Genomic DNA, 57,671 nt, shown 5'->3' with positions numbered 1-57,671 from the left:
TGTGTAAAATGTAGTTCCCAAGATTACTTCCTTCAACTTGTTGTTTACCCGCATTTTTTGCGGGTTTTTTTTGCCAAAAAAATTGAAATCATTTAATACCAATTTACTTAATTGAGTAATCTATTTTGAGGTAAGAAAATCGTATCTATAACAAGGCAAAAATTTCGTTATTTAGTTGTTATCACTCATGCTCCTGCATTGCTCTGCATCCATGCAGTCGTATATCAGAAATTTTTAACACGGTTAACGTCAGATTCAACCCCTCTAATTGATTAAGTATTATTGCAAACTAAACAACACTGTAACAGCCTAATACGATAACGGCTATGCAATATACTCTATCTATCGAATAGCCCGCAGCATAGCCACGCAAGTCTTAACGCTCTGTGAATTAAGCGTTAACTGATTATATAGTGGGTAAAATTGTAATAACTTGGTTTAGAGTAACGATGTGAAAATATGGTGGGTAACATTATAAAATTAGGTATACGCGCTTGCTGTACATTTACTTATGCAAGCGCAAGTGATTAATTGAAATTTAGATTAAGTCGTCTTTTTTGGCATTAATCCAAAGTGATGGTATGCACTGTCAGAGACTATTCGCCCGCGAGGTGTGCGCTGAATAAATCCTTGTTGGATCAAAAATGGTTCTATCACATCTTCTATTGTTTCGCGCTCTTCGCCAATAGCAGCCGCTACATTGTCGAGCCCTACTGGGCCGCCCATAAACTTTTCAATTATAGCGAGTAAATATTTACGGTCCATATAATCAAAACCACTTTTATCTACGTCAATCATATCAAGGGCTTGCTTAGCTACATCGGCGTTTACTGTGCCGTCAGATTTTACTTGAGTGTAATCGCGTACACGGCGCAATAAGCGGTTTGCAATACGTGGTGTACCCCGCGAGCGCTGCGCGATTTCGGTAGCGCCATCGTCACACATTTCTAAATCAAGGTAATGTGCTGAGCGCCCTACTATGTGCGATAAATCTTCTACAGAATAAAACTCTAATCGCTGCACAATTCCAAAACGGTCACGCAGTGGCGATGTAAGTGAGCCTGCTCGTGTGGTTGCACCAATAAGTGTAAATGCAGGTAAGTCTAATTTAATAGAACGCGCAGCTGGGCCTTCACCAATCATTATATCAAGCTGGTAGTCTTCCATTGCGGGATACAGTATTTCTTCAACTTGCGGGCTTAGCCTGTGTATTTCATCGATAAACAGTACGTCGCCCTCTTCTAAATTAGTCAGTAACGCAGCTAAATCGCCTGCTTTTTCAAGTACAGGGCCTGATGTTGTTTTAATACTTACGTGTAATTCGTTAGCGACAATATTTGCAAGCGTGGTTTTACCAAGCCCAGGTGGGCCAAATATTAATAAATGATCGAGCGCTTCACCACGGGTTCGGGCAGCTTCAATAAAAATTTCCATTTGCTGCTTAACATGAGGCTGGCCTCTGTAATCGGCTAAAAGTTTTGGTCTTATTGCACGATCTATAGAGTCTTCATTTGTTTTTTCAGTCGCATCAATTAAGCGATCCGCTTCAATCATGGGTTACTCACAACATAGATTTTAAAGATTCTCTAATAAGAACCTCAGTAGACATATCGGGTTTACTTATCGATTTTACGGCTTTTTGAGCTTGTGGCAATTTATAACCTAATGCAAGCAGTGCCGATACGGCATCATCCGCTGCATTATTAGCAATTGTCGTATCGCTCATAGGCTCTATTACTGCGCTGTCGCTAAATGGCGTAAATAAATCATTACCCCAATCTTTTAGTCTGTCTTTCATTTCGAGTACTAAACGCTCGGCTGTTTTTTTACCTACACCAGGTAATTTAACAAGCGATGTTGAGTCTTCGTTATTTACACAACTTACAAATTGCTTTGCCGACATGCCCGATAAAATAGCTAAGCCAAGTTTTGGCCCTACGCCATTTGCTTTTAATAGCTCTCTAAACAAAGCACGTTCAACTTTATTATTAAAACCAAATAATAGTTGAGCATCTTCACGCACTACAAAGTGAGTGTAAACAATCGCATTTTCACCAATTTTTGGTAAATCGTAAAAACAGGTCATCGGCATTTGTACTTCGTAACCTACACCACTTACATCGAGTAATATTTCTGGTGGCTGTTTTTCGACTAAAATACCATTTAAGCGGCCTATCATAGTTATTTCCTTAAACGTCCTCTAACGGTTTTGCTTGCGCTACCCGCTAGTTTAATTAAATTTTGTTCTGAGTGGGCGTGGCAAATCGCAATAGCGAGTGCATCAGCTGCATCGGCCTGTGGCGTACCGGGTAGTTTTAAAATATTTTTTACCATGTGTTGCACTTGTGTTTTATCTGCGCCACCGTTGCCTACTACTGCTTGCTTAATTTGCCTAGCTGAATATTCAAATACGGGTAAGTCGGCCATTGCCGCCCCAACAATCGCAGCGCCTCTAGCTTGGCCTAGTTTTAAAGCTGAATCGGGGTTGTGCGCCATAAATACTTTTTCAATGGCAAAGGTTTCTGGCGAAAACTGCTCAATAAGCTGTGTAATGCCTTGGTAGATCATTTTAAGCCTAATCGGAAAAGGATGATCGGCTAACTTAATACAGCCACTGCCTAAGTATGTAAATTTAGAACTTTGATGGGCAACAACACCATATCCGGTCAAACGTGAACCAGGATCGATCCCTAAAATAATGGCCAAACAGCGCTCCATTGTTATTATTTTTAAATTACGCTAATAATGCCAGAGTACTGTATAAATTACCAGTACAAAGAAAAACAAAAATGCCCACAAACTAGGTAGGCATTTGAAGGAGCATGTTAGTTTAGCTTACCCTAGGGCACGCACTAATCCTTGGGTGTTTTGTTTAAGTGTTCGGGCAATCATTAAATAACCTAAACCTGCCACAAATACGCCGCCAGCTACCGGACCAATAATCCATATATGCGGGTGTAACTTACCTGCTAAATCAAACATTTGTTGCTGCACAATTAAAAGCGCTATGTCGCTAAAAAGTGCGGCCACTAAACCAGCTAAACCGCCTAGTAATAAAAACTCATACAAGGTCGCGTTTTTAATTAATCGGCTTTTAGCGCCAAGCGTTCGTAGTATGACAATTTCTTGCATACGCTCACCTAAACTAGCTTGCACTTGCGATATAAGTACAAGCGCACCACACAGCACAACAATTGCAAGTACAAAGCCAATGGCGAGTGATACTTGCGAAATAGTTGTTTGTATTTGCTTAACAAAGTTATCAATATCAATGGCTGTAATAGTAGGGTAAGTACGTAATAACTGGCTAAAGTCACGCTTTTGATCCGGGTTTATACGCACCGACGAAATATACGTTGCCGGAAAATCTGCAAGTACATCTGGGCTTAAAATAATAAAAAAGTTAGGTTTAAGCGTGGCCCAATTAACTTTGCGCACACTGGTGATTTTAGCGTCGAACGACTGCGAACCAATTAAAAATGTAAGCGTATCGCCTATCTCAACATCTAAACGCTCAAGCATCGACTCCTCTACTGAGGCTTCAGCCATCGCATTTTCACCAAACCACGTGCCTTGTGTTACTTCATTTTGGTCAGGCACATCTTTAAGCCATGTAAGGTTTAGCTCGCGGCCAATACCTGCACGTGCTTCTTCGTCTTTTTTCTCGTTGTCTTGCAGCGATACAGAACGTGCTACCAACTCGCCGTTTACCGCATTTACACGTCCACGAATAGTCGGATAAAACTCTGATACCTGAATATCTTTTTGTGCTAAATACTCATTAATTGGCTCAAGCTCATTTTGCGTAATATTAACTAAAAACGCATTAGGCGCATCGGCAGGAAGTTGCGATTGCCAATCAGATATCATGTCGTTTTTAAGTACCACTAAAAACAGCAGTAATTTAATCGCTAATGAAAAACTAATTAACTGTACCGCGTTCACATTTGCACGCTTTTGAATAGATGCAATTGCAAGCGACCAACTATTACCTGGCTTTAATCCTAGTTTTCGACCACCACCAAATATTAATTTAGATACTAAAAACAGCACACCAATTAGCGCAAGTGTTGATATAAACAAAATAAGCGTTATTTTTATGTTGTTGCTAAATAACCACATTAATAAAAACACGGTTAGCGCACTCATACCTAAATGCACACGACTTACTGCCAACTTGTCACCTAAGTTACGGCGCAGTACTCTAAGCGGCGGAATATCAAATAAATCAAATAATGGTTTAATAGAAAACATAACAGCACAAATTACGCCAGTGCTTATAGCCACCAGCCAAGGTTTAAAGCCACCTAAGGGTAACTCTGTGCCCATACTTTTTGATAAGTAACTTGTTGCTATTTCTTGCAAGCCATAACCAATTAACAGCCCTATACTTACCGCCATTGCACATACAAGCAATAAATGCAGCATGTATATTTTGCGGATCATTGAGCGGCTACCGCCTAGCGTTTTCATCATCGCTACTGGGTCGTATTGGCGTTCACAATAACGTTTTGCTGAAACAGCTATAGCCACTGCAGCCAAAATAATACCTAATAGGCCGGCAAGTAATAAAAGCTCTCTGCGCGGTTTAAACTGTTTGAAATGGGTGATTGGCGGTCTTTAACACCATACCATTGTTGGTTTTCTTTCATTTGTGGTTTAAGCCACTCGTAAAAGCTATTTATGTCGGCCTCACTACCTGCATAAAGTTGGCGGTAATAAACACGACTACCCGGCTGCACGACTTCAGTTTTTGCCACATCGTCAATATTAATAAGCACACGACGGCTGCTTGAAAATACATTAAATGGCGCATCGGGCTCTTCTACAATCACTTTTGAAACATTAAATAATGCAGCGCCAAGCTCTACTTGCGCGCCAATATCAATATTTAAACTGTAAAATACCGACTCACTTAGCCACACATTACCCGTCGTTGGTCCGCTATTAGCAACTTTAGTTTCACCGGTTAGGGTATCTTTAACTTTTAACTGCCCTTTTAGCGGGTACGCATTAGATGCCGCTTTTACTGAGCTAAACTGCATTTCATCATCGGCAAACAACATAGTGTCGAAATACACCATTTGCGCTGTTTTTAAATTTTGGCTCTGTGCTTGAGTAATAAAAGCAGTGTCGAGAACATGATCGCTTGCAAGTACACGGTCTGCTGCAATAAAAGCACTGCTTTTTTGCGCAATACTTTGCCCTATTCGCTCAGTAACCATCGACAATGTAAGCACGGTTAACACAGCAAGAGCGATAGCTGCGCTTATAACCGTGAGCTCACCACGGCGAAATTCTCGCGAAAATAATTTAAGCGCTAACTCAACCCACATCGGCAACGTCCTCTACTTGGCTTTTTACCAGTAAACCCGCTTCTATTTGAATAATGTGCTCACATTTTTGTGCAAGCCCTTCATCGTGAGTCACCAAAATAAGGGTAGTGCCGTGTTGCGTGTTTAAATCAAATAATAAGGATTCAATCATTTTACCGTTTTTGCTGTCTAAATTAGCCGAAGGCTCATCAGCAAATAGTATTTTAGGTGTACCAATAAATGCTCGCGCAATAGCAACACGTTGTTGCTCACCGCCAGAAAGTTGCGACGGGTAATGATCAATTCGATGGCTCAAGCCTACTTTTTCAAGCAAAGCAATTGCTTGCTCTTTCGCATCACTTTCGCCAGCAAGCTCTGCTGGTAGCATAACGTTTTCAAGTGCCGTTAAGCTTTGTACTAACATAAACGATTGAAACACAAATCCAATTTTAGCCGCGCGCAGTGCAGCACGCTCTTCTTCATCTAAATTGTGTAATGGCTCACCATCTAAAAACACCTCTCCGCTGCTTGCGGTATCCAGCCCTGCTAATAAACTGAGTAACGTTGATTTACCAGAGCCCGACGTGCCAACAATAGCAACAGACTCGCCATGCTTGACATTAAAGCTGATGTCGCTGAGGATGGGCAGCTCACCTTCAAAGGTAGAGACTACTTTAGACAAACCATTAACCTGAATTATATTTAATTGAGAAAGCGCTGACATATGACTCATTCAATCCTTCGTTTAGTATTCATTTTATTTTTAGTTATCAAACCGCTGAGCGCAGCAGCCGACAACACGATTTTAATACTCGGTGACAGTTTAAGCGCAGCCTACGGACTTCAACAAGAAGAAGGCTGGGTAAAATTGTTACAAGATAAATACGATGACGAACAAGCCGACATTGAACTTATCAACGCCAGTATTAGTGGCGAAACATCTGGTGGAGCCCTACGCCGTTTAGATGCATTGCTTGAGCAATACGAACCCACTCATGTACTTATTGAGCTAGGTGCTAATGACGGTTTACGTGGCTTCCCTGTTAAAAAAATGCAAACTAACTTAACGTCTCTTATTCAAAAAAGCCAAGCAGCTAATGCGATGACCGCCTTAATAGAGGTTTACATTCCCCTAATTACGGCCCGCGTTACAGTAAAATGTTTACAGACACTTTTTCGCGCGTTAGCGAAGAAACAAATGCGCATTTAATGAACTTTTTTATGCTAAACATTGCCGGCCAACCTGAATTAATGCAAAACGACAATTTACACCCTAACAAAAAAGCTCAGTTATTAATACGCGATGAGATGTATGACTCGATCAAAAAGTGGTTAAATAAAGACTAGCCAATTAGTACATCGCAAGAGTGCTATTTTAGCGTTCTTGCGCAATAAACATCCAAACAAACAATCGCTTATTGATTTTTAAAAAAATACACGTACTATTGCATACAAATCGGTATGTGGCGCAGCTTGGTAGCGCACTGTCATGGGGTGGCAGGGGTCGAGAGTTCGAATCTCTCCATACCGACCAATTAATTTATTTAAATATTAAGTACTTATAATTTAAATAAAATACATATTGCTACACGCACACTAAATATTATTAATACATGTAGCATATATGTAGCTTCACTACTTACAGCTAATTCAGCTCGTTCATATGTAGTTATTAAGTAAATAACTTTAATATGTAACATCATGCCCTATCTTATTTCCTAATACCCTGATGTGCAGCATAATTAACATATTTCTAGTAGATGTTTATATTTAGCAACAGCTTGTCGAGTCATTCCTATTTCGTTGGCTATAAGCACCTGTGAAGGCTTTTTCCCTTCACTTTGTATCTTCGTTATTGCTTTAGTAATTTTTTCCTCTGTGTTTGTTCTACGTGCTTTGTGTGTAAACTTAGCCCCCTGCTGTTGAGCAAGTTTTTTAGTTACGATCTTAATTTGCAGTAAAAATAGTCCGGCTCTCCCACGGTTATTTGACGAGCTATATTTAAACCAAGTGAAATTAGCCACACTCTTAACAATCCCTTTCAATTCGGAGTGGTTTAATGGGTGGATTTTAGGAAGGTCTGACGAACTGAACTCATTACACGACTGAGCAATATTAAATAAATGACTTTCCCATTGCTCATATGTCCAATTTTCTTTCGCATAATTAATGCGTTCATATGCTATGAATCTGAGTTCATGAAATACCATACAGTTTCGCGACTCAGCGACCAAAGACCAATCAAAGTCATATCGGCGTTTTTTTGTCACCTTTGTTAAATAATTATTTAATTCATTTAAACTGTATTCATGTGCATGAAGGAAAGATGTATTCCAACTTGAATTTAAAGGATTTTTACTCAAAGGGCCGTAATAGTCTGCATCAGCGCCTAATTGCAATGTCATCCCTTTTTTTACATCATCTAAAAACCTGACAGGTTTTTCACGCGATGCATTTGATGAAGGTACAAATTGCACTGCATAAAATAGATGCGCACCACCAACTACTTTAGAGCTATCAGCTCGGTCTAAACCACTTACAATTATATTCGGTGGCGGTAATAACTTATCTTCCCAGCTGAAAGTGTTTTCATCATCAATGTCAAAAACCAACCAAAACACGATGTTTTTAGGGTTTATCTGAATATATTTATGAGTTTTTAACGCTAAATCACCATACCTATAACGTGCTTCATGTTTTATATCTGCACTAAGTGTTCTAGGTGGTGTGGTTTGAAATAATCTTTGTGTTAAAAGCAACTGAGCACACTTATTCTCAACCACTAATGGCTGTAATGCTGAATTCATAATAAAAATACCTATGTCAAAAGTAATCAACATGGCAGGCAAGAAGTATAATTTTTTATGCCTGCCATATTAGCAAGCTATGTGCGGTCACCATACTTTCGAAGCCAAGTATCTAAAGTCGACTTTTCAAATAGTAGTTTGTTACCTAACTTAATACTTTCAGGCGAAAGTTTTTTAGCCAACTGCTGATCCCCCGCTTTTAAAGCGGCTTTACTTTTATTACGAATATTATAAATATGTTGAGTAGAACAGCTTAAATAAGCAGCTGCTTGTTGAGCGGTAATATATCCAGGCATAACAATCTCCAATACGTTAAAGAAGCGAAGAAATGCGCCACATAGATATGGCTTAATTGCATACACATACGTGTATGTACCTCGTTACGTATTGAAGGCAGCCCGTAAGCGCCTGTTTTTTCACTGTGAAAGTGATAGGTAGAATGTTCTGAACTTAATTAAACAGGGAAATTTCTTCGCGTTATAAATAAGCATATAACATATGCTTATTTACAAATTTAAATCACTTGGAGTTTGAAATCAAGCTTCTTTCGCTTTTCCGATAATAATATCATTCGAAGGAACTATGGTAGTAAAGCCTTGTAATTTAATGACCGTATTAGCACCTATACCTCGAAATAGAATAGTTACATTATCGTACAAACCTTCTCCACTATTTGTCTTGCTCAAATATTTCACTCCATTGGATGACAAAAAATTGGTATGCCGTTTAGTTAATTGTATTACATTCTGCTCTGATCTAACTCCAATCAATTGCATTGACTGATTTAAAAAGCTACCTCTAGCTTCAATCATAAATAAGGGAACTAAATAAGCTAATAAAAATATGCCGAGTTTTACTTTTTTAGCCCAACCTTCTCTATAAACCTTTAATCTTGGCTTTGTATGTAGCATACCAAAAAGCATTCCCATTCCTAAGCTAGAAAAAAACATAGTGAAAGCCTTGTAAGGGTCTTTAGCTATCATAGAGCTTATTAGAAAGAGGAAAATCACCCCAATTAAAGCAAAAATCGAGTAACTTCCACTTACTAAAGGAAAATCTATTTTTTTATAATTACATTTTTCTTTTTAAGCTTAAAAACGATAGTTATCATCCAAATAATTAACGGCTGAACCCACCTTAAGAATGGTGAAATAGTTATCCCCGTAGATAAAAGAACTAGAAATATCAATGTGTAAACAAACGCAAATGCTAGTGAAGCAACGATAAAAAAGAGAGTATCACCAAGTGTTAGACCTGTTGGATAATAATCAATGTAACCGCAATAAAATATAGTAATTACTGCTCCAAAAAAGATACATAATTGAAAGCAAAATTTGATAACTTGGCTAATTGAATTAATCGTATTCTCATACTTCCCAGTAAACATATATCCCCTTATTTCGATCTAATTATTATCAATTAATACTAGTAAAAATTAATCATAAAAAAACTACGCAGCTTTTCAACTGCGTAGCCTGTATTTTGTGTAAAAACCCACCTAACAATTGCACCTAACAGAGCAACTGTCAAAACTATTTGTATAACTCACCACGGCTATGCGCGTCTCGTGCTTCTTGCTCTGTGTAGCTATCACCACAATGATCGACATTTCCAGTTCCATCATTGTATTCGTCAATGAACTTATCTTGTTCAGACTTATCATCAACGTCCAGCAAAATATCAACCGTAACGGCTCCTAAAAACTTAACTGCTTTCCACAACATTTGCTTCACTCGCCTCTATCTAAGTATTCCTTAGTATCGTGAACACATTAAAGCTAAGAAACTCTTAGTTTTCAAGTTAATAATTAAATATAATGAAAACGAATGATGGTTCACCGTTTCCAAAACGGCTAAAAGAGGCAAGACTAGCAAAAGGACTTTCGCAAAAAAAACTAGGAATACTGGCTGGAATGGATCAGTTTGCGGCTTCGCCTAGAATGAATCAGTACGAAAAAGGCGTGCATTCACCCGACTTTCAAACAGTGCGGGCACTGGCTAAAGTCTTAGAAGTGCCAACAGCATTTTTTACTGCGAAGAGGATAATTTAGCCGCTGTAATTCTTAATCATAAAACTTATAACGTTAATTGATAACATAAGGCTCTAGGTGTAGAATTAAATGTAGACGATTTATTCGAGGTGGTAATAATGAGTAAAGATAAGAAAAAAATCACAAAAAGTATGATTTTGAGATCTGTTGCTAGTTCAACTGCCATTGAAACTGGCGCAACAGTAAAAACAATAGAAAAAAGGTTAAAAGCAAATAAACTTAAATATGAGTCTCTTTCACTCGCTATTTAATTATATCTCTCACGAGCCTTTCAATGTGTTGATAATCTCTGTTTACACCTGCTTGAATTGACTTAATGTAGAAATCTTTATGCTCATCCCACAAGCTATAATCAAGCGTTCCTTTTCCAGCTTTGCTACACAAAAAGTCCATTAACAGACGGCTTACCCTGCCGTTACCCTCACGAAATGGGTGAATTAGAATAAACTCAACATGGCTCTGAGCTAAAAATGATACAAGCTCTTCATCGGTCATTTCTGGTAAGTTATTAAATCGAGATAAATACTCATCTTCAAATACGCTAATATGCCTTTCAATTTGCAGAGGTGACATAAACTGAAATCCACCTTTGCCCATATCAACGCTTCTTATTTTACCTGCCCACTCGTATACATTACCTAGCCATTGTTTATGCCAATTAATAACATTTTGAAAAGAAAAAACGTCATCTTCTGGCTCTGGCGTTGTAAATATTTTTTCATATAGTTTAACTAAAAGAATAGCCTCAACATCATCCATCTCTGCTGCATCAACAATCGCTAACTTGTTGCGTATTCTCATTACTTTGATCACCGATTCTCATCAGCTTTGATCGCTTGATTTATCATTTTGTAGAGCCATTTTTAAATTAACTTAACTGATCATCATCAGTCAATTCATTTAACTGTTTTCGTATCGATTCTCCTTTTAAATTCAACTTAATTGCACCATGAATCAGCCTATCTAAAATAGCATCAGCATGCGTTGATTCACCGATCATTTGGTGCCAATTTTCCTGTGGTAACTGACTAATGATGATGTGTGATTTATAACCATATCTAGCATCGATTAATTCAAGTAAGTCACTTCGTTGCTGAGCACTGAGTGGCTCTAGCCCCCAATCGTCTAAAATAAGTAAGTCGTATTTAATGAGTTTACCCAATAATTTTCGATAACTGCCATCGGCCTGTGCTAGAAATAGACTTTCAAGTAATTCTTTTAATCGAATATAGAAGACACTTTTCCCTTGTAAACAGTGCTCGTGACCCAAGGCACACGCGAGGTAGGTTTTGCCACAGCCTGTGGCGCCTGTAATTAATATATTCTGATGTAAACTCAGCCAGGTGCTTTGGCTGAGGCTACGTATTTGTGCTTTATCTAGATTGCGCTTCGGCGAGTAAATGAGTTGATTTAACTGACCCGGTACGCGGAATTTTGCTTGTCGCACTAGTCGCTCTATTTTTCTTTGGTCACGCGTATCAATTTCATGCGTTAGCAATAAACTGACGCGCTCTATAAAGCTTTGTTCTTGATATAGGTTTGGCTGTTCAAGCTGCTGCTTGAGTGCTTGCTTTATACCCGATAACTTGAGCAGTTGAAGTTGCTGATTAATTGTTTCTATCATGTTTGCATTCCTTAATGGTAGTAATCTGTGCCACGTATGTTGCTATGTGTAATTGGCTTTTCTGGCTCTGTTTGGAGTGTGGGTAATGGTTGTTGGTCTAACCCTTTTTGCAGCATTTGCTTAATAGATCTGAGTGTGGTCGTATTCATGCAAATTGCTCGGTAGCATGCTCGCTCGAGGCGTTCCTTTGAATACGTTTTAGCTAAACTTAACACCCCTAAACAAGTGCGATAAGCTTGCTCTGGATGACGTTTGCTATTAAGCAATAATTCAACGACTTGATGAGTATAATCACCGATACTCAATGCCCATGAGCGTAAATTTATCGGTGACTGCTCATGCTGTTTTTGATGCGCCTTTGGCATATGATGTGTCTGTGTCGTATGTCCGCCTAAACGGTTTGAGCGTGGATGCTGTGCTATTAAAGTACCGTCATAATAAAGCTGCACGAGTTGATTGGATATGTGTGCGCGTAATTGTTTTTTAACCCACAGATAAGGCACGCTGTAGTAATGTTTTTCTATTTCAACATGGTAATCAATATGCACACGCACTGTTTTGATTTGTGTATATTGATAGGGCTTTTCAGGCAATGGCTTTAATGCGTTTTTATCCACCATATCAAATAGCTGTTTACGTGATTGTTGATATTGCTTCATCACCTTATTGTTCATCATATCCAGTAGCTTTGCTATTTCATGATTGAGTTGCGCTAAGCTGTGGAAGGTTTGGTTACGTAAGCGTGCCATGATCCAACGCTCAACAATTTGTACGCCCACTTCAGCCTTCGATTTATCTTTGGGTTTATAAGGTCTAGCCGGAATGACAGCAACGTTAAAGTACTCGGCTAACTGGTAGTACGTCGGATTTAAATCAGGCTCGTAGCGACAGGTTTTACTGACAGCACTTCTGAGATTGTCGGGAATAACAACGTCAGGAACGCCGCCTAAAAATTCAAAGCAACGCGCATGACTCATTACCCAATCTTCAAGTTGCTGACTATACGTTGCTTCAGCATAGGTATAATTTGATGCACCTAGCACAGCAACGAATATCTGAGCAGTGCGTTTTTCCTGTGTCGTCGGACAAGTAATGGTAATTGTGGGACCACAATAATCCACAAACAGCTTTTCACCCCTTTATGCTGCTGACGCATTGAGAGTCGTTGCGTACCTAACCATTGTTTATAAGCTCGGCAGAAGTGACTGTAGCTGTAATAAGACTCACCCATTTTTTCAAGTAACTCATCAAACACGAGCTGTAATGTTAGGTGTTTATGTTGTTTTAAGTCTTTATTGATATTTAACCAGTCAGGCGTTGGGTGTCTTTTTTTACGCGTTGAGAAGCGCTTGAGTTTGGTGTTGAAAAATGTATTTTGCTGTTTATCCTCAGGTATTGGCCATTGATTTAAGCCTAACTCATTGGCCTTTTTAAGGTAATTAGCCACAGTACCAGGTGAAATATTTAAACTTCTGGCAATCTCTCGATGGGATAATTGTGCTGAGTACTTCAGCCGTAAAATGGAATGTAATTTACTCATAGATATAGGTCTTGTTGTCATTGTTGTTATCCTCATCAAACGATTCAGATAACGGTTTAACACACCTACAAAAATGATAAAACGTGAACTCGGTTACGAGTGGTATTAAGCTTTGAACGGCAAAATCATTAAGAGCATAAAAGTGATCATTTACAAGTGATTTTAGTGATCAAAGCTTAATGAGAATAAGCGATCAAAGTTAATGCAATTGGGTGATCAAAGCAGGAGAGAATATGCACTTGTTCGCTAAAACTAGTTTTTCAGACCCTAGTTGATATTGCGCTTCAATAGAATCAGTCTCGTATTTAGTCATTTAATTACGCCTGAAAATGATTAGTGTAAAAGTGCTTAACAACCAATGCAAGTAACCTTGGTGTAATAACTTTGCCAATTTATGTGATTGTTTAATCATTTAAAACCAATTTTAATAGAGGCATCATGAGCAATAGCCTCTCTTTAAACATTGGGGCTTCGCCCCTGTCCCCCGCTATGTCGAAGCCGAAAATCGGCTTACACATAGCGGGGGACAACACATTCATACTCTTATACGCAGGTTTTATTTGCAGATTGAAAAATATTTCTAAAGTGGTAATCTTATTGCTACTGAAGCTCTAACGAGCCAGAAAAAAACAGGCGCTATTCTGCTGCCTTCAACACGTAGTAACGAGGTAAATACTATCTTTTCAAAGGTAGTAACCAACCAAAAACGGCGCACTCCAGCTGCTGACAACACGTAGAAATGAGGTTAATAATCAGGCGAGATCAGTCCGAGCCTTTTGCATATGCAAAAAACAGGGGCGAATAGGCTTAAGTGCCGCTGAGCTTTATTGCCAGTCAATCTTACAACCTTAATACGACTGGAGTCATACCATGAAATTCGATGCCCTAATCGAAGTCCAAAAACTAAAATTTGAAAGTAAGTTAATCGCAGGAAGCCGTAAAAAAACATCTAAGCTTGATAAACATAAATTCGAGCTAATAGAAATTTACAAGCAAGGGTCTAACATTGTCGAGCTTCAGCGCTGGCTAAAGCGTAAAGGTATCAATGCTCATTGGTCAACAATTCAAAGATGGATTAAAAAACATGGCTAAATTTGCGAAACCAAAAACTCAAGCACACAATGTCATAAAAGGGCTTACAAAAAGTAAGCTTATAAAGTCTCTTGGAACTGCCAGAAACTACGAGCAATCACTTAACACCGTTGCCTCTTGGGCTAAAGATATTGGCATAAACGGTATTCAGGCAATGACCATCGAGCAAGCTCTCAATTATTTAGATTATCGAAAAGAAATAGTGGGTCAAAAGTCACTGGATATGGAGCGCCAAGCTATACAAGCAATGATGAGGCTAAACGGCAAACTTAAAGATAAGCAAACCCTCCCCGTTATTAAGTCAATTAATCAGCAAATTCTTAAATCACGCGCCTACACCACAGAGCAAGCACAAATAATAAGTAAGCACCAAACATCTAAGTATTCATTATCAACACAAATAGCACTCTCTGCGGGGCTTCGTGCACATGAATTATTGACCATAGCCAAAGTTGAAGAGCGTAAAGCAGATAAACGACCAGCTTTTGATTCAAAATGGTCTGGTAGAAACGGTGTACTATATACAGTGAAAGGCAAAGGAGGCTTAACACGCGAAGTCCTAATACCTCACGATTTATCAGCTAAATTAGAACTTCGTAAACTTAAACAACCTGCCACTGTTGTTGATAGAAAAATAAACTACTTACAGCGCTACAATATTGGAGGTGGCAAAAAGTGGTCGGATTCATTTAATAAAGCATCAAATCGTACTCTCTCTTTTTCCAATGGCGCACATGGACTAAGGCATAGCTACGCACAAGAAAGACTATTAGAGCTGATACTTAATCAATATCCATATCAAATTGCATTAGAGACTGTTTCACAAGAAATGGGACATTTTAGGCCTGAAATTACTGAGGTTTATTTACGTTAAATTAAAGCTATCGTGAAGATAGCTTTAATTTCAAGTCTTATCTATTTCTTTGAAGATTTACTAGGTTTTAATCCTGGGGTGTTCCCTGGAGTATTTTTGTTATCACGTCTACGTTTATCAGGTTTGCCAGTTGAATCAGCAATTGGTTTTGGTCCAGGTTTAAGAGCCATAATCGTTATCCTTTCAATTAAGAGGAAGTTCCTCAATTATGAGCATAGCTTTAAACAAAAATTTTGAGGTTGTTATTGATAAATAATTACTTCTTCATTAAATCGAAAAGGTTCAATTTTGAACGAAACCTAAAAGTAACGTGTTATAAATGCGTTAACATAATAACTTTAAAAACTTAATTTGGCGCACTGAACTAGGTAGATTTCAATCAAAAGTATCAATTGAATGCCTTAAATACCCCTACTCTTTTCAACTAGCGCACACGTCCTTAGCCACAGCTATGCCAAAAAAATGGTTGAACTAATGCGTTAGGTTTTAAATACAAAACGGCCTTAGAGACCGTTTCACAAGAGATGGGCATTTCAGGCCTGAGATCAATGAGGTGCATCTACGATGACCCATCATTGATCTCAGCTGAGGCAATTATTAACCCAGTGCGGCTATCCTTCCAACTAAATAATCTAAACTTGACGTTTTAACGTTAGAAAAAAGTAACTGGCGAATAGTTACTTCATTAAACTTTGCTTGTACTTTGTACAAGCATTTCTCAAAGCTTTCTGTGATACAAAATTGACATTGCTGTACCTGAGCATCTTTACATTTGTATACTAGAGTCGCAACTTCATCTTGTAACAAATTACAATATTCATGAAATAACCACTTACCTTTGCAAATCTTTAATAAACTATCCCAAGATCTTTCTATTCCTTGAGTGTTTGCGAAATCATTAAGTTCTTGCTCTTTTCCCAAAACTGTAGTGTCAAACCCTTGGTTTCTAATTTGTTGTATGTTGCTACCATAACCGAATAGAGCTTGATAGTCTTCTTCCACTGCATTTCTTAAAGCCTCTAATGATAAAGTGAATAATTGAAAAAGGCTTTCTTTGATTGTGTTGTGTATATTTTCTTTAGTTTGCTCATCTAATAAGGAGTTTGTTGCTCTTGTCATACTACGAATGATCAAAGAGGTCGCTTCTTTTGTAATAAAGTGACTTTCCATAGAGTAGAATTGTAAAATTACCAAGGCTCTATCTGTAGCTATCTCCCCCTATAAAATCTAGCATCCCTATCGATAATTCCTAGAATATACTTTTCAACTTGTATTCCCTCTGAATTCATTCTTATTTCAGATAAACAATCAATTACTCCTCTACACCCTCAGCATATCCCTTTATATTTTCAATTGCATAAACCTCAGACTTTAATTCATTTACTTCAGAAAGCTGTTCGTAGACCGGAATATCTGCAACTCCCTCAACTAAAACTATTGGAGTTTTTGACATAATCGCTTCATTTAATAATTCATCACACTCTAGATCTAAAATATTCATAGAGCGATTTTCTCGGGCACAAGTTCAACAAGTGAAGAGGGGATTTTTTTCGCAATGATTGAGCTGTGTGAGGCAACTATAATTTGTGTTTTTGGGGCGAGTTTTTGAAGTAAACTCATTAAAGTACGCTGCCATTTTATATTTAAGGAAATCTCTGGCTCATCAATAATTATGAAATCACATTCAGACCCAGCGACCACTACTAAAGATAAAAATGTAAGAATATGCCTTTCTCCACTTGAGAGAACACTTACAGTGTGCCTTCCGCCTTCAACTTCAACATAGATCTCATTCATAGTAACGACTAGTTTTTTATTTCCAACTAAATACTCATTGAAAGTATCAACAAGTATATTAATTGAACCAAGCAATTGTTTTTCATAATCTAGCTCTTTAATCATATTTATAATTAACTGGCTTAGTAAGCGGTTCTCCAATAAGCCAAATGCTTCATCTGTATTATTTACTTCCATTAAAATACTAATAACTTGGCTTTTAAAGTTATTATCAAAACCATCATCTAAAGCTTCAATTATTCTGTCTTTATTTTGAATCAAAAGATTTGCAAAATCCTCTGGGATGTTAGGCAAAATATTATTTTTTTGACCCGCAGGATCTATAACTAAAGACAAAGTATCAAATAGCGCATTTTGAATTCTATCTGTAGCCATTGACCTGACGTGCTGGTAACGACTCAATAACATATCCTCTATATGATCCATTTTTATACTTTGTAAATAGCTATGTTGTTCATCTAGCTGCACGCTATTTCTTCTAATTCTTGAAGATTGGCGTGATTGAAAATTTCTCATAAACCGATTCAGTTCTTCAGCAAAATCAACTCGATCCATATGTTTGAAGAGCGCTCGGTATTTTGGATGCGCTATGTAGTGGTCAACTAATTTTGGCCACAGTTTTAGAATCTTGATATCTAACCTCAGATTCATTTGGTGCTAAACCGGCATTATAATGATGCGGCCTAACATTGTTGTAATATCCATTTATGTAATCACTCACGCTATATTTAGCGTCTATAAAGTTTCCATATCCAATCTTTGGCATCCATTCCGTCTTAAAGCTTCTAAAAAATCGCTCCATTGGCGCATTATCCCAACAATTTCCACGTCTACTCATACTTTGTGTGATTTTATAGCGCCATAAACGTTGGCGATATTTTAAACTTGTATAATGGCTACCTTGGTCTGAATGGAACATGAGTCCTGTCGGTTTCCCTCTGCTTTCATATGCGAGTTCAAGCGCTTTTAGCGTTAAATTAGTATCTGGTGACAACGACATTGCCCAGCCAACCACTTTGCGTGCAAATAAATCAATAACCACGGCTAAATAAGCCCAGCGATTGCCTGTCCAAATATACGTCACATCACCGCACCACACGGTATCCGGCTCAACAACATCAAACTGTCTATCAAGCAGGTTTGGGATTTCAAGGTGTTCATTACCACCACGTTTATATGAATGTTGAGGTACTTGGCAGCTTTCGAGCTTTAATTTAACCATTAGCTTAGCTGCACGATAACGGCTCAATTCAAAATCATTGTTCGTTGCTATCGCTGCGATTGTCCGTGCCCCTGCTGAACCACCACTCATCGCATGTATTGCTTTTACTTCAGCCTCTAACCTTGCTTGCTCAGGTGTCGGCGCTGTATCCCGTATGGCCCAGTACTTATAGCTGCTGCGATGCACATTGAATACGCTACACAGCAGACTAATTGGATAACGCTCTCGTTGATTTAACTTCTCGATTAACGAGAATTGTTCAGGGAGTCGGACATCAAGAGAGCGGTAGCCTTTTTTAATATATCCTTTTCTAATTCAATGCGTTGGATTTGCTTTTTAAGTTCGCGGATTTCAATTTGTTCGGGCGTCATTGGTGACGCTGATGGTGACTGACCATTGCGTTCTAGCTTTAATTGAGTAACCCACTTACTTACGGTTGATTTACCCACCCCCATCGCTTTTGCTGCGTCTTCTTGCGTATAACCTTGGTCTACTACAAGCTGAGCCGTTTCTAATTTAATTGCCGCTGAATATGTTGCGCGTTTTAATTTCGTCATTTTTTCACCCAAATTTGTATGCTTATTAGCATAACATTTCTTTCTTAATGGGAGGCCAAAATCACTGTACCACTACACTAAAAACCTTACTATATCTTTGACTTCAACCTTTAATGCTTGTGAAGTTACACCCCTTTCAACCCCTAGTGACAAAGACTTTGAATCGACTAAATTCGATTGATCCAACTCACTCCAGTCATAACCTTCGATTTCAACAAGCTCATTATCTCGGCTTTCTAGAACCAAATTCCTTTTTGTAAGTTCGACCGAGACCTTCTTTTCCTCATTTGAATTGTCAAGATACGTAACAACCATTTTCGCAACATGAGCATCCCTTAAAATTGCACTTTTGCGGTTTAGAAAGCCATATATTAATTTCAGAAATGTTGTCTTACCACAACCATTTTCACCATAAATCACGGAAACAGGATTTTCGGATAAACTAATCACAGCTTGCCTATCGGTTGATTGAAAACCGTAGACTTCGATTTTTCTTAATGTAAACATTTCATTCCTTTTAAATAATTTATATAAATACGTACTTATGCAAACATACATTTGAACTATATTTGTAAAAACTCAATAAGTATAGTTTTCAGTCTTAAGTTAAACTCCAGTTAATCTTCGGAAGCGCTGTATTCTTCTTCAGATCTTTCGTTAAAATTACAAACTCTGTAATTTTCTTCCCCACACTTCCAAAGCTTTTCTTCTGGCTTCCATATATTCTTGCATATTATAAACGCCCTGCACTCCTTGCAATTGATGATTCAGTATTTTTTCAATCACTATTGGATCTGTTCCAATATCAGTATCACCTAAGCGAGTAGCGACTGTTCTTCTTAAATCGTGAGGTACGAATTTTGGGACTCCCAATTGTTCTAATTTACGGCTAATGGAGCGCGATAATGAATGCCTATCAATAGGCTGCTCACCTGGGCCTGATTTATTCGTTGTTGTACTAGGAAATACATATTTAGAATTGAGATAGCCAAATGCTGCCCGTAACTCATCAAGCAAAATAACCATATTTTGAGTAATTGGTACTTTATGGGTTCTTTCGCCATCTTTGTTTTGCTTTACGCGCTCGGCTGGGATTGTCCATATCATTTTATCAAAATCAAATTCTTGCCACTGTGCGCCTGTAACCTCTATTGGCCGACAACCTGTTAAAGTTATACACTTTAGTGCGTAAATAACTTGCTGGCTTATACCTAGCTTTGGCAGGCGGTCAAATACTTGAATCACTTCGTCAAACTCTAGTGCTCTGGTTCGCGACTTTTCAAGGCCCCCACGCTTTTCTTTTTAACTGTACTAACAGGATTTCCCTGCATAAGGTCTCGCTCAACACCAAAGTCGAACATTTGTTTTAAAATAGAGAGTGTTTTATTTGCTTGGGTATTTGAACCTCGATCTTTTATTGGATCAAGCACCTTATTAAGAATGTCACGCCGAGTTATCTCTTTGAGCTTATAGTTGCCTATAAAGGGCAAAATGTCTTTTTTGAACATTCTCATTACAGGATCTACGTCTTTTCGGTTAACTTTAATGTCTCTTTCAATAAACTCTTGGGCAAGCTCTTCAACGGTTGGTGATGTATCTTCGATAAACTGCTGCTTTAGTGATAGCTGCTTTGTTTCGTATACGTCTTCACCTAAAGCAACTCGCCCTTTTAGACTTTCGACTTCCTTGCGGACATCTTTTAAATCGCACTCACCAAAGTATCCTAAATGGTAATTACGCTGTTTACCTTTGATGCCACCAAAACGATAATTTAAGTAAAGTGCAATTTTGCGCTTTTTATCATTTTGTGTTTTACCTACACGTGCATGAAATCCACTTAACTTTGTGTCATTTATCCGTTTAATAGGTTCAGGAACTGAGCTTAATAACGAATCAGTCAATAACATTTTCACGACAGACATATGTAGCACCAAATATTATAAATAAAGTACATGCAGCATATATGTAGCACTACTCACATTCAACTACTTAATTCTACTTAGAGCTAACCTATACTAATAAATTAAATTTAAACCATTTATAACAGAGGGTTAAATTAAAAACATGTTCTACTTGCAGCTACTTACTTCTACTTAAATCTAATCTTTATTTTTATGGGGTGGCAGGGGTCGAGAGTTCGAATCTCTCCATACCGACCAATTAATCCCTCTTTATTTCAACTTGTTACAAATTAAATTATCTTCTTTATCGCACTATTAAATTATTAGCAGGACTAAATTGAACTCAGGTGCATATTTTGAAACTCAGATAGGTTTTGCTTTAGTTCAGCTTTTGCCTATTTTCCCGATAGCACTGCTTTTATTTATATTATTTAAATTTTCTGACGTTACTCAATATATTTCAGAGATTTTAAAAATAAGTAGCAACAAATTTCTTTTGGGTTTTGGTTTTTTATCTTGCGTTTTGGTATCGGATAGTATCTTTGGTTACTTTAAAGTTTCACATTTACGCCAAATCATTGATGAGAAAAAGTATCAGATGGTAGTTGGATGCGTGAAACATTACAATTCTGAGACTTCACCAACAAACTACCGTACGGAAACGTTCGTAATCGAAAATACAAAATTCCAATTTAGCAATTACACTCAAAGTTTATATTTTACTGGCGATGATCATACCGATAACTTCATCACTGAAGGCCAGTGTATGGAAATCAGTTATGTCAGAGACGGTCAGAAAAATCACATTTTTAAAATCGTCCCGTTAACGAGGCGTGACTAATGTCCGCAATTGGGACTAAGCAGCGGGTTGACCTGACCCGATAAAGTAGACATTGAGTAGCTAGTTGATTTAACTCGTACCATCTAAGTAATATGATAAAAGAAGTTTTTTAGTTTTTATATAAAAACAATCTTCGCTTCTAATAATACTCTTAATTAGCAATAACTTACCCTTTTACTATTAATAGAAAAGACTAAAATAAGAACCCTACCACGTTAAGGTAAAAAATGACCTCTGATAAAGCTGTTACATTCACTTGGCCATTATAAGCAAATATACCTTCATTGAAAAAATTAAATAAGCTATTGAATAATATTGGTTTTATTTATTAAATTGCAAGCAGCTGCTATATGTAACATCATTGATTACAAGTGTAATCTGTGTTTTTATTTACAGATTTATTAAATGATTAAGGGAACATAGTTTATGGGAAAAAATATATTTTTTGTCTTTTTGTAGGGTTGTATGGAATAAAAGCTGTTGCACAACAACACAACTTTGCTGAATTAATGCAGTGCCATAACTCTTCAGAAGCTCCTGGCATGGTTGTTAGATTAGAACAGTCAGGTAAACATATTTATAGTGGTGCGGTTGGTTTGGCAAATATTGATACTGAGAGGCCTCTCAATGTAGATGACATATTTCAAATAGGTTCTGTCACGAAAACATTTACTGCTGCAGCGATCTTGAAACTATCGGAAGAAAAAAAGCTATCATTACAAGATACATTAGAGCAATTTATTCCTGATATTAACCCTGAGTTTAGGTATTTAACGATTGATAGAATTTTAAGCCATACTTCTGGCCTGCCAGATTACTTAGGGGAACCTTCAGTAAGTAAAATTTATGATAAGTATGCCTCTATTGACTTAGTTATACAAAGTATAAGTAAACAACCTCTTAACTCTGAGTCTGGTAAAAAATATAGTTATTCAAATTTGGGTTACGTCTTTCTGGGAAAAGTCATTGAAGTTGCTTCTGATACTCCATATGACCAGTTCATGTCAAACACATTTTTTAAACCTCTGAAAATGGATAATACTTTTGTTATTACTAAAGGAACATCTGCTGGGAAAGTAAACGGCTACACTACTAGTCGTAATGAGCCTAAAAAGTATATTAACCCTGAAGATTCAACTGAAAGGCAATGGAATGTTGATCGTAGTTGGATCTATTCTGCGGGCGCTATTGCTTCTACACTTGCTGATATGCACCTTTGGCAAAATGCATTAAAGTCAGGGCATGTAATTTCAAAAGAAAACTATAAACTAATGACCACCAAGGCATTATTAAATAATAATTCGCATGTGGATTATGGATACGGCTTAGATATATACAAAATAAGTGGATTAGATAGCTTTAGCCACCAAGGTCAGGTTCCCGGATTTTTTGCTTGGCATGTCTATTTCCCAAATGAAGATTTAACCGCTACAGCTTTAACCAACATCGACACAAAACACCCAGGCCCTGCTCTATTAGACATGATAGCGCTACAACTAAACTTATCTCCTAAGCAAGTAAATAGTCAAAAAGCAAAGGCCCTAGCAGCATTTTTAGTTGGAAGTTATCGTTCTTCCGATTCGAAAATTTTAAATATTTCGTTCGAAAACGGTACACTTTATTCCCAATATGAAGGTGAGAATAAACTAAAAATCATACCCCGGGAAAACAACTCGTACTCTTATGAGTGTACTGAAAATTACTTTCAGCTTAGAAAAAATAATGGAAAACATGAAATCGTCCCAGTTTATTTATATCAAGGTGAGCAAGATGCACTTGTAAAATTAGAATTATAAAAAATAGGCTAAGGTTATCAACGGCTGCCCTTGGCACTAAGCTGTCGGGGAACTAGTCCTGAAAGTTCTAAACCTTATTGTCTCAGTTTCATATTTTGCTGTTTAATTTTAATCTAAGTGCCCTGTCACATTAAGTTATCCAATATCTTTTATGTTCTTAAACTAAGACTGGTATAAAGTACAGCAGCCTGTTGAGTTGGTTTTTCGCCCGTTTCTTTGGTTTTTTTAACTGTTTTTTAACAAGCTGCTGCGAATTACTTCGCTTTTTAACCGCAGTGTCTGTAGCTGCTTTTTTCTGCCTCCCCTTAATTTCATCACTCAATGAATTAACTTTTTACCACTACAGCACTTTGCAAACCTCCTTAGCAGGTAAAAGGTGGAGTTTGAAGTCATACCCACAACCACTCGTACCACAACTGTGAATTAACTCTAATGCACTCGTTTTAGATTTTTTATAAACAGTTTTACCCGCAGATACTAGTCCAGCTTTGCAAATAGGTTGTGTGGAAATGAGATTGTTCTTTTTCGATAAATATTGTTGCTTATTGGATACGGAAAAGGTTAAACCTTCAAAATTAGGTAATGGTTTAGCTGTGATTTTTTTTAATAAATCCTCTTTATCACTCCCAATCTCATTGAAGGTAAGATTAACTTCGATTTCAACCGTCGGAGATTCTTTGAAGATTTCAATTAAAGATTGACGATCCATTAGGGCAATTTCATTTAATGGGATGGTTGATTCATTTGCTGAAAGACAGCCTGAAGCTAGTACTGAGAGCACTGCTAATTTATAAAGACGCACTTCTGTATTCCTTTGCATGATTTGTAAATGAGATTTAAATTATCGAGATTTAAGGCAGCCATTTAGAAAACTAAGTGTCTTAAGGGTTATTTTTTTAATGGTATCAAAGCATATAACCATTAAGAGGTGAGGTAAATGAGTTTTACTATCATTAACTAAATTAGACAGCCTCATTAATTAAGCAAACCTATGCACTAAATTTACTTTCTTGGGTTGAGCGTTGGTAATCTCCATTTCTAACGGAGGCCGCAGAGCTATATGAAATTAATTTTAAATCTTATATAACTTTATTTAATTGCTTCACTTGGTGATCAAAAATATCATTCATCTTTGACATAGTCTCAGTTGCGAGTTCAAAGTACTGATTACTATCTATCGCAACTTTAGCTGCACCAACTAATTCTGACGTCATCACTTCTATTAATTTATTCATACTTTCAGTCGCTTTTTTCACTAGATTAGTATGGGTATGGTGATCTTCTGGTAGGTGTGATAATCGTTGTAAAGTATCAATAGTGGTTTTTGCCATTGTTTGAATTAAAAAATTTAACCTGATTTTATCAACACTTGAACAGCATTGTTGAACAGCAACGCTCACTCCAATGGCTCGTGACTGGCCTATATTTTCTGTCGTTAATATTAACTCGCGCCAAACATACCCTATATTATTTATTTTTGGTAAAAAATCGGCCGTTAAATGCGAGCTTTCAGCGGTATCCTCTAATAAATAGGCTAAGTTTTTAATCATCATCGTATGCTGTTCAAAACTATTACTGACCGATGATTTATTGTTAAAACTAAGAAGTCTACCCCAATGATCAGTAAAGGCTGCCCAACGCTCATTTTTAGCAACAGGTGAAAGCATTAAAGAGTTAATTTCTTGAGAAATTAATTTTTTAATACCAGTCAATTTAGCCTCTGCGTTAGTATCGCCATTTAACCAAGCAGCAGTGAGTCCTCGGTGTTGTTGAGCGAAAATAATTATCCTTTTGATCTGACAAATATGTACGAGTCCGTCTTTTTGTATTTTTTTATTGTTGCTTATTTTCATTTTTTTTATCAAAAAAATAATAAGGATACAAAAAGTAGCTGTAGTTAAGGTTATCCATTGCATATTACACTCCTTAATAAGAACGACTATTGCCTTTGGGTTAATTTACGTAAATGATTTGCAACTAATTGAGATTGGACCGCTATATCTGAATTAGCTTGTGCACCAAGAACAACTTGCGCAATATGTTCAGAAATCTCATGGGTTGCAGCTGCCTGCTCGGTTGACACATTACTCACTATTTCCATTTGATGCTTAACCTGCTCAGTTGCTTTTTCGATATCGTTAAATGAAATATCGACCTCATTAACTTTTTGAAGGCAAACATCAGTTTGTATAACGACCTCACTCATCGTGCTAACAATCTCACTGCTTTCTTTCAATACATCATCAATATTGGCCACAATACTGTCCGTAGAATTATGTGTACGTTTAGCTAAAGCTCGAACTTCTTCTGCAACAACAGCAAAACCTAAACCAAACTCTCCTGCTCGAGCCGCTTCAATTGAAGCATTAAGTGCTAGTAGATTTATTTGTTGAGAAATTTGTTGTATCGATTCAGTGATCTTTTCAACATTTATAACTAATTCATTCAACGAAACCATACGCTGCTGGGTTATTTGGGCCCTTTTATTTACGTTGGTTACCGCATTACTTAGTGACACTAAAGTGTCTCTACCCTGATTAGCTATTTCTGAAGCTAAACATGAAGAGTGATGTGTTTTAGATATTTCGTTATTGATCTCGCTTAGTGAATGGCTCATTTGTGTCACTGCTGATGCTGTTGAATTTATAGCGTCGGATTGAAGCAAAACATTATTTTTTACTTCCGATGAAATTTCAATAACCTGAATCGCGGAATACTCAACCTCTTTATTTTTTTCATTATGATGGGTAATAACTCGACCTAACTCACGATATTTTACTAGTAACTCCTCAATAAATTCTGAGTTTGCCAAACTGTTAAAATGAATATCGCGGTGATCGAAATTTTTAGTATTAATGTGTTCAATAACACTCTTTATTTGTTTTAATTGTGAACTTGCAATACAAGCAATGCCCGATAGAAGATATAAAAGAACGACAAAAACAAAGATTAACTTCACTATTGGAAAATAAAATAAACTTACAAAAAAGCCAAAGAAGATAGTTAATGTTATCCAAAAATAAATTTTTAATCCTAAATTTTTTATTAATAAAGTTATAGGTAAAAATATTATCAAAGTAGTGTAGTCCAATTAAGAATGCGGATGATTTTTAATTGCAAGATACGAACCAATATTTAATGACCTGATTTTAAACAGTATTTTATTTTTTAATTTATAAGTAATTAACTATTATGATGATAACGAAAAATAATGCTCTCTTTTGGTGCATTTACTTCTATATTTTATTAATTCCCTTTAAAAGAAATATTCTTACTTTTTAAACGGTATGACAGACATGCTTTAGTACCCTTGTGGGCTAAGTAAAAACCGAGCAAATCGATAATAAATCTATGTTATTAAATATTTATATCAGAGTTCACATTGGTTATTTTATGAAAGGAATTTTTTGATAGTTTAACTTTAAGCTAAGATGACAAGCTAAGCATTTATTTTATAAAAACTAAGTTATAAAAGCGCCTAAAGGCGCATCTATAATATTTAAAAGGTACTACTTTAGTGCTTACGACCTACACCATTGCGTACCATGTCTTGCCCGGTTTGGAATACGTCTTCTGTAATACCGCGCGCTAAAAGTAATTTTTGTTGGTCGTCAAACACGGCTACAAAACGACTACCATCACTATTGTTTGTTGCCATACCAACGCCCGAAACACCCTTAAGGCCAAGACCACCGTTTTCTACATTTAATAAAAAGCTTTCTAATTCGGCTAGACTAGAAATTACATCATTTTCTTTATTCATTTTAATACTCTTTTAGTAAGGCTTTTAAATCATTATGGTGGCTATTTTATAGAGAAGAGCCAAAAACTTAAACCCTTGGCTCAGGTTAGTCACTAAATCGACTTTATAGCTAACTCTAAATTGCTTAGCGCACAACCAAACTCTTTTGCATTGATGCGATGATACTGTGTGTCATTCGTTGCTGTGAGGCTAATTATAAACTCGTCTTGTTGGGCTACCGCACTTTGCTCTTGGCTTAGGCACATAGCTTGAGTTAGTGAGCGCAGTTTTGAATTTGTTAAAATTGCACCAAAACGCTGCACAGGCAGTGGAGGTATTTTTATAGCCGGTAACGCTTGGCTTATAGTGCGATCACTTAGAGTAAACGTGTTATTGGTAATATCAATTACACTGCCTGTAGGCCAGTAGGAGTAGCTATAACTTTTACTATTTGGTTGGGCTTTACCTTGGTTAGCTAAATGCACTACACCACTTTTGCCTATTACGGTTATTAAACTACCTTCTGGTGATTTAATAACAACCAAAGCCGTATTTTCATCAATACCAAAACCATGTTGAATCTCTGTTTTAATATTTTTGACTTCGTTTTTATTTAGCGCTGCTGCAAGCCTAAATGTACGGTTTTGTTCGCTAAATTGAGTATCTAGTACACCAAAGTTAAAACTGCCCAGCCCACCAGCATTAGCGTTAGTTTCACTTTTATGAAGTGCCTCAAGGCTTGTCGTATTTGTAAGCATGCCCGTCACTTTACTTTGGATTGCAGCACCGGCTCCTTCACCTACAATTACTGGGCGAGTTTGCAATGCTTGCGTCCACGGGTATGGGTTATTGTTTTGATCAAATAATATCTTGTGTGTTAAAGCCGCATCACCATCATTAAACATAACGCCGGTACTGCTTTTAATAAGTGATACAAGTGCATTAGTGCCACTTTTACATAAAGCGTATTCGGCCTTTGTGCGCTCGGGATAAATTGCTTCACGGTTATACACATTCATTAATGTATTTCTGAGCGCTGGTAATTTATCGCACGAGTTACTCGTAATCGCTTTAGCAAGCGCGGGCGTTAGTGCTAACCATTGAGTGCTTATATTTGATTGCTCTAAAAGACTCTGTGCTACATCTGCCGACTCATAAGGGTCGCGGCTCGATGCCGTAATAGCAAGCATTGTAGGTTTTGCGTTATTAACTTTTAAACTGCCCGACACAAATTGTAAAATATTATTAGTCGCGCTCTCGTTATTGAGTTCAGTGTTTACTTGTTCTTTTAAACGCTCGCCATCATTATCTAATTGATACGTTTCTAACATATCAAACAAAAAATCGAACTCTTGATCTGTCAAACGACTTAGCTCTTCGTTATTTATATCACGCCATAGCCAAAGCAATTCAGCTTTAGTCATTGGTGAAGTACTTTTAGGATGTAATGCGGTCAACGAGTTAAACGTTTCCAACTTAGTTACGCTGTTATTATTGGGCCAGCGTGAGTTAATTTGATTAATTTTAGCGCTTGTGATTGTAAATAAACGATGCTTTTTACCTAGAATTTTCGTGTTATTTTTACAACTTTTTAAATTCGAACTAGAGCATACCGAAAATGTGCTACCGGCTAAAACCAACGTTTGGCTTTGCTCTTTACAAGCTAAGTTTGTTGAAAATACAACCATTAAAAATATGGCAAAAGATTGTGTTAATTGCAGTTTTTGGCAAAACAAAAATACGTATTTCATAATATAAACTCTAAGGCCTGCTGACCTTTCAGGATTAAAATTTGTTCTATCTAGGGGCGGTTTAATCGCAGTACGATATTTTTAGCCTCGTAGGAGTAAGTACTTAACCTGAACTCTGGATAATAAATCTATCTCGAGCAGCTATTTTCAGCGCTAACTGCGTTGAATTTTCTAAAAGTCTCTGGCTAGAGAAAATAAATTAAAATATCAAAATCATTCAATACGTTAGTAAATCACTTAACCAGATTTTAGGTTAATTTATATAGTAATGGTTAGTAAATTGAGCCGTTCAGTTAAATCTAAAACATTAACTCAATAAAGTAGTCGCCAATTACTACCGGAATTAAAAGACTTGTTTTTCATTATTTTTAGCAGCTATAAATTTTGTTCCGTGTTTATTTATATGAGCCTCATAATTTTTAACCGTAATAGGTTGTGCAAAATAAAAACCTTGGAACTCTTTACAACCCATTTCCGCCATAATAGCAACTTGTTCTTGCGTTTCAACACCTTCGGCAACACATTTTATATCTAATTCTTCGCACATAACGAGTATCGCTTTTACTAAACTCTTTTGACGTGAAGAATGAGTAATTTGACTGATAAGAGAACGGTCGAGTTTGAGCTTATTTATAGGATAATGGGCAAGACGAGCAATATTTGAGTATCCGACCCCAAAATCGTCAACTGATATTATAAAACCCCACGATTGCAATGTTTGCATTAGCTTTAATGAATGGCCTTGATTTGCTTCAAGTGAGGTCTCAGTAAGCTCTAACTCTATTTGCTGCGGCTTTACGTTAAAATCAGCTAAAGATTTTACTAGTTTTGAAATAAAGTCAGGCTGGCTGAAATCAATTAAAGATATATTTATTGCTATAGGCACACTTGGCATATCTACTGTAGACCACTGAGCAATTTGAGCACACACTTTTTGAATAATCAAATCAGTTAACCTACTGATCATTCTGTACTCTTCTGCAATAGGTATAAATACAACTGGTGATACGTTGCCAAGTATTGAACTATGCCACCTCGTGAGTGCTTCGAGCCCTATGCACTCTCCTTTAGCATTCACTTTTGGTTGGTAGTACACCGATAAATCACCTTGTTGAAGCGCTTCATCGAGCAACATTGATATTTCGTATTTTTCTATAAACGCTTGTGATTGTTCTTCACTATAGCTGCAAATAGGAGAATTACTGTTTGCTAATTTAAGTGCTTCGCAGGCATTTGTTAACACTTCAGCACTACTTTTCCCATGATTTGGGTAGCGCGCAAAACCAAATAAAAAAGTTTGCTGACACTTATTTCCAAGTACATTATATGTTTCGTCTAACGTGTTTTTTATATTTACCAAAAGTTTATCTTTTAGTTCGTTTGCCGAATGTGTTCCAACAATAAAAGCCAGTTTCCCCACTCCTACATGCGCACACAACAAAGGGCCTTCTGGCATCTTTTTTAAACGCTTAAATGCACTAATTAGCAAAGCTTGTGAATCAATTTTAGTAAACTTTAAATTTAAATACTCACTATTAGCCGTTTGTGTAACCACAATATAAAAGCCTTTGTGATATTTAATGGTTAATCTGTTGCACTGTGTTTCAAACCATCCTCTATTTGGTAGCTTTGTTTGTGGATCTCTAAAGCGTAAGCGCTTGTTTTCTTGCTCCATTATAGTTAAGTTTTGTTTGATTAACTGTTCTTGAGTACAATCATAAAAATCATAAACACGATAATTAGCACTCATTACGTGCTGGTAGTTAGTCCGAAAAAAACTGTTTTTGTGTTTAACAATTTGATCTTGAGCATCAAGCTCATCAACATCAAGCGAAGGTAATAAATTGAATAGTTTAACGCCATGTTCTTTTAAATGTTTTTTAATATCAAACATATCAATAGCATGTTGATTAAAATCTGTAATCACAAAATTTTCATCTACAATAATCTTCGCTTTGTTTGATTCAGTAAAAAGAGCCCTATAAAGATCGTTTTTATCTTTGAGGTAAGTATTAGCGCTCTTCATACTTTTATTTAAGCGTTTTGCCGCAACAATAGTGCGAGCAAAAGCAAGTGGAATACAAACATTTAAAGATAAAAATATAAGGCTTGTAATATACAGCTTTTCATCAGAAAGTTTAGTTGAGACACCAGATAAAGAAGATAGATTTATGTCGTTAACTATAATATAAAAAGGAATTATATTTAACACAGCATAAAAAATGGCCGTTCTGCACCCTATTAACATTAGTGCGATTAAAGGGCACGAAAACATATATATCGAGCCAATTTTTGCCAGCTCTAAATCGGTCACGAATAAGTTAATACACAGACTTGCTGCAACTATAGAGAGCAGCAGTGCATGCGCACAAAATATATAATACCTTTTGCTTGCTGCTAATAATAAGGTCGTTATAAAAAAGAAACTAACGCTTAGTCCTACAAAGTATAAAATATTAAATTCGGCAGCTTGTTTAGATTTATGAAGCGATATAGCTAGGCATAATAAAATACCGGTTGCAAAAATAATACGTAAAGCACTCACACGCCAATTAGGTATTTGCCCTGTTGGTAAATGATGGTCTTCAAGCAAAAAAATCGACTGAAAAAGTGCATGGTAATCAATAATGAGACTCAAGTAGCGTCAATTAAACATTGATACTAAATAAAAGCAATAAAATACGACTAATTACAATTTAAGTACTACTTTAAGATTAATTTAAATAGGCTATTCATGTAACAGTTAGCTTTCGAGTGTTTTTACAGCTGTCTTCTTTGAGCTCAAAGCCACTGCATCCTAAAAATTCACCATGCTTAGATTTGCGTTTCCGCATTTCACACCCACATTTTTCACAAATTGGATGCTGTGTTTTACATTCTATATTTACACATTGTGAATACGTGCTTTTATCAACCGATGGGCTACTACAACTTTTACACACTCGTAGTTTAGTTTCGCAAATTTGCGTGTTAGTACAGCTATAATAATTACCATACTGACCCGTTTTTGGCACAATTAATCCGTCGCTGCATGTATTACACTATCTTTGCTTTAGTTGCGACTTGTTAAACAACGTTGAAGCGATCTGAATAGGATAATCGTCATTTACTAGTTCTTTTACAAACGCTGAGCATGCATAAGGGTCTGCAATTAAGTACGCTTTATGCTTAGCACGTGTAATGCCTACATAAAGCAAACGCCTTTCCTCTGAGTGAGTGAATTCATCTTGCTCTGGTAATAACGACTCCACCAGCACGTTATTTTGATTATCGCTAGGAAAGCCTAATTTACCTTGTTCAAAACCAATAATAATACAGTAATCGGCTTCAAGCCCTTTAGCACTATGTAATGTCCAAAAATAAAGAGAGTTTGTATGCTTTTTATCTTTTAAATGCTGCTGTACGCTATTTAACATGTATCGGTATCGACTAAGTATGGCAATGCTCGCTGATGCATCGTTTTTTTGAATCGTGCTTATGCTCTGCTGCACTTTTATTTCTATCGATTTAGTACCTTGGTATAAATCGTCTAATAAAATAACGTGTGGTGTGGTTACTTGTGTATGTGTGCTGATCAGCTTTTTATATTGCTCAGGGTTTTGCATTACAAAACGCCCTGCTACATCGCTAATACTGTTGTTATATCTAAATGTTTTTGCAACATAGTAAGTGAGTGGCCACCCACCAGCTCATTAAAACGCGTTGTAAACGCTAAATTACCACCCGAAAAACGATAAATTGCCTGCCAATCATCACCTACGGCAGTAAAACGTACACTTTTGCCCTTGTTAATAAGTGTGTTTAAAAAGGCCATACGCGCACCTGATATATCTTGAAACTCATCAACTAAAATATGGCTCCAAGGCACACTAAATTCACCTTTTTTTACAGCCTTTGTTGCATGAATAATCATATCGTCAAAATCAATGGCGTTTTGCGTATGTAGCTCTTGCATATAAGCATTATGTATAGCTATAAGCATTGCGGCATAACGTTGATGGTTTTTGAGTCCACTTTGTTTTATACGTTGTTTTATTTGCGTATTAGTGAGCTGCTCAGCTCTTATGGCTTGCAAGCACTTTAAGTATTTTTCAACCCCTTGTTGTAACAGCCCTGAGTTATTTAACGTGCTAAATACTTCATCGTCATTTAAAGGTACAAGCGCCACACTATGTTGCTTTAAAAGTTTACTTAAGCGCTGCTCTAACTTGCCTTCGAACCAATTGTAGTGAAAAGTCTCAAGTAAAATAGTGTTATTATTTTTATGCAGTTTTCGCTTAAAAGCTATTTGCTCGTTATAGCGTTTTTTATTTATATCGGCGCGTGTATTACCTTCTCTATCAATGTCAAAGTGCTCTAGATAAATATTGTATTTTGATAAGTGAAAATTGGGATTATATTGTGCGTTTAGGGTTATGTCTTCTACTGAAATCTCTAGCTTATTTTTGTAGTGAGGCTCGTACTCATGCTCAACTGATTGTAAATATAACCAGTTTGAAATAAGTAGCTCTTGATAGCTTTTAACTTTATGCCCAGCAAGGCTTCTATATTCGTTATCTCTTAGGTAGCGCTCATACTCAGCACTGCTTTTAAAACTAAAAATATCGACTGGTTCGTGAAGTAAATCAACAACGTTTTTCAAAAATGTAGAGTCGGTCTGCATTTGCTTATAAAGCCATGCGGTTAACCATGTTTTTTGCTGTATTTCATCGGTTGCAAATGTAGAAAGCTTCGTTGATTTTTTCGCGTCTTGTAATAGCTTCAATCCTAGTGCATGAAACGTTAAAATGGCAGGTGGTTTAATACTTAAATTGGCGTGTGCTGCACGTTTAATAAAGCGCTCTTTTAATTCCTGTGCAGCCGTTTTATTGTAAGCAAGTACCAATACCTGCTCTGGCAGTGCTATTCCACGTGCGATTAAATCAAGCGATTTGGCAACCATAACTGAGGTTTTTCCTGTGCCGGCTGCTGCAAGTACTAGATTTTTATCGTTATCGCGTATAACCGCTAAACGCTGCTCTGTAGTGAGCGGGTTAGACTCAACATTATTATAAAAGTTATCTCTTAGGGTAAGCTGCTTTTGTTCATATTTATGGCGTAATTGCGCTACAGCGTCTGCTGTTTTTGGTGTACTACTTAAAATACTTAAAAATTTTACGCTAATAGGCGATAAATGCTGTTGCCACACGGTTTGATTATGTGCGTAATTTTTACTTAAAGAAAAAACAGCTTTATTTAAGATTTCAATGGAACTGTCGCGTAAAAATTCATCAAGGGCATAACGCTTTAAAAGTGTTTTCGCATTGTTCACTTTTTGTTCTAACGTATTTGAAAAATATTTATTTAACGCTTTATTAAGCACATCTGCTTCGGCTTTTTTTAAAAAACTAACGCATGTGTTATTAGGATCACATAAATAAATTTTTGCGCTAAACAAGCTATTTTGCAGCACAGAAAAGTTACTGAAATCACTTAATAAAAATTGCTGTTTAGTCATATCTCTAAAGTGGACAACAAGCACGTCTTGCTCAATACTTACCCACTTAATACGGGTAAAAAAACGACCTAACCAACTTGGTGTGGCAACATACTGCACCATAATACTCAATACAAAAGCAGACTATAAACTAATTGTAACATACTCTTTTATAATAAATTTACTCACAATACTGGCCGTTATTTTACTAAAAATAAAACAACACTGCCTACCAAGATCTTTTATTTAAAATTTATTTTACAGTTGTTAACAATTTTAAACATCTAAAAGTACTTTCTTGTGTAACAATACGCTCACAAATAAAGGAGCTAACATGTTTAAAAAAGCTTTTCCCTCGTGGGCATCATATTAATGCTGTGTGCTTGCACATCAGAAACAGCATCAGATCTAATTAAAACGAAAGGTATTTGGGCGGGTTTTGAGCTTGTGTCTGACGGAAGTCGTACTCGTATTAATGCAGAGCTAAATGCAGGTGATATGAATGGGTCTAACATCGTATTAAGCGATAGCGACACATTACAAGTAATCGTGCGAGGCACAGCTGTTGAACTTAGTAAAGATACAGATTTTTTAGATGTAGATTACCAAGCCTACATCAACATAACTGATGATAACGAGCCGTTTGATATATTGTTTAACCGTGATGATGAAATAAGCACACGCTCAACTGTTGAACTTCCTCATAACTTTATTATTTTAACACCAAGTAGTGAGCAAAACTTTAGCATAACAAACACAATAACAGTACAACTTGATGGTATAGATACCAATAGCGCCAGCACAATTGAGTTAAGCAGTCGTTGCACCACAAATAACAACTCTACATTAATACAATCTACGTCTTCATCTGTTACATCGTCGAGTTATTCATTTAATCTAAATAATTTGATAATGTTTAATGATACGCAAATAGATAAAAGTAAGGCATGCAATTTAACTATTTTGGTTGAGCGGGTTCGCTCTGGTGCTATTTCAGGGAGTTTGCTAGTCAAAGTTATATTCAAGCTAAACAACAGCGCACAATAAATAATATGACTTTAACGTTTTAATTTGCACGCCAATTTACTCAGCGTTAAGCTACGCCTTTATTAAGTAATTTTACCAATTGTAATTGTCTGCTTTTTTATATGGGCTAATAACAATTGATATAAAGGTTTATTATGACTAACAGCACATACCCTATTGGCACACCTGGAAAAAAATGGAATAACAACGATAAAGCCCAGTGGTTAGCACGCCAAAACATTAAACGCAGTTACCAAAATGAAGTAGTAACGCTAATTAATGATCTTAAAAGCACCTTAGATATAGAGCAATACGGCGAGCTTAATTACGCCGCTGACACTTACCCATTATATATATTAAAAACGCCTAACTTTAATGCTAATAAACCAACAGTTTTAATCACCGGAGGTGTGCATGGCTACGAAACCAGTGGCGTACATGGCGCACTTAGGTTTGCTAAAACATCGGCTATGCAACACTCAAAGCAGTTTAATATTATTGTTGCGCCCTGCATTAGCCCTTGGGGATATGAGACTATAAACCGCTGGAACCCTGATGCTATTGATCCTAACCGCTCATTTTACGAAGGCAGCCCAGCACAAGAGTCAGCAGCTATTATGACGTATGTAAAATCACTCGATATAGACTTAGTTGCTCATATTGATTTACACGAAACAACCGACAGCGATAACAGTGAATTTAGACCCGCACTTGCTGCCCGTGAAGGCACTACAAACACTAATTGGAACATACCTGATGGGTTTTATTTAGTGGCCGATACCAATAAGCCTGAGCCTGAATTTCAAAAAGTAATTATCGAAGATGTGGAAAAGGTCACGCACATTGCCCCGAGCGATGAAAACAACCAGCTAATAGGCGTCCCTCAAGAGCAATTTGGCGTTATTAACTATGCGGCACGTGAGTTAGGTTTGTGTATGGGCTTTACTGACGCGCCTTATGTAACCACTACCGAAGTGTACCCAGATAGCCCAACAGCCACCGATGAAGAATGTATTTTGGCACAAGTGGCCGTTATAACAAGCGCACTCAAATATATAAATGCAAACACGTAATAAAAACTACAGATAAAATACCCAAGAAGAATATCGACTTGGGCATGTTGTTTATGAAATTTTATCAATCTTAGTTTTTATAAAACTGGCTATCTTTAGTTATGGTTATACTGGCGTCTTCTTGCGCCGTTACTACAAATTGTAACTTGCTAACTTTGCGCTCAATATCGTAACCATCGGCAGTTACAGTAACGGGGACTCTTTTCATCACACCTGGCTGTATAAGTGTAGAACTTGGACTTGAGAGTGTTGCTTCTGGCAAGCCCTCTATGGCAATACTGTAATGCAGTGCTTGCTGCGTTTTATTAATAATAGTAAGTGTATAAGGGTTTTCTACCAGGCCCTCGTAGTTCACTCTATAAAGCGCATTTCTATCTCGTAGTACTGAGGCTTCTATTGGTGTGCGTTGTAGCATCCATGCAAACATAGAAATTATTAACAAAGCCGTTAATGCGCCGTATCCTATTAGTTTTAATCTAAATGGATTGGTTTTTTTACCCTCCATTTGTTTTTCACTCGCGTATTTAATTAAGCCTTTTTGATAACCAAATTTCTCCATGGTATCGTCGCAAGCATCAATACATAAGCCACAGTTTATACATTCATATTGTAAGCCATTTCTAATGTCTATTCCTGCAGGGCATACCTCTACACATAAGTTACAGTCTACACAGTCACCTAGGTTAAGCTCTTTTGGATCGGCTTTGCGTTTACGTGGTCCTCGGCTTTCACCGCGCTTGCTATCATAGGTAACAAGCAACGTATCTTTATCAAACATAACAGCCTGAAAACGAGAATACGGGCAAGCAATAGTGCACATTTTTTCGCGTAAAAACCCTGCATTACCGTAGGTGCAAAAAGCGAATAAAAACACCCAAAAGCTCGTAATACCTGACCATTCAAACGTAAGCATTTCCATATACAAACTTTTTGCCGGAATAAAATACGCCATAAACGAGGTGGCGGTTAAAATCGAAATAACAATCCATGCACTGTGCTTAGTAATTTTTTGCGCCAAGTGCTCAGCGTCCACTGAGATTTATCTAATTTAATTCGCTGATTTCGCGTGCCTTCTATGCGCTGCTCTACCCACGAAAACATGAGCATCCATATTGTTTGCGGGCACGTATATCCACACCAAACCCGACCAAGCCAGTTAGTTACAAAAAATAATGCAAAAGCCCCCACCATAAATAGCAGGGCTAAAATCATAAAATCTTGAGGAAGGAGTGTTAGACCAAAAATAGTAAAAGTTTGCGTTGCCACATCAAGCAGCACAGCTTGGTGACCGTTATATTGGATCCACGGTATTGCAATAAAAGTTAGCATTAGCAGCCAACCTAAATTACGGCGTATGCGCTGAAAAATCCTTTTTGCTCGCGGATATAAATTGGCCCTTCGGTGTTATAGGGCTTAATGATCATGTCTTCTTCTTTAATATCAAACTTCATAGTACTTGCTTCATAATGACGGGTATTAAGCAAGTATTTGCAACTTTCAGACCAAGCTGAAACTTTAATTACTTAATTGATATTAAAGAAATTATTTTAAAAAACAAAAACCAACCTCGCGATATAAAGCGTAATTCGCGATATATCACGAATTTTTAGCAATCCCTAACTTTCGCATTTTTGAACGTAGTGTACTCTCAGGTAAACCCAATTTAACTGCCGCTCCTTTATCACCCGATATTTGCCAGTGCGATAACGCAAGAACAGAAGTTATATGCTGCTTTTGTGCTTCATCGAGCGTAAGTGAAGGATTAATAACTACTTCACCACCCGCTTGCAAAGGCTGACTTAGCTGAAGTACCGCTTGATTAGATAAAATAGCTTCGCGTTCAAGTACATTTTGCAGCTCTCTAATATTGCTCTGGCCAATCGTAAGCTTGCAGCTGCGTAATTGCTTTTTTACTTAGCCCTTTTAAGTTTTTCCCGAGCCGCTTATTTAGCTGCGCAATTAAATTAGCGCATAAATAAGGAATATCTTCTTTTCGATCTTTAAGGGCGGGTACTTTTATAGGAAATACATTAAGCCGATAATACAAATCAATTCTAAACGTGCCTTTTTGTACCATTTCCCACAGGTCGCGATTAGTCGCTGCAATCACTCTAATATTTACTTTTAGCGTATTGCTGCCACCCACACGTTCAAACTCTTGTTCTTGCAGAACTCTTAGTAGTTTACTTTGCGCCTCAAGTGGCAGCTCTGCTATTTCATCTAAAAACAAGGTGCCCTTATCAGCAAGTTCAAAACGCCCTTTACGGCGTTCATTTGCACCTGTAAACGCGCCTTTTTCATGGCCAAACAATTCCGATTCTAGCAAACTTGGGGTAAATGCGGCGCAATTTACTTTTATAAAGGCTTGTTCGCTACGCTTGCTTAGCCTATACAAATTACGAGCTACTAACTCTTTACCCGTGCCATTTTCGCCAAGTATAAGCACTGTGCTGTCGGTTTCACTCACCAGTTTTATTTGATCTAACATGGTTTGAAATATATGACTTTGTCCAACTAGCCCTGAGTCTTGCCAATCTTCGTTAAGTTCTGCAATTAAGTAGTTGTTTTCATCTTTTAGCTGCTCACTTAAATGATTTACTTGAGTAAGTGCCTCTTGCAGTGCATTTTGTGTTTGCTGTTGCAGTGATATGTCGCGAAATACAGCTACAGCACCAATTAACTCATCATTTTGATAAACCGGTGTTGAGGTGTATTGAACTGCAAATGAGCTACCGTCTTTGCGCCAAAAAACTTCATTTTTAACTTCACGACGTTTTCCGTCAAACATGGTGCAGTAAATTTGGCATTCATCAGCGGGATAAGGTGTGCCATCAGCATGAGTATGGTGATGATATTGATGTATTTTTTTACCTAATAGTTCCTCAGCGCACCAACCTGTCATGCGCTCAGCGGCAGGATTAACAAACACCGCATTACCCGACAGGTCAAAACCGTATATACCCTCACCGACTGCGTTTAGCAATAATTTAGGATCGTTTAAAAATTGTTTTATCACAAATACACCTCGCGAAATATCGCGAGTATTATGGCAATTTTATACGCTAAGTGCACTCATTACTTAAAGCGCACTTACGCGTAAATTAAAAAGCTATAAATAGTGCTTAAATAACGTTTTTACATCTATTTTTGCACCTAGCCTTGCGGCTATTAAGTAAAGTCCTGCAAGTTTTCGGTGAATAAATAGCGCATCAACGGGCGGTGTATGCCATTGCTGAGATTGCCCACTAAGAGCAAGCCCTGCATTTTTAATTTTGAGCGCGAGTTCGCTATTTTTAAAATCAAATTCCCCTTCTGCTCTTAGTGGCTCGCACGCCATTAAAAATAAATCAATGACGTTGTTTTTATACTCATCAACTAAGTCATTTTTAAAATAACCTATGTGTGATGCCGCTTTAAGTACACCTTCTCGGTTGTTTTCACTACCCGCTTTAAATAAGGCTAAGTACGCTAAGCTAAGCTCGGTTGATATTTCTCGCGTTGCACCAAAATCAAATAAAACAATTTTTTGTGTATCAAGCTGATAATGAAAGTTGGCAAAGTTAGGGTCGGTTTGAATTAATTTAAATTCAAACATTTCTTTAAAAAATAAATCAATGAGCTGCTCTGCAACAAAGCTTTTTTGACTATCAGGTAGCTCTGTAATGCTCTCAATGGGCTCTGCTTTTATATATTCCATAGTTAGCACGTGTTGTGTGCTGTGCTCTGGATATACGTTAGGCACTTTAAAGTGGGGATTACTTGCTAGTGCATTTTTATAACGTATTAAGTACTGAGCCTCCCGTTTATAATCAGCCTCGGCTAATAGCTGCGCTTTAGCCTCACTAATAAGTGGTTTAATATTAAGATCTTTTGGCAATAATCGAGAAATCGTTAATAAAGAAATAACGTTATCGACATCACTTACTACACTTTTTGCAATACCAGGGTATTGAATTTTAACAGCAAGCTGATCGCCATTTTCTTTATAAGCTAAATGAACTTGCCCTATAGAAGCCGCTGCAAAAGGTCTTAGCTCAATGTGAGAAAAACGCGCTAGCCACTCATCCCCCCATTGCTCTTTTAACACTTCAACAAGCTGCTTATGAGGCATTGGGTTCGCGTCTGAGCGCAGTAAAGCAAGTAACTGAGCTAATTCAGGACTAAGTAAATCACCGGCATCCATTGAAAGCAATTGCCCCAGTTTCATTGCTGCACCACGTAAATGTGATAGCTGTGTGGCTAATTTTTCAATATTTTTAGGTTGTAGTAGTAAGCTTTTATTATCCCAACCTTTACCTGTTAGCGCACTCTTAGCACCATCAACTAACATGTTGGTAGCAACACCTGTGGCAAGTGAGCCTAATTTTGCAAATCGAGAAAGCCGAGAAGTGGGAACAGTGCGAGGAGCCGCCATAATATTAAAACCTAATTAGCCTGAAAGTCAGGCTAATTAATACGTATATTGTAAGTAGGTCGATCTACTTATAGACGAGGTACTAGCTTAATTGCGCCTTCAACCACCTTCATATCAAGTGGAAGTTTACTAAGTAGCATCATTTTAGGGTCATCCATGTTTAGAGTATAAACTGGGTTAACCGCTAAAAAAGCATTAATAACATCCATTGCTTGGCTATCAAGTGCACCTAAATTACCTTTAAAACCACCGGCATCTACACTCGAATCAAGTAATTTAATATTACGTAAAAACACCGCTTTTTCTCACTGTCGTAAAATGGGCTTCCTTCAATTTGTAGCTTTAAACGCACTGGGTATTTAAGTGCGAATGCATTAATTTCAGCGCTTGAATCAGCACCAAGCACAACAACATCGCGGTTATCAGGTCCAATGTTGACACTTAAGTCGTTTACATCAAACTGAACGGGTAAACCCATTAAGCTTACTTTTTCACTTAACTTTGGTAATTGCTTACCCAGTACAGATTCAACCTCAGAGTTAGTAAATGAATATACTGATATGCCTTGCGTGGTATTACAGGCAGTTAAAAATAACGCTGCAATAATAACTAAAATTCTCATGAGAACCCTTTTGTTTATGAATTAGTGATACATAAAAAAGCCGCTATTAAAGCGGCTTAGTAAAATAGTAACCAGCACATATTATGCTGGTTCTAGGGCGTGTTGACCTTTGCGGATTGAAATTTGTTCAATCTAGGGTCGATTTAATCACGGCGTGAGGTTTGTAACCTAGCGGACTAAGTAAAAACCGAGCAACAAAGAGTTAATCGTCCCTAGAAAGAACCAAAGGGCAGCGCATGTTTGGCATTTATGCTGCGTTATCGCCTATTTATGGGGAATAACCACACTACATAGACTCTGCCTTGGCTAAATGCCAAACAGTCTGCTGCAAATTCAACCACGAAAGGTCAACACGCCCTAGTGTATTAAGCTGCAAGTGTCGCTTTAAGTCGCGTTAGTGTGTCAGGTTCAACTGAACCGTCACTGAGCGCTAATAACTGTTTTAAATAATAGTTTAAATCAGCATGATCGCCACGATGTTTGTCATCTAGCATGGCTACTTGTTCTGCCATTCTAAGTGACTTATCGATTGAACTTACGTTCGCTAGTATTTCCATGCGCGTAATAAGCTGCTCGGTATTTAACGCTGTTTTAAGCGGTGCTTGATACTGACTTGGTAATGCTTCATTATTCTCAAGTGCAGTAATTAATGCATCTAAATTAGCTTGCTCAGATTTACTTGTAAGCAATGCAAGTTTATCGTCAATAGCAGCTAGTAGCTTAGTAACCTTTGGCGCTAACGATCTAAATTGTGTATACCCTTTCACTTTTGTTTCAAGGTCGTGCAACTGCGCTCTTTGATTAACATCACTCAATGCTGCTTCAAGTTCAGCAAGTTCTGCAACGGCTTGCTTATCTGACTCGTTTTGCTCAAGTTTTTGCTGCTCAAACTCACTACTACGCTTGGTAAATGTTTCATCGTTAAACTGACGAAACTTTTGCCATAACGCATTTTCAGCTTTCAAACCTGCAAAACCGATAGCTTGCCATTGTTGTTGCATTTGCTTCAACTCTTGGCATGCAGCCGCTAAATCATCACTTTGTGATAATTGCTGCGCTTTTTCTACTAGTTCGTTTTTAAGTGTGGCGTTAGTTTTATGAAATGCATTTAATAAAGCCAATACTAGTTGTTGTTCATTTTTATAACGATCGTTTAGTGTACGGTATGTTTTAGGGTCAACTTTACCCACACTGCGCCACGCTTTATTTAAACGATTGTATTGGCTTTCATATTGCTTCCAATCAAAGTCATCCTCAGCAGTTGGCTGTAAATGGAGCGCATGCATGTCGTTAATAATACTTTCACGTTGTGCTTTTGATGCTTCGCGTTGCACTTCTTGCTCTGCGAAGTAACTACGGCAAGGCGCAAATAACAGCTCGATTTGTTCATCAAATTGCACGCCTTGTTGCTTTTCTTCATCTGTATCTAAACGACCTAACTCATTCCAACGTTTACGTAGCGCTTTTACTTGCTCTGCGCGTTGTTGTGGGTCTGTACACTCTTCGCTTACTAATGCACTTACTTCTTCTAATAAGGCTTCACGCTTTGGTGCTGCTGCGTATTTTTGCCAATCTTTAGCATCTGCAAGTTGCGTTTCAAGTTCCGCTTTTATGTTTACAAGCGGCTGTTGATATTGCTCAGTAAGTTTATTAAATAACTCTTCAAAGCCTTTAAACACACCAAAAGCAACATTAAAACGACCCTCTTCAATTAGGCGTTTAACATCACGCGCTTTGCGTTTTGCTTGGCTTTGGTTTTTTTCAAGTGGCTTAACTAGCTCACTCATTGGTGCTAAAAATTGCTTTTTATGCGTATTTAACTGTGTTTTAAACGTACTTTGTAGTGCGCCATCTAAAATATTTAAATGATTACGCGCTGCTTTAAAGCCATTATTAAATTCAGTTAAAGTTGCATCGTATTGCGTCAAATCTTCTGCTGGCGTAATTTCGCATAGCGCTGCAAAAGCGAGTTTGTACTCTTTAATAGCAGTTGTTAACTCAGGTAACTTAGCAACTTGAGTAAATAGTTTTTCTAACTTGCTTACAGCGAGTTTTGATTGTGCGTTATTAGCAAATTCTGTTTCGCTAATAGCTTGCTTAGCTTGCGCTACTTTTGCATCAAGCCAATCTTGTTGAATTTGCTCTGGCGTTTCAAGACCAAGCTGTAGTGCATTTTCTATTTCTTCACCCAAAGCTTCAAGTGTTGCAAGTGCTAATAATTGACGCTGTTGTTGCGCTAATTGCTGCTGCTCTTTGTCATGTACCGCTTTTAGCTGTTCAATGTGTGTATCTAACTTAGTGGTGATAGAAGTATATTTTTCGTCAAGCAGCTTAACGCGCTCATCACTTAACCATTTAAGCTCAAGTGCTTGCCACTGAGCGATTAAATCGCTCGCTTGTGGATTAACAATACCAAAATCTGTTTTTTCACGTAAAGCATTTAATTTAGCTAAAATAACACGTGTTGCATTTTCAACTTCAAGTGGCATTTCAATTGCTAAACGTTCATTTTCAATATGCGTTTCAAGTGCTGCTTTTGCACCACCCTTTGCATGCTTTACTAATGATTTAGTTAATTGATGAGTAATAACAAGTTCAACTAATTGAGTTTGTAGCTCTTCGCTACCTTCTTTAAATGCTTTTTCTACTAGTTTTGGATTTGCTAAACGTTTCAGTAATTTAACGCGTACTTGCAGCTCTTTTTCTGCAAACGCTAACTTTTCAAGTGTTTTAACGGGTGCAAAACGCTCTATGTATTCGTTTTTAATTTTTGCTGTTAGCGTACTTTCGCTATTTAAAACAGCATTAGATATTTGTAGCTCGGCTATATCTTTTAATGCTTGATCTTGTTTATATGCTTTCCACCAAAGTGGTAAGTCGTTCACTTTTTGGAGCGCTTTACGGCGTATTTCAGCGGAGCTATCTTCAAGTGCTAACGTGTTTAATATGGTTGCATCACGTTCAATGTCTAATTTTTCGATAGCATCAAGACGTACTTGTTGCTTAGGGTGTTTCCATTTTGGTGTAAAAAGGTGCTTAAAGATCATGTTCACTAAACCTAGCTATTTCGTTGTCTGATTTAAATTCTTTTTGTAGTTGAGCTTTTGTCTTTTGGATCATCTCACCATTAGCACCAATCGTAAATTGCTCGTTTGATTGAGCCACTTTTGCTTGATACAACATAACCAACTGCACTGTTTGTTGCTTTTGCTCATCTGATAAAACGGTACCGTCTGGCCATTTACCAGTAGAGGCACCGTATTGTAAGCGTTCGAATAATTCGGGAGTAATATTTTGTACAAGATTGTCGATGTTCATGTCATTTTTTCTTTTTTAGAGTCACTAAAACAATACGGTTTATAAGATACCAAATACACCCTACGCCAATTGCGGCGGTGTAAGCGTACCACAGCAGTGTTTCTTCTTGCGGTTGTAAAAAGTACAAACAGAAAAAACCACCTAAAAATAAGATAAGCGCCAAAAAGGAGTGATTTATAAACATCTGCTTTTTTTAATTCGCTGTTCGCGCTGAAGTTGTAAAACTTGCTCGTCGTTTAGCTCTGTAATATTGCTTTCGCAATGCGGACATTGCTTATGTTTATCTGAAATTGATTTTGCACATTTTGGGCAACGAATAATCGCCATACTTCTCTCCATACTACGCATAAAAAAAGCGCCTTTCGGCGCCTTTATTGTACGTGTTTTATTTCTCGTTGTCTTTTTTGAATTCAAACCAATAACTAATTTAGGGGCGATAATTTTCCAAGTTGCCCACTAAGTTTAATTACTCTGCGTCTTTTGACTGCTTTTCTAAGCGTTTTTCCCAGAATGTGGCGTTTTTTATACCCAATTTAACTGGATCAAATATGACTTTTCCGCCTTTTTTCTTTTGTTCTTCATAATCGCTCAAACATAGCAAAGCAGGCTTAGCTACGAAGAAAATGGCTAAAATACCGAGTATGTTAATCCAAGCCATTAAGCCAACGCCAATATCACCAATAGTCCAAATATAACCTGAATTATTTACCATGCCGTATGCAACCATAAACATAATTACAAACTTCACAAGAACAAGCGGAATACTGCCCTTAAAATAACGATTTAAGTAAGCAATATTAGTCTCTGCAATAAAGTAATAAGCAAGTATTGTGGTAAAGGCAAAGAAGAATAATGCAATACCGACAAATGCTTGTCCAAAGCTGCCAAATACACTAAATAGAGCCATTTGAGTAAAGGCTGCTGATCCCACTTCAGTGGCTGCATCAACATTTTGTACAATAAATTGCCCTGCTGGTAGCTCACCCACAATATTGTATTGCTGCGTTATTAAAATCATTAATGCAGTTGCTGTACATACAAAGAGGGTATCAACATAAACAGAAAAAGCTTGTACTAAACCCTGTTGAGCAGGGTGATCAACTTCTGCTGCAGCTGCTGCATGAGGCCCAGTACCTTGGCCAGCTTCATTAGAATATATACCACGTTTAACGCCCCAACCAATAGCGGCACCAAAACCTGCCTGCGCAGTAAATGCATCACTAATAATTAAATAAAATATATCGCCCACTTTATCTAAATTTAAAAATACCACGATTAATGCCAGTACTATGTAACCAAGCGCCATAAATGGCACTACAATTTGCGTAAAGTTCGCAATACGTTTTATACCACCGAAAATAATAAATGCCAAAACAATAAGAATAATTGCTAAAGCGACTAATTTAAAGCTGCCTACATCACCAAAGCTAGTAGAAACAATGTTGCCAGTGCCAAACACTTGGGTAAACGCATTACCTACCGCATTTGCTTGTACGCCAGGCAGAAAGACACCACATGCTATAATTGCCGAAACAGCGAATAAAATAGCTAGCCATTTTTGTCCTAAACAACGGTCAAAATAATACGCTGGGCCACCACGGTATTGCCCGTCTTCTTCTGTTTTATAAATTTGACCTAAAGTAGATTCTGCATATGCGGTACTTGCGCCTAGAAAAGCAACAACCCACATCCAGAAAATAGCGCCTGGTCCGCCAAAACCAATAGCCGCTGCAACGCCAGCGATATTACCGACGCCTACTCGTCCAGACAATGAGACTGCAAGGGCTTGAAAAGATGAGATACCTTTATCAGACGTGTTAGGACTAAATAATAACTTACACATTTCTTTAAAATGTCTAACTTGAGCAAATCTAGTTAGTACTGAATAAAACAAGCCTGCGCCTAGGCATAAATAGATGAGTGCATTACTCCAAACAACATCATTAACAGCGCTTACAAAAGCTTCCATGGATATCCTCTATAGTTATATTTATTATTTTTTAATTACGAGACTCTGTTTTAGCTACTACGCTACATAAGCTTTACGAAATAAGATTTCACCTCTTCCGCCCCGACTCATGATTTAATTAATATTAACTTAAGTACCCCAAGGTTGTTAACACTTAATTTTCAAAATATATAATTACTTAGCTATTGCAAGGCACTATATCAGCAGTATTTAAAGGAAAGTAGATTGATTTGTACCGATACGGTGATGATACGCGGCGAAGAAACGTTAAAAACGTTTTGGAATGAAGTTGGTATATGATTATTATTTTTTGTAAAGGGGTTTTACTAAAAACAAAAAGGGCATCAAAACTATTGATACCCTTCAAATAAATGTTTTATCTTAAATTATCAACAACATTAACAATTGCCGCTAACGTATCTTGACCAAATTGATACGAACGACGGTCTGACCAGCCATAGTCTGGATCAGGTAAATCGTTATTATCTTTAAATGGCATTTCAATTGTGTACGTTAATGCTTTAAATTCTTCAGCGGTTGCTGCTGAACCTACCGTAAGGTTAGCTTGGCCTGGCTCATCTTTTGGATAGCCATGCTCATCTTGAAACTCTGGAGTAATCGTTAAAAGCGCAGCTTTAAAGCTATCTTCAAGGCCTTTTAGGCGTGCATCGTAACTTGGAATACCTTCACTGCCTGCCACAAAGTTATACGGAATCGCTTCATCGCCGTGTATGTCTAGGTGCATATCTAAGCCAGCTTCGCGCATTTTATTTAGCACTAGGTAAACCTCAGGGCTATCTTCCATGCTTGGTGTTTGCCATTCACGGTTTAAGTTAACGCCTTTAGCATTAGTACGAAGATGTCCGCGTGCGCTACCGTCTGGATTCATATTTGGCACAACGTAAAATACTGCTTTTGATAGAAGCGCTGCAGCATGTGGGTCTTCGTCATCAAGAAGTTTGTGCAATAGGCCTTCTACATACCACTGCGCCATTGTTTCACCTGGATGTTGGCGTGCTGTGATCCAGATGTTTTTCTTGTCTTCTCTTGGTTCACCAATTTTAAGCACACTCATATCACGGCCATCGAGTGTTTCACCAAGCGTTATTAATTGGCAAGCGCCTTGGCTTTGTGCCCAAGATAATAAATCTAAATGGCGGTCGTAACTGTATGGTGCAAAGTAAGCAAAATACACACTGCCGCACTCTGGTTCAATTTCAAAGCTTAATGTGCCATTTTCATAGCTTGATGGTACACGGAACCATGTTTGGCGGTCATATGATGCAACGGCTTGATACCCTTCCCAACCATCGGGGTAAGCTGATTTATCAAGCTCATTAATATTTAACTTATGCAATTGGTAAGGTGTTGTTTCAAGACGAAAGTGAAACCACTGATAAAATTCAGACTGATGATCTTTATTAATTTCTAATTGAATATTTAAAGGATCGGTGGCTTCAATAACTTTAATATTACCACTGTCGAAATTGCTGCTGATTTTCATGGAAAAACCTTTAGGTTGAATAAGTTTATCTGCTTTTTACTCTGCAGAACTAACACTACTGGTATTAAATACACGTAGTAAAATATTGCAATACTAATAAAAACTGAGCATTGCTAACATTTGAATAATTAAAGCCTATCACAAGGCATACGCTTTAAAAATAATACACGACCAAAAAAGCCAGCAACATGCTGGCTTTTACGTCACTGCAAACAAATTAACGAGGTAAGCTTGGGAATGACACTTCGGCCATATCGCGCATACAACGTACTACTTGGCAGCTGTAACCAAACTCATTGTCGTACCATACATATAAAACAATACGGTTATCTTCAACAATTGTTGCTTGTGAATCAACAACACCTGCGTAACGGCTACCGACTAAATCGGTAGATACAATTTCCGTTGATGCAGTGTAATCAATTTGATCACGTAAGTCTGAATGAAGTGCTGTATCGCGTAAAAATGCGTTTAGCTCTTCAACAGAAGTACTTGTTGCTAAATTAAGGTTTAAAATAGCTAACGATACGTTAGGCGTAGGTACGCGGATAGCATTACCTGTTAACTTACCTTCAAGCTCTGGTAATGCTTTTGAAACCGCTTTTGCAGCTCCCGTTTCAGTAATTACCATGTTAAGTGCTGCGGCGCGGCCTCGGCGCTCTGCTTTGTGGTAGTTATCAATAAGGTTTTGATCGTTCGTGTACGAGTGTACAGTTTCAACATGGCCATTATTAATACCAAACTTATCGTTTAATGCTTTAAGCGTTGGTGTAATTGCATTGGTTGTACAGCTTGCTGCACAAACAATTTTATCTTCAGGTAAAATATCTTTGTTATTCACACCATATACGATGTTTTTGATATTACCTTTTGCTGGTGCTGTTAATAATACTTTTGCAGCGCCCTGACACTCTAGGTGTTGGCCAAGGCCCGCTTCGTCTTTCCAAATACCGGTGTTATCAACGATTAATGCATTGTCGATACCGTATTGGGTGTAATCAATTTCGCTAGGAGAGTTAGCGTAAATAACTTGAATGTAGCTACCGTTAGCTTTAATTGCATTACGTTCTTTATCAATCGTGATTGAGCCATTGAATGGACCGTGAATTGAATCGCGACGCAATAAGCTTGCACGTTTTTCAAGATCACCATCTTTACCACCACGCACAACAATAGCGCGCAAACGTAAATCTGAATATGGACCTGATTTTTCAATTAATAAACGCGCGAGTAAACGACCAATACGACCAAAACCATACAACACAACATCGCGTGGTTCTTTCGCTGGTAAATCAGCTATTTCTGCAAGTTCGTCTTTAACAAACTCTTCGACTGAACGACCATTTGCGGCTTCAGTGAATAAATAACTATATGCAAGCTTACCAATATCAATACGTGCAGAGTTTAATTCCATTTTGCTGATAGCTTCTAAAAATGGGAAGCTTTCGCGCAAACGTAATTTAGTGCCTTCAAACTGAGCAACGGTTTTGTGAGATTTGATAATATCGATAGTACTGGCATTTACGAGAGGACGGCCATATACCGCAATTTCAATACCACGATTACGGTAAAGCTTACCAATGATTGGTTGCATACTTTCTGCGTAATCTTGGCGCTCTTGCCAACTATTTGTGTATTCTAACTCGTGAGATGAGGTCATTTTATTTACCTAAGTTAAACATTTTGAACGGATAGCCCAAATGGGCACTGCCATTCTAATTTAATCTGACGTTATTCTCTACTGTTAGGAGTTAAATGATTGAGCTAGAATAGGAGGGTATATATTCATTTGGGGTTAAGGGATGTTTCTAAAAGCAAGTGTTTTACTAGGGTTGGTAGCCCTAACTGGGTGTGGAGATCAGTTGACACTCTCAAAGGTATGCAAAGAAACACCAGGGTTTTGTGCCGATCTAAATAAAGATAGCCACTGTAAGGAGCCTCGCGCAGAGGTTATTATAAAACGCTACACAGAATATAAAGACCCGACAGATGAAAATAAATACCAATTACTTAAAGGATTTGAAGATTACAATCAATGCATAACATTGGCTGCAAAAATCGAGCACGTAAAACTCAAAGAAAAAACAACCTCTCGTATTGATGGACAACTAACTAGTATTAAAGAAATAACACGCTTATACCGAGATACTAAAAATACTAACCACCCAGGTTTACTTTATTACCATTGGTCGCGCAATAATAATCAAAGTGCACTAACTAAACTTCTTTCGCTAGAAAACGAAACGAGTGTGACACAAAGTGCTGAAATGCAATTTTTCTTAGCGTCGTATTACATTAAATTCGATGATGAAAAAACCATTGATTTACTCTACAAAACATTAGAGTTAAATAAAAAAGACACCGTACCTAACCCCGAAGTCCTTACCTCATTAATTAGCCTGTTTTATAAACATGATAAATTTAAGCATGCATATATATTTTCTAAAGTGGCCCAAATGTTCGGTATTGAAAATATTGAACTGCTGCCAATAGAACATCAACTAATTAGTAGCGGTAAAAGCTTAGACAGCTTAGATATACTTGCAGAGCAAACATATTTGCAAATACAAAACGGTGAGTTTGTATCACCTAGAGAGTTTTAATTTATTAGTATAAAAATAAGCTAACTTTTTAGTTAGCTTATTCATGTAAAATAAAAAGGCAGCTTACGCTGCCTTTTTTTATTTTGCTTTACTTGTGCCCACTTCTACGCGGGTTTTAAGCTTTTGACCTGGTCGAAAGGTCACCACACGACGCGCCGAAATAGGAATATCTTCGCCTGTTTTCGGGTTGCGGCCTGGTCTTTCTTTTTTGTCTCGAAGATCAAAGTTACCAAATCCAGAGAGCTTAACCTGCTCGCCTTTTTCTAGCGCTGAGCGGATTTCTTCAAAAAACGCTTCAACTAAATCTTTGGCATCTTTTTTATTGATCCCGAGCTTTTCAAATAGGTGTTCAGCTATGTCGGCTTTAGTAAGCGCCATATCTAGTCCCTCAACGATGCATTAAACTGTTCGGCCAATTCGGCCACCACGTTATCAACTACTAGATTGATATCTTTCTCTTCGAGTGTTCTATCAACCGCTTGCAGTGTTAGAGCAATCGCCAAACTCTTATAATTTGGCTCAATACCTTTGCCCTTATACACATCGAATAAGTTTAGGTCAACCAATTGATTTCCGCCAACTTTTTCGATCACGCTTAAAATGTCACCCGATTTAACGCTGTCTGCCACTAAAATCGCGATGTCGCGGCGATTTGAAGGGAATTTAGACACCCCTTCTGCTTGCGGTAAATTTCTTTTCTCTATTGCTGACATTTCAATTTCAAAAACAAAAGTTGCGTTGTTGATATCTAACAACTTTTGAGCTTGTGGATGTAAAGCGCCAAAAAAGCCAACCTTTTTACCATCAACATATATTACTGCTGATTGACCAGGGTGAAGCCCATCTGACTGCTCTGCTTTAATTTCAAAACGAGTAACGTCATTGGTAATTGCAAGTAAGGCTTCAACATCACCTTTTAGGTCATAAAAATCAACATTACGTTTCTCTTCAACCCAATGTTCACCATTTACAAGACCAGTAATAACACCACCAATAACCGGTACTTGGTAAACACCGTTTTCTGCACTTTCGTCGCTTATAAATTTAAGACCATGTTCGAATAAACGAATACGAGGTTGTTGGCGATTTTGGTTATACGCTACAGACGCTAATAAACCCGGCATTAAACTTACGCGCATTGCCGACATTTCAATTGAAATAGGGTGCGGTAATACCATTGCTTTACATTCTGGATGCAAAATAGCTTGTGCCTTAGGGTCTACAAAACTGTATGTAATTGCTTCTTGGTAACCACGAGTCACTAACGTATTGCGGAACTTGCTAAGCGCAATCGTTGCTTCGTTATGTGTCGTCATTTTAAGTTTTGCTGTAGGCGCAACATTAGGAATGCTGTTGTAACCGTAAACACGTGCTACTTCTTCAATTAAGTCTTCTTCAATGCGAATATCAAAACGGTAGCTTGGTACATCAGCACTCCAGCTATCATTTTCTACTTTTACATCAAGTCCTAAACGCGTAAGAATATCGGTTACTTTAGCATCTTCAATATGATGGCCAATAACACGGTCTAAACGTGCACGACGAAGGCGTACTTCAGTCACTTTTGGTAGTTTGTCAGCTGCGACAGCTTCGACAACAGGACCTGCTTGACCGCCTACTATTTCAAGAAGAAGTGCTGTCGCACGTTCCATTGCATCGTGTTGCAGAGCAAAATCAACACCGCGTTCATAACGGTGTGAAGCATCAGTGTGCAAACCGTAGCTACGTGCTTGGCCTGCAATTGCAACAGGATTAAAAAATGCACTTTCGAGTAAAATATCAGATGTTTTATCTGTAACGCCTGATTGCTCACCACCAAAAACACCCGCAATTGCAAGTGCTTTGTTATGATCGGCTATCACAAGTGTTGTGTCGTTTAATTTAGCGGTATTACCATCTAATAAAACAAGTTCTTCACCTGCATTTGCACTACGAACTTTAATACCACCTTCAATCGCATTTAAATCAAACGCGTGCATTGGATGACCAAGCTCAAGTAATACATAGTTAGTCACATCAACTACTGGATCAATTGAACGTACACCACTACGACGTAGCTTTTCAACCATCCAAAGTGGTGTTTCTGCATCAAGGTTAATGCCTTTGATCACACGGCCAAGGTAACGAGGACATGCATCTTCGTTAACTAGCTCAATTGATACTTTGTCATCAATTGTTGGCGTAACCGCAGGAATATCTAATACACTTACGTCAATGCTGTTTAAAACACCTACTTCACGTGCTAGACCTTTTATACCTAAGCAGTCACCACGGTTTGGCGTTAAATCAACATCTATAATGTTGTCATCAAGACCTAGGTAGTCACGTAAATCAGTCCCTACTGGTGCATCGCTTGGCAATTCCATAATGCCGTCGCCTTCTTCGCTAATACCTAGCTCAACAAAAGCACATAGCATTCCGTTTGAAGGTTGACCGCGTAGTTTAGCTTTTTTAATTTTAAAGTCACCAGGAAGTACAGCGCCCACAGTTGCAACAGCAACTTTAATACCTAAACGACAATTTGCTGCACCACATACGATATCAAGTAGCTCATCGCCACCTACGTTAATTTTGGTAACACGTAGTTTATCTGCATCAGGGTGTTGCCCACATTCAACAACTTCACCCACAACTACGCCATTAAATTTGGCCGCAGCAGGCTCAACGCCATCAACTTCTAGACCAGCCATTGAAAGCTGTTCCGAAAGAGCTTGCGTATCAATAGCAGGATTTACCCACTCTCTTAACCACTTTTCACTAAATTTCATTTTATTGTTTCACTCTTAACGGAACTGGTTCAGGAATTTTAAGTCATTTTCGAAAAATGCACGTAAATCGTTTACGCCATAGCGCAACATAGTTAAACGCTCTACACCCATACCAAAAGCAAAGCCGGTGTATTTTTCTGGGTCAATGCCCACAGACTTAAGTACATTTGGATGTACCATGCCGCAGCCTAGTACTTCTAACCACTTACCGTCTTTACCCATAACATCTACTTCAGCTGAAGGTTCTGTAAATGGGAAGAATGAAGGACGGAAACGAATTTCCATATCTTCTTCAAAAAAGTTACGTAAAAAATCATGCAAAATACCTTTTAGCTCAGTAAAGCTAACATCGGTATCAACCATTAAACCTTCAACCTGATGAAACATAGGTGTATGTGTTTGATCGTAATCGTTACGGTATACACGTCCAGGTGAAATGATGCGCAGTGGTGGCTGCTCAGTTTCCATAGTACGAATTTGCACGCCACTTGTCTGTGTACGTAGTACTAATTTAGGATTGAAATAAAAGGTATCATGATCAGCACGTGCTGGATGGTGCTCTGGAATATTTAGCGCATCAAAGTTATGAAAATCGTCTTCGATTTCTGGACCAGATTTAACTTCAAAACCTAACTCACCGAAAAAGCTTTCTATGCGCTCAATAGTGCGCGTAACTGGGTGTAAACCGCCAGTAGGCATAGCACGCCCAGGTAGAGTTACATCTATAGTTTCAGCAGCTAGCTTTTCTTCAAGTGCTTTACTTGCTAGCAATTCACGCTTTTCGTTGATAGCAGCTTGTACATCTTGTTTAGCTTGGTTTATAACTTGGCCTGCTTCTTTACGTTCTTCAGGTGCTATTTTGCCTAGCGTTTTAAGCAAGCTTGTGATTTCGCCTTTTTTGCCAAGGTAATTAACCCTGATTTCTTCTAACTGCGCGATTTCACTGGCACTGGCTACCGCCTCAAGTGCTTGCGCTAATATGTTTTCTAAGTTCATTCGATACCTGATCTTTCACAGAAGGTGATTGCTGTTAAGTAATAGCTTATGATAACTGAAAGCAGGGTCTAGATTCTAGACCTACTACAGCTTTAACGTTGATTTTATAAAAGGAATTGTTAATTTTCTCTGTGCAGCCATTGACGCATGATCTAATTTGTCGAGTACATCGAGCAAAGCACGCATATCACGGCTTAAACGCGTTAATAAAAAACGTGCACATTCATCACTTAATTCAAGGCCGCGCATATGGGCGCGCTTAACAAGTGCTTGTGCTTTATCGTCATCACTCATAGAGCGAATTTGAAAGGTTGTTCCCCACGTTAAGCGAGACTCTAAATCTGGCAACGTAATATTAAGCATGCTAGGAAGTAAATCGGCAGTTACTACTAACATCTTACCGGGTTCGTTAAACCGGTTAAAAAAGTTAAATAGTGCTTTTTCCCATGCATCATTCCCTGCAACTAAATGCACGTCATCAATACATAAAACATCAAGCGCTTCTAAACCGTCTAGTACCATAGGTCCAAAATCAATCACTTCGCGCATAGACAGTAGCATATTAGACAGGCCACGCTCTTGAGCTTTAATGCAGGTCGCATACAAAAGGTGAGACTTACCCGAGTCACCTAATCCACATAAATAGGTATACTGAAACGTTTTTGCTAACTTCGAAAAACTATCTTTCAAATGGTTAACTTCTAACGAATCTTCTCCACCAAAGTACGATGCAAATGTTTCGTCATCCGGTAAAGTAACCGGTAATGCCATTTGCATCGGCTCAGAAGTTAGCATTATGGCGTTATCCATTGATACTCTAAGCTATTTTTATCAACAACATGATAAAAAGCGCGTGGATCCTCATAATCTTTAAATGAGGAGTCTAACCCTAATCCTTTTTTAAGATCGCTTAGGTTACCAGTATGGTTTAGCTTAAACTCTACAAACTCCGGTGTTTTACGCACAATTTTAACTTGAGTAACAACGCTTAAACTCAATAACCTTCGTTTTGCTAATTCAACATCAATAAAACTTTGCGTGCCCTTTAGCGTAAGCATAGCAGTAGCTTGTTCATAATAAGCATTTGGATCAATAGCGTACTCGCTTGCAAGACCTCGTGCTAAGGTATCGATCATTTGGCTTACTATTTGCTGCTTATCACCCGTTAATCTATTTGAATCAAATAAATCATCATTTGTAAAACGCCAATCTAAAATCCAATTTTCGCTATCCGCTTCTTTATACATTCTTGCCGTAATACTTCGCTCAGCACTGTAGCGTTTAGAAGCCTCTTCTACTGGTTCTGAAAAGTTACCCCATACTTCAGGGATACCTACTAAACGTCTATCTTGTAAATCAAGTAATGGCACTACAACGGGTAGCCCCCGGCGTCCTGCCTTGTCATAAATTAACTGCTCTAGCTGCGGGTAACTTTCTTGTGTTACTAATTCTCTGCGCCAGTTGTCTTCAATACCTAACCATATTGCAACTAATGGGCGCTGCACTCCCCATAAAGGTAAGTTTAATTCTTTGATTAGCGCGTTGATCTTTCGAGCTTCAAATTTAACAACGAGTTTCAATTGTCCATTTGCTCTCTCGTCATATTCAAACTTAAGCATATAATCAGAAATATCTTTAGTGCGTTGCTGTGCTAATTTATTTTGATCCGCAGTTTCATCACCGCTTACTTTCACTAAGACATTGAGTAAAGCTTTGCGACTCGCCGCTAATCGAGTATCTCGTGTTTTATCATCCACTTTTAAAATATCTTGATATAGATCAGTTACTTCAACTGCCGTTACAGAAAAACAAAATAAAATGGATATGGCACTAATTAATAATCTATACACAGGCTATTAGTTCTTGGTTTTAAACTGATTTGATCCTAAATCAAAGACAGTAACAAAGCAAAATTAAATTTGTTATCTAAGGAAATGAAAGTAATTGGCTTTTGTAGAAAGTAAAAAAGATTAAATATAAATAAGTGCGTAGTACGCTATTCACCTACCCTTAACTTTATTGCAGACGTAAAAAAGCCCGAATCGTTAGATTCGGGCTTTCTACAATTTGAGGTCGGTGCGCTACGCAGTAGGATGTCGTAGTGCCCACAGCGGTAGAGAGCCACAGTGAAATGCTACACTATCTTTGCGTCGGGAGTCGCTACGCTCGCCCGACCTACGTGATAGGTGTTGATGTGAGTGTATATTAATTACGCGTATTTTACTTTTCTGCAGACGTAAAAAAAACCGACTATTTCTAGTCGGGCTCTCTACAATTTGAAGCCTGGTAATGTCCTACTTTCACATAGCAAATGCTACAGCTACACTATCTTTGCGTCGGGAGTCGCTACGCTCGCCCGACCTACGTGATAGGTGTTGATGTGAGTGTATATTAATTACGCGTATTTTACTTTTCTGCAGACGTAAAAAAACCCGACTATTTCTAGTCGGGCTCTCTACAATTTGAAGCCTGGTAATGTCCTACTTTCACATAGCAAATGCTACACTATCATCGGCGCTGTTTCGTTTCACTACTGAGTTCGGCATGGAGTCAGGTGGGTCCAAAACGCTATTGTCACCAAGCAAATATGGTGCAAAGAATTAATGACAAGCACGTAGTGCTACCATTTTCTTTGCGCAAGGTGCCTAAACTTTAACGCTACGCGCTAAGAGTCACCTCTTGAATTTGGAAAATATCTGATAATATTTTTTAAGTCTTTCTAAGTAATATCTACTTTAGTCATATTAACTTCTTCGCGTGTTTCACTATCACATAAAACGCGTTTGGCGTTGTATGGTTAAGCCTCACGGGTAATTAGTACAAGTTAGCTTAATGGCTCACACCACTTCCACATCTTGCCTATCAACGTTGTAGTCTTCAACGGCCCTTCAGAGACTTTAAAAGTCTAGTGAGAACTCATCTCGAGGCCTGCTTCGCGCTTAGATGCTTTCAGCGCTTATCAGTTCCGAACGTAGCTACCGGGCAATGCCATT

Annotated in this window: 47 protein-coding genes, 1 tRNA gene, 2 rRNA genes and 7 pseudogenes (1 of these 57 only partly in view); 11 read left to right on the top strand and 46 right to left on the bottom strand. The window is 37.7% G+C overall.

Going from position 1 to position 57,671, the window contains the following annotated elements; genetic code table 11:
* Positions 1-543: 543 nt before the first annotated feature.
* The 5 genes and pseudogenes from ruvB to P4S71_RS15705 form a co-directional block, all read right to left on the bottom strand.
* Entirely contained in the window at positions 544-1,554 is a 1,011-nt protein-coding gene (gene ruvB, locus P4S71_RS15725) for a Holliday junction branch migration DNA helicase RuvB (RefSeq protein WP_007378887.1), read from the bottom strand.
* Between the two features lie 7 nt (positions 1,555-1,561).
* A complete protein-coding gene (gene ruvA, locus P4S71_RS15720; protein ID WP_337150976.1) occupies positions 1,562-2,179 on the bottom strand; it encodes a Holliday junction branch migration protein RuvA in 618 nt (205 codons plus the stop codon).
* Between the two features lie 2 nt (positions 2,180-2,181).
* Positions 2,182-2,706: a crossover junction endodeoxyribonuclease RuvC gene (gene ruvC / locus P4S71_RS15715; protein ID WP_337150975.1), complete on the bottom strand. Its 525-nt coding sequence runs from the start codon at positions 2,704-2,706 to the stop codon at positions 2,182-2,184.
* 129 nt (positions 2,707-2,835) lie between these two features.
* A pseudogene (locus P4S71_RS15710) lies at positions 2,836-5,336 on the bottom strand (ABC transporter permease).
* Positions 5,326-6,039 (bottom strand): ABC transporter ATP-binding protein, encoded by a 714-nt coding sequence (locus P4S71_RS15705; protein ID WP_096793365.1) that lies wholly within the window; start codon positions 6,037-6,039, stop codon positions 5,326-5,328. Before P4S71_RS15705 ends, P4S71_RS15710 begins: the two are co-directional and overlap by 11 nt.
* On the opposite strand from P4S71_RS15705, the pseudogene P4S71_RS15700 reads away from it, so the two are divergent.
* A pseudogene (locus P4S71_RS15700) lies at positions 6,040-6,662 on the top strand (arylesterase). It abuts the gene before it with no gap.
* Between the two features lie 110 nt (positions 6,663-6,772).
* Positions 6,773-6,849 (top strand) — tRNA-Pro (locus tag P4S71_RS15695).
* A gap of 208 nt (positions 6,850-7,057) precedes the next feature.
* Here P4S71_RS15695 and P4S71_RS15690 read toward each other — a convergent pair.
* From P4S71_RS15690 to P4S71_RS15675, 4 genes are all read right to left on the bottom strand, one after another.
* On the bottom strand, positions 7,058-8,122 hold the full coding sequence (locus P4S71_RS15690; protein ID WP_008137058.1) for a replication initiation protein: 1,065 nt from the start codon (positions 8,120-8,122) through the stop codon (positions 7,058-7,060).
* Positions 8,123-8,199: 77 nt separating this feature from the next.
* Positions 8,200-8,418 carry a helix-turn-helix domain-containing protein gene (locus P4S71_RS15685; RefSeq protein ID WP_008137059.1) on the bottom strand — a complete coding sequence of 73 codons (219 nt, stop codon included), beginning with the start codon at positions 8,416-8,418 and terminating at the stop codon, positions 8,200-8,202.
* A 240-nt stretch (positions 8,419-8,658) separates the two neighbouring features.
* Positions 8,659-9,072 (bottom strand): hypothetical protein, encoded by a 414-nt coding sequence (locus tag P4S71_RS15680; RefSeq protein WP_337150974.1) that lies wholly within the window; start codon positions 9,070-9,072, stop codon positions 8,659-8,661.
* Between the two features lie 582 nt (positions 9,073-9,654).
* Complete coding sequence (locus P4S71_RS15675; protein ID WP_337150973.1) at positions 9,655-9,846, bottom strand: hypothetical protein; 192 nt, start codon at positions 9,844-9,846, stop codon at positions 9,655-9,657.
* 92 nt (positions 9,847-9,938) lie between these two features.
* Here P4S71_RS15675 and P4S71_RS15670 point away from each other — a divergent pair, with 92 nt between their 5' ends.
* Both P4S71_RS15670 and P4S71_RS15665 read left to right on the top strand, forming a co-directional pair.
* Positions 9,939-10,172 (top strand): helix-turn-helix domain-containing protein, encoded by a 234-nt coding sequence (locus P4S71_RS15670; protein WP_442961685.1) that lies wholly within the window; start codon positions 9,939-9,941, stop codon positions 10,170-10,172.
* 98 nt (positions 10,173-10,270) lie between these two features.
* Entirely contained in the window at positions 10,271-10,423 is a 153-nt protein-coding gene (locus P4S71_RS15665) for a hypothetical protein (RefSeq protein ID WP_165722308.1), read from the top strand.
* Here the strand turns inward: P4S71_RS15665 and P4S71_RS15660 are convergent.
* From P4S71_RS15660 to istA, 3 genes and pseudogenes are all read right to left on the bottom strand, one after another.
* Complete coding sequence (locus P4S71_RS15660; RefSeq protein WP_337150972.1) at positions 10,416-10,973, bottom strand: Fic/DOC family protein; 558 nt, start codon at positions 10,971-10,973, stop codon at positions 10,416-10,418. The genes P4S71_RS15665 and P4S71_RS15660 overlap by 8 nt on opposite strands.
* Before the next feature lie 67 nt (positions 10,974-11,040).
* The gene (istB, locus tag P4S71_RS15655; protein WP_076923272.1) at positions 11,041-11,796 is read right to left on the bottom strand and encodes an IS21-like element helper ATPase IstB; all 756 of its coding nucleotides are present in this window, start codon (positions 11,794-11,796) and stop codon (positions 11,041-11,043) included.
* A gap of 11 nt (positions 11,797-11,807) precedes the next feature.
* A pseudogene (istA, locus tag P4S71_RS15650) lies at positions 11,808-13,357 on the bottom strand (IS21 family transposase).
* Positions 13,358-14,206: 849 nt separating this feature from the next.
* Here istA and P4S71_RS15645 point away from each other — a divergent pair.
* Together P4S71_RS15645 and P4S71_RS15640 are read left to right on the top strand one after the other, a co-directional pair.
* Positions 14,207-14,428: a hypothetical protein gene (locus P4S71_RS15645; RefSeq protein WP_008136222.1), complete on the top strand. Its 222-nt coding sequence runs from the start codon at positions 14,207-14,209 to the stop codon at positions 14,426-14,428.
* Positions 14,421-15,302 (top strand): site-specific integrase, encoded by an 882-nt coding sequence (locus P4S71_RS15640; protein ID WP_337150971.1) that lies wholly within the window; start codon positions 14,421-14,423, stop codon positions 15,300-15,302. The genes P4S71_RS15645 and P4S71_RS15640 overlap by 8 nt, the downstream gene beginning before the upstream one ends.
* Positions 15,303-15,899: 597 nt before the next feature.
* On the opposite strand, the gene P4S71_RS15635 is transcribed toward P4S71_RS15640, so the two are convergent.
* From P4S71_RS15635 to P4S71_RS15605, 7 genes are all read right to left on the bottom strand, one after another.
* The gene (locus tag P4S71_RS15635; protein WP_337150970.1) at positions 15,900-16,436 is read right to left on the bottom strand and encodes a hypothetical protein; all 537 of its coding nucleotides are present in this window, start codon (positions 16,434-16,436) and stop codon (positions 15,900-15,902) included.
* A gap of 178 nt (positions 16,437-16,614) precedes the next feature.
* Positions 16,615-16,803, bottom strand: coding sequence for a hypothetical protein (locus P4S71_RS15630; protein WP_337150969.1), 189 nt, complete (start codon positions 16,801-16,803; stop codon positions 16,615-16,617).
* Positions 16,800-17,654, bottom strand: coding sequence for an AAA family ATPase (locus P4S71_RS15625; RefSeq protein ID WP_337150968.1), 855 nt, complete (start codon positions 17,652-17,654; stop codon positions 16,800-16,802). The genes P4S71_RS15630 and P4S71_RS15625 overlap by 4 nt, the downstream gene beginning before the upstream one ends.
* 43 nt (positions 17,655-17,697) lie before the next feature.
* A protein-coding gene (locus tag P4S71_RS15620) for an IS3 family transposase (protein WP_096794087.1) occupies positions 17,698-18,878 on the bottom strand; the annotation gives its coding sequence in 2 pieces (ribosomal slippage) (positions 17,698-18,620 and positions 18,620-18,878; 1,182 coding nt in all).
* A gap of 72 nt (positions 18,879-18,950) precedes the next feature.
* On the bottom strand, positions 18,951-19,385 hold the full coding sequence (locus tag P4S71_RS15615) for an AAA family ATPase (RefSeq protein ID WP_337150967.1): 435 nt from the start codon (positions 19,383-19,385) through the stop codon (positions 18,951-18,953).
* Positions 19,386-19,541: 156 nt separating this feature from the next.
* Positions 19,542-20,123, bottom strand: coding sequence for a site-specific integrase (locus P4S71_RS15610; RefSeq protein ID WP_337150966.1), 582 nt, complete (start codon positions 20,121-20,123; stop codon positions 19,542-19,544).
* Positions 20,124-20,134: 11 nt separating this feature from the next.
* On the bottom strand, positions 20,135-20,800 hold the full coding sequence (locus P4S71_RS15605) for a phage integrase central domain-containing protein (protein WP_337150965.1): 666 nt from the start codon (positions 20,798-20,800) through the stop codon (positions 20,135-20,137).
* Between the two features lie 316 nt (positions 20,801-21,116).
* Between P4S71_RS15605 and P4S71_RS15600 the strand changes: the two genes are divergently transcribed.
* Together P4S71_RS15600 and P4S71_RS15595 are read left to right on the top strand one after the other, a co-directional pair.
* Positions 21,117-21,620, top strand: coding sequence for a hypothetical protein (locus P4S71_RS15600; protein WP_096793379.1), 504 nt, complete (start codon positions 21,117-21,119; stop codon positions 21,618-21,620).
* Between the two features lie 461 nt (positions 21,621-22,081).
* On the top strand, positions 22,082-23,416 hold the full coding sequence (locus P4S71_RS15595) for a serine hydrolase domain-containing protein (protein ID WP_337150964.1): 1,335 nt from the start codon (positions 22,082-22,084) through the stop codon (positions 23,414-23,416).
* 157 nt (positions 23,417-23,573) lie between these two features.
* Here the strand turns inward: P4S71_RS15595 and P4S71_RS15590 are convergent, their stop codons facing one another.
* From P4S71_RS15590 to P4S71_RS15545, 10 genes are all read right to left on the bottom strand, one after another.
* A complete protein-coding gene (locus tag P4S71_RS15590) occupies positions 23,574-23,738 on the bottom strand; it encodes a hypothetical protein (RefSeq protein ID WP_157770544.1) in 165 nt (54 codons plus the stop codon).
* A gap of 18 nt (positions 23,739-23,756) precedes the next feature.
* Positions 23,757-24,218, bottom strand: coding sequence for a hypothetical protein (locus tag P4S71_RS15585; protein ID WP_337150963.1), 462 nt, complete (start codon positions 24,216-24,218; stop codon positions 23,757-23,759).
* Positions 24,219-24,495: 277 nt separating this feature from the next.
* Positions 24,496-25,332: a nitrate- and nitrite sensing domain-containing protein gene (locus P4S71_RS15580; RefSeq protein WP_337150962.1), complete on the bottom strand. Its 837-nt coding sequence runs from the start codon at positions 25,330-25,332 to the stop codon at positions 24,496-24,498.
* Positions 25,333-25,355: 23 nt separating this feature from the next.
* A complete protein-coding gene (locus tag P4S71_RS15575) occupies positions 25,356-26,492 on the bottom strand; it encodes a methyl-accepting chemotaxis protein (protein ID WP_337150961.1) in 1,137 nt (378 codons plus the stop codon).
* Between the two features lie 438 nt (positions 26,493-26,930).
* Positions 26,931-27,179 carry a hypothetical protein gene (locus tag P4S71_RS15570; RefSeq protein WP_007378343.1) on the bottom strand — a complete coding sequence of 83 codons (249 nt, stop codon included), beginning with the start codon at positions 27,177-27,179 and terminating at the stop codon, positions 26,931-26,933.
* A gap of 92 nt (positions 27,180-27,271) precedes the next feature.
* The gene (locus P4S71_RS15565) at positions 27,272-28,909 is read right to left on the bottom strand and encodes a cyanophycinase (RefSeq protein WP_337150960.1); all 1,638 of its coding nucleotides are present in this window, start codon (positions 28,907-28,909) and stop codon (positions 27,272-27,274) included.
* 343 nt (positions 28,910-29,252) lie between these two features.
* Positions 29,253-31,547, bottom strand: coding sequence for a putative bifunctional diguanylate cyclase/phosphodiesterase (locus tag P4S71_RS15560; RefSeq protein WP_337150959.1), 2,295 nt, complete (start codon positions 31,545-31,547; stop codon positions 29,253-29,255).
* Positions 31,548-31,641: 94 nt separating this feature from the next.
* The gene (locus P4S71_RS15555) at positions 31,642-31,923 is read right to left on the bottom strand and encodes a hypothetical protein (protein ID WP_337150958.1); all 282 of its coding nucleotides are present in this window, start codon (positions 31,921-31,923) and stop codon (positions 31,642-31,644) included.
* A gap of 27 nt (positions 31,924-31,950) precedes the next feature.
* Positions 31,951-32,514, bottom strand: coding sequence for a 3'-5' exonuclease (locus P4S71_RS15550; protein ID WP_337150957.1), 564 nt, complete (start codon positions 32,512-32,514; stop codon positions 31,951-31,953).
* A gap of 14 nt (positions 32,515-32,528) precedes the next feature.
* On the bottom strand, positions 32,529-34,508 hold the full coding sequence (locus P4S71_RS15545; RefSeq protein ID WP_337150956.1) for a UvrD-helicase domain-containing protein: 1,980 nt from the start codon (positions 34,506-34,508) through the stop codon (positions 32,529-32,531).
* Positions 34,509-34,742: 234 nt separating this feature from the next.
* On the opposite strand from P4S71_RS15545, the gene P4S71_RS15540 reads away from it, so the two are divergent.
* Entirely contained in the window at positions 34,743-35,432 is a 690-nt protein-coding gene (locus P4S71_RS15540; protein WP_337150955.1) for a hypothetical protein, read from the top strand.
* 134 nt (positions 35,433-35,566) lie between these two features.
* On the top strand, positions 35,567-36,484 hold the full coding sequence (locus tag P4S71_RS15535) for a M14 family metallopeptidase (RefSeq protein ID WP_337150954.1): 918 nt from the start codon (positions 35,567-35,569) through the stop codon (positions 36,482-36,484).
* A gap of 70 nt (positions 36,485-36,554) precedes the next feature.
* Here the strand turns inward: P4S71_RS15535 and ccoG are convergent.
* From ccoG to P4S71_RS15485, 10 genes and pseudogenes are all read right to left on the bottom strand, one after another.
* Positions 36,555-37,935 (bottom strand): annotated as a pseudogene (gene ccoG, locus P4S71_RS15530) (cytochrome c oxidase accessory protein CcoG).
* Between the two features lie 145 nt (positions 37,936-38,080).
* Positions 38,081-39,500 (bottom strand): annotated as a pseudogene (locus P4S71_RS15525) (sigma-54 interaction domain-containing protein).
* A 93-nt stretch (positions 39,501-39,593) separates the two neighbouring features.
* On the bottom strand, positions 39,594-40,898 hold the full coding sequence (locus P4S71_RS15520; RefSeq protein ID WP_008136261.1) for an ABC1 kinase family protein: 1,305 nt from the start codon (positions 40,896-40,898) through the stop codon (positions 39,594-39,596).
* 68 nt (positions 40,899-40,966) lie between these two features.
* Positions 40,967-41,520, bottom strand: a pseudogene (locus P4S71_RS15515) (DUF1439 domain-containing protein).
* Positions 41,521-41,885: 365 nt separating this feature from the next.
* On the bottom strand, positions 41,886-44,567 hold the full coding sequence (locus P4S71_RS15510) for a DUF349 domain-containing protein (RefSeq protein ID WP_337150953.1): 2,682 nt from the start codon (positions 44,565-44,567) through the stop codon (positions 41,886-41,888).
* Entirely contained in the window at positions 44,557-44,838 is a 282-nt protein-coding gene (locus P4S71_RS15505) for a YeaC family protein (protein WP_007378333.1), read from the bottom strand. Before P4S71_RS15505 ends, P4S71_RS15510 begins: the two co-directional genes overlap by 11 nt.
* Before the next feature lies 1 nt (position 44,839).
* Positions 44,840-45,165, bottom strand: a pseudogene (locus tag P4S71_RS15500) (hypothetical protein).
* Between the two features lie 139 nt (positions 45,166-45,304).
* Positions 45,305-46,807: an alanine/glycine:cation symporter family protein gene (locus P4S71_RS15495; RefSeq protein ID WP_337150952.1), complete on the bottom strand. Its 1,503-nt coding sequence runs from the start codon at positions 46,805-46,807 to the stop codon at positions 45,305-45,307.
* Between the two features lie 376 nt (positions 46,808-47,183).
* Positions 47,184-48,311 carry a M14 family metallopeptidase gene (locus P4S71_RS15490; protein WP_337150951.1) on the bottom strand — a complete coding sequence of 376 codons (1,128 nt, stop codon included), beginning with the start codon at positions 48,309-48,311 and terminating at the stop codon, positions 47,184-47,186.
* A 217-nt stretch (positions 48,312-48,528) separates the two neighbouring features.
* Positions 48,529-49,971 carry a glyceraldehyde-3-phosphate dehydrogenase gene (locus P4S71_RS15485; protein WP_007378329.1) on the bottom strand — a complete coding sequence of 481 codons (1,443 nt, stop codon included), beginning with the start codon at positions 49,969-49,971 and terminating at the stop codon, positions 48,529-48,531.
* A gap of 142 nt (positions 49,972-50,113) precedes the next feature.
* Between P4S71_RS15485 and P4S71_RS15480 the strand changes: the two genes are divergently transcribed.
* The gene (locus P4S71_RS15480; RefSeq protein WP_096793394.1) at positions 50,114-50,914 is read left to right on the top strand and encodes a DUF2989 domain-containing protein; all 801 of its coding nucleotides are present in this window, start codon (positions 50,114-50,116) and stop codon (positions 50,912-50,914) included.
* Positions 50,915-50,992: 78 nt separating this feature from the next.
* Here the strand turns inward: P4S71_RS15480 and ihfA are convergent, their stop codons facing one another.
* The 7 genes from ihfA to P4S71_RS15445 all read right to left on the bottom strand — a co-directional run.
* Entirely contained in the window at positions 50,993-51,292 is a 300-nt protein-coding gene (gene ihfA / locus P4S71_RS15475) for an integration host factor subunit alpha (RefSeq protein WP_002960690.1), read from the bottom strand.
* A gap of 2 nt (positions 51,293-51,294) precedes the next feature.
* Positions 51,295-53,682 carry a phenylalanine--tRNA ligase subunit beta gene (gene pheT / locus P4S71_RS15470; protein WP_033039153.1) on the bottom strand — a complete coding sequence of 796 codons (2,388 nt, stop codon included), beginning with the start codon at positions 53,680-53,682 and terminating at the stop codon, positions 51,295-51,297.
* Between the two features lie 15 nt (positions 53,683-53,697).
* Positions 53,698-54,678 carry a phenylalanine--tRNA ligase subunit alpha gene (pheS, locus tag P4S71_RS15465; RefSeq protein WP_007378326.1) on the bottom strand — a complete coding sequence of 327 codons (981 nt, stop codon included), beginning with the start codon at positions 54,676-54,678 and terminating at the stop codon, positions 53,698-53,700.
* A gap of 84 nt (positions 54,679-54,762) precedes the next feature.
* Complete coding sequence (gene hda, locus P4S71_RS15460) at positions 54,763-55,473, bottom strand: DnaA regulatory inactivator Hda (RefSeq protein ID WP_007378325.1); 711 nt, start codon at positions 55,471-55,473, stop codon at positions 54,763-54,765.
* The gene (locus P4S71_RS15455; protein ID WP_033039151.1) at positions 55,473-56,528 is read right to left on the bottom strand and encodes a DUF2066 domain-containing protein; all 1,056 of its coding nucleotides are present in this window, start codon (positions 56,526-56,528) and stop codon (positions 55,473-55,475) included. The genes hda and P4S71_RS15455 overlap by 1 nt, the downstream gene beginning before the upstream one ends.
* Positions 56,529-57,145: 617 nt before the next feature.
* Positions 57,146-57,260, bottom strand: a 5S ribosomal RNA gene (gene rrf / locus P4S71_RS15450).
* A 211-nt stretch (positions 57,261-57,471) separates the two neighbouring features.
* Positions 57,472-57,671, bottom strand: a 23S ribosomal RNA gene (locus P4S71_RS15445) (it continues 2,690 nt past the right edge of the window).

This window comes from Pseudoalteromonas sp. B62 (assembly GCF_037162565.1).
GTDB lineage: Bacteria > Pseudomonadota > Gammaproteobacteria > Enterobacterales > Alteromonadaceae > Pseudoalteromonas > Pseudoalteromonas fuliginea.
Note: the sequence above shows the minus strand (reverse complement) of the source record. Positions and strands in the feature narration are given on the sequence as shown.

Coding starts and splice junctions, on each gene's coding strand:
- pheT (WP_033039153.1), bottom strand. CDS start 53,682: ATGAAATTTAGTGAAAAGTGGTTAAGAGAGTGGGTAAATCCTGCTATT.
- P4S71_RS15660 (WP_337150972.1), bottom strand. CDS start 10,973: ATGAGAATACGCAACAAGTTAGCGATTGTTGATGCAGCAGAGATGGAT.
- P4S71_RS15580 (WP_337150962.1), bottom strand. CDS start 25,332: ATGCAATGGATAACCTTAACTACAGCTACTTTTTGTATCCTTATTATT.
- P4S71_RS15630 (WP_337150969.1), bottom strand. CDS start 16,803: ATGAATATTTTAGATCTAGAGTGTGATGAATTATTAAATGAAGCGATT.
- P4S71_RS15485 (WP_007378329.1), bottom strand. CDS start 49,971: ATGACCTCATCTCACGAGTTAGAATACACAAATAGTTGGCAAGAGCGC.
- P4S71_RS15495 (WP_337150952.1), bottom strand. CDS start 46,807: ATGGAAGCTTTTGTAAGCGCTGTTAATGATGTTGTTTGGAGTAATGCA.
- P4S71_RS15510 (WP_337150953.1), bottom strand. CDS start 44,567: ATGATCTTTAAGCACCTTTTTACACCAAAATGGAAACACCCTAAGCAA.
- istB (WP_076923272.1), bottom strand. CDS start 11,796: ATGATAGAAACAATTAATCAGCAACTTCAACTGCTCAAGTTATCGGGT.
- P4S71_RS15670 (WP_442961685.1), top strand. CDS start 9,939: ATGAAAACGAATGATGGTTCACCGTTTCCAAAACGGCTAAAAGAGGCA.
- pheS (WP_007378326.1), bottom strand. CDS start 54,678: ATGAACTTAGAAAACATATTAGCGCAAGCACTTGAGGCGGTAGCCAGT.
- P4S71_RS15605 (WP_337150965.1), bottom strand. CDS start 20,800: ATGTCTGTCGTGAAAATGTTATTGACTGATTCGTTATTAAGCTCAGTT.
- ruvB (WP_007378887.1), bottom strand. CDS start 1,554: ATGATTGAAGCGGATCGCTTAATTGATGCGACTGAAAAAACAAATGAA.
- P4S71_RS15480 (WP_096793394.1), top strand. CDS start 50,114: ATGTTTCTAAAAGCAAGTGTTTTACTAGGGTTGGTAGCCCTAACTGGG.
- P4S71_RS15690 (WP_008137058.1), bottom strand. CDS start 8,122: ATGAATTCAGCATTACAGCCATTAGTGGTTGAGAATAAGTGTGCTCAG.
- P4S71_RS15545 (WP_337150956.1), bottom strand. CDS start 34,508: ATGGTGCAGTATGTTGCCACACCAAGTTGGTTAGGTCGTTTTTTTACC.
- P4S71_RS15490 (WP_337150951.1), bottom strand. CDS start 48,311: ATGAAAATCAGCAGCAATTTCGACAGTGGTAATATTAAAGTTATTGAA.
- P4S71_RS15665 (WP_165722308.1), top strand. CDS start 10,271: ATGAGTAAAGATAAGAAAAAAATCACAAAAAGTATGATTTTGAGATCT.
- P4S71_RS15565 (WP_337150960.1), bottom strand. CDS start 28,909: ATGAAATACGTATTTTTGTTTTGCCAAAAACTGCAATTAACACAATCT.
- P4S71_RS15645 (WP_008136222.1), top strand. CDS start 14,207: ATGAAATTCGATGCCCTAATCGAAGTCCAAAAACTAAAATTTGAAAGT.
- ihfA (WP_002960690.1), bottom strand. CDS start 51,292: ATGGCGCTTACTAAAGCCGACATAGCTGAACACCTATTTGAAAAGCTC.
- P4S71_RS15625 (WP_337150968.1), bottom strand. CDS start 17,654: ATGGATCGAGTTGATTTTGCTGAAGAACTGAATCGGTTTATGAGAAAT.
- P4S71_RS15535 (WP_337150954.1), top strand. CDS start 35,567: ATGACTAACAGCACATACCCTATTGGCACACCTGGAAAAAAATGGAAT.
- P4S71_RS15680 (WP_337150974.1), bottom strand. CDS start 9,072: ATGTTTTTTTCTAGCTTAGGAATGGGAATGCTTTTTGGTATGCTACAT.
- P4S71_RS15570 (WP_007378343.1), bottom strand. CDS start 27,179: ATGAATAAAGAAAATGATGTAATTTCTAGTCTAGCCGAATTAGAAAGC.
- P4S71_RS15520 (WP_008136261.1), bottom strand. CDS start 40,898: ATGGCGGCTCCTCGCACTGTTCCCACTTCTCGGCTTTCTCGATTTGCA.
- P4S71_RS15505 (WP_007378333.1), bottom strand. CDS start 44,838: ATGAACATCGACAATCTTGTACAAAATATTACTCCCGAATTATTCGAA.
- P4S71_RS15675 (WP_337150973.1), bottom strand. CDS start 9,846: ATGTTGTGGAAAGCAGTTAAGTTTTTAGGAGCCGTTACGGTTGATATT.
- P4S71_RS15640 (WP_337150971.1), top strand. CDS start 14,421: ATGGCTAAATTTGCGAAACCAAAAACTCAAGCACACAATGTCATAAAA.
- P4S71_RS15550 (WP_337150957.1), bottom strand. CDS start 32,514: ATGCAAAACCCTGAGCAATATAAAAAGCTGATCAGCACACATACACAA.
- hda (WP_007378325.1), bottom strand. CDS start 55,473: ATGCTAACTTCTGAGCCGATGCAAATGGCATTACCGGTTACTTTACCG.
- P4S71_RS15705 (WP_096793365.1), bottom strand. CDS start 6,039: ATGTCAGCGCTTTCTCAATTAAATATAATTCAGGTTAATGGTTTGTCT.
- ruvA (WP_337150976.1), bottom strand. CDS start 2,179: ATGATAGGCCGCTTAAATGGTATTTTAGTCGAAAAACAGCCACCAGAA.
- P4S71_RS15615 (WP_337150967.1), bottom strand. CDS start 19,385: ATGTTTACATTAAGAAAAATCGAAGTCTACGGTTTTCAATCAACCGAT.
- P4S71_RS15685 (WP_008137059.1), bottom strand. CDS start 8,418: ATGCCTGGATATATTACCGCTCAACAAGCAGCTGCTTATTTAAGCTGT.